Raw genomic sequence first — 55,699 nt, 5'->3', positions numbered from 1 at the left:
CGAAGGTCGGTACGGTCACGCCGGACGTCGCAACCGCCGTCAAGAACGCGAAGGCTGGTCAGGTGCAATTCCGTGTCGACAAGGCCGGTATCATCCATGCGACCATCGGCCGTGCATCGTTCGAGCCGACCGCGCTGCGTTCGAACCTGTCCGCGCTGATCGAAGCGCTGCAGAAGGCAAAGCCGGCAACGAGCAAGGGCGTGTACCTGCGCAAGATCGCACTGTCGAGCACGATGGGCGTCGGCGTGCGCGTCGACCAGGCTACGCTGGCAGCACAGTAAGCAAGTATTCGGGCCGCTTCGCTCGCGAAGCGGTCCACATGGGCTTTGGGCGGTTGTTCGTGCAGCAGGGCGGGCAACCGGTTATCAAAGACCGTTGGTGGGGCGCAGCAGTCAGGTGATCCCTTAATTCAAGCCAACGCAGATGGCGAACCCGAAAAAGTTTTGCAGTGGTGAAGCCGCAGGCCGCGAAGCGATTCGCGGCATGAGGTGGAAATACTCCTAACGAGGTCGGACGCCGTTGTTGAACGAGGTACGTGAGGTTTCGCCATACCGGCAAGGCCGAACGTATCGTTTCTGGAGGCTAACCGTGCCGCTTAATAGAGAAGACAAGCAAGCCGTCGTCGCTGAGGTTTCCGCGCAAGTCGCGAAGGCCCAGACCGTTGTGCTGGCTGAGTATCGTGGAATTGCGGTTGGCGATCTGACCAAGCTGCGCGCGCAAGCGCGTGAGCAAAAGGTTTACCTGCGCGTGTTGAAGAACACGCTGGCGCGTCGCGCTGTCGAAGGTACGCCGTTTGCTCCGCTGGCAGAGCAGATGACTGGTCCGCTGATCTACGGCATCTCGGAAGATGCAATTGCCGCTGCTAAGGTCGTCAACGACTTCAGCAAGAGCAATGACAAGTTGGTCATCAAGGCTGGTTCGTTCGATGGCAAGGTGATGGACAAGGCTGGCGTGCAAGCGCTGGCAAGCATCCCGAGCCGCGAAGAACTGCTCTCGAAGCTGCTGTTCGTTATGCAAGCGCCTGTTTCGGGCTTCGCGCGTGCTCTGGCCGCGCTGGCCGAGAAGAAGCAAGCGGAAGCTGCGTAAGCGAACGTGCATCAGCGTCATTGATCGCTGGCTGTATCCGAATTCAATTTAGGAGTATTTCAAATGGCAATCGCAAAAGAAGACATCCTGGCAGCAGTCGAAGGGATGACCGTTCTGGAACTGAACGAACTGGTCAAGGCATTCGAAGAGAAGTTTGGCGTGTCGGCAGCTGCAGTGGCAGTCGCTGGCCCGGCAGGCGGCGGCGCTGCTGCTGCTGCAGAAGAGAAGACCGAATTCACGGTCGTCCTGGCTGAAGCCGGCGCCAACAAGGTTTCGGTCATCAAGGCCGTTCGCGAACTGACGGGCCTGGGCCTGAAGGAAGCGAAGGACCTGGTTGACGGTGCACCGAAGCCCATCAAGGAAGGCGTCGACAAGGCTGCTGCTGAAGAAGCCAAGAAGAAGCTGGAAGAAGCTGGCGCGAAGGTCGAAGTCAAGTAAGTTTCGGCGCGCTGTGCGAAGGCTGGCGGTATTTTCACCGCCGGCCTTTTTGTGCTTTGTGGGGACGTTATTCTGGCACTCATTCGGGAGCCCGAATAATCGGCCCCAGAAGCCAAAGAAAACCGCCTGATCGTTGTGATGCATCACTCACGATTGGCGGTTCTCTTTGTCTTCTGAAGCGACTGCAGAAGGCAAGTTTGGTCGGGTAGCGGGCAACACAGGCATCCGCTGCCGTCAGCCAGCGGTTGGTAGCGGCCAACCACCAAGCTTCTCGGCTCGTTCAAGCCGTCGAACGGCCATCGGGTCTCAGTCGGTGAACACTCGGGTTTGAAACGTCCAGGTATTCCGCCTCGATAGCACCCGCCGTGATTCGGAGATCGTATGCAATATTCCTTCACCGAGAAGAAGCGCATTCGCAAGAGTTTCGCGAAGCGCCCCATCGTTCACCAAGTTCCGTTCTTGCTGGCTACTCAGCTTGAATCATTCAGCACGTTTCTGCAAGCCGATGTGCCCGCGACGCAACGTAAGCCCGAGGGTTTGCAGGCCGCGTTCACGTCGGTATTTCCCATTGTTTCGCACAACGGTTTCGCGCGCCTCGAGTTCGTGAGCTATGCGCTGTCGTCGCCGGCATTCAACATCAAGGAATGCCAGCAGCGCGGCCTGACGTACTGCTCCGCGCTGCGCGCGAAGGTCCGCCTCGTCATCCTCGACAAGGAATCGCCGAACAAGCCGGTCGTCAAGGAAGTGAAGGAGCAGGAAGTGTACATGGGCGAAATTCCGCTCATGACGCCGACGGGCTCGTTCGTCATCAACGGCACCGAGCGTGTCATCGTCTCGCAGCTGCACCGTTCGCCGGGCGTGTTCTTCGAACACGACAAGGGCAAGACGCACAGCTCGGGCAAGCTGCTGTTCTCGGCACGGATCATTCCGTACCGCGGCTCGTGGCTCGACTTCGAATTCGATCCGAAGGACATCCTGTATTTCCGCGTCGACCGTCGCCGCAAGATGCCGGTCACGATCCTGCTGAAGGCCATCGGCCTGACGCCGGAACAGATCCTCGCGAACTTCTTCGTGTTCGACAACTTCACGCTGATGGACGAAGGCGCGCAACTCGAGTTCGTGCCCGAGCGCCTGCGTGGCGAAGTCGCGCGCTTCGACATCACGGATCGCGACGGCAAGGTCATCGTCCAGAAGGACAAGCGGATCAACGCGAAGCACATTCGCGACCTCGAAGCCGCGAAGACCAAGTTCATCTCGGTGCCGGAAGACTATCTGCTCGGCCGCGTGCTGGCGAAGAACGTCGTCGACGGCGACACCGGCGAAGTGATCGCGAGCGCGAACGACGAAGTCACGGAAAGCGTGCTCGAGAAGCTGCGCGAAGCGGGCATCAAGGACATCCAGACGCTTTACACGAACGATCTGGACCAGGGTCCGTACATCTCGTCGACGCTGCGTGTCGACGAAACGACCGACAAGACGGCCGCGCGCATCGCGATCTACCGCATGATGCGTCCGGGCGAGCCGCCGACCGAAGAAGCGGTCGAGGCGCTGTTCAACCGGCTGTTCTACAGCGAAGAAGCGTACGACCTGTCGAAGGTCGGCCGCATGAAGTTCAACCGCCGCGTGGGCCGCGACGAGATCGTCGGCCCGATGACGCTGCAGGACGACGACATCCTCGCGACGATCAAGATCCTCGTCGAGCTGCGTAACGGCAAGGGCGAAGTGGACGACATCGACCACCTCGGCAACCGTCGCGTGCGTTGCGTCGGCGAACTGGCGGAAAACCAGTTCCGCGCCGGTCTCGTGCGTGTCGAGCGCGCGGTCAAGGAACGCCTCGGCCAGGCCGAAAGCGAAAACCTGATGCCGCACGACCTGATCAACTCGAAGCCGATTTCGTCGGCGATCCGCGAGTTCTTCGGTTCGTCGCAGCTGTCGCAGTTCATGGACCAGACCAACCCGCTGTCGGAAATCACGCACAAGCGCCGTGTTTCCGCACTGGGCCCGGGCGGTCTGACGCGCGAGCGTGCAGGCTTCGAAGTCCGTGACGTGCACCCGACCCACTACGGCCGCGTGTGCCCGATCGAGACGCCGGAAGGTCCGAACATCGGCCTGATCAACTCGCTCGCACTGTATGCGCACCTGAACGAGTACGGCTTCCTCGAGACGCCGTACCGCAAGGTCGTGGACGGCAAGGTGACCGATCAGATCGACTACCTGTCGGCGATCGAGGAAGGTCGCTACATGATCGCCCAGGCGAACGCCGCGATCGACGAAGACGGCCGACTGATCGACGAACTCGTGTCGTCGCGCGAAGCCGGCGAAACGATGATGGTCACGCCGGACCGGATCCAGTACATGGACGTCGCGCCGTCGCAGATCGTGTCGGTGGCAGCGTCGCTGATCCCGTTCCTCGAGCACGACGACGCGAACCGCGCACTGATGGGTTCGAACATGCAGCGTCAGGCCGTGCCGTGTCTGCGTCCGGAAAAGCCGGTCGTCGGTACGGGCATCGAGCGCACCTGCGCGGTCGACTCGGGTACGACGGTTCAGGCGTTCCGCGGCGGTGTGGTCGACTACGTCGACGCAGGCCGTATCGTGATTCGCGTGAACGACGACGAAGCGGTCGCGGGTGAAGTCGGTGTCGACATCTACAACCTGATCAAGTACACGCGTTCGAACCAGAACACGAACATCAACCAGCGTCCGATCGTGAAGATGGGCGACAAGGTCTCGCGCGGCGACGTGCTGGCCGACGGCGCCTCGACGGACCTGGGCGAGCTCGCGCTCGGCCAGAACATGCTGATCGCGTTCATGCCGTGGAACGGCTACAACTTCGAGGATTCGATCCTGATCTCGGAGAAGGTCGTCGCGGACGATCGCTACACGTCGATCCACATCGAAGAGCTGAACGTCGTTGCACGCGACACGAAGCTCGGGCCGGAAGAAATCACGCGCGACATCTCGAACCTGGCGGAAGTCCAGCTCGGCCGTCTCGACGAATCGGGCATCGTGTACATCGGTGCGGAAGTCGAAGCAGGCGACGTGCTGGTCGGCAAGGTCACGCCGAAGGGCGAGACCCAGCTGACGCCGGAAGAGAAGCTGCTGCGCGCGATCTTCGGCGAGAAGGCTTCGGACGTGAAGGACACGTCGCTGCGCGTGCCGTCGGGCATGAGCGGGACGGTGATCGACGTCCAGGTGTTCACGCGTGAAGGCATCCAGCGCGATAAGCGTGCGCAACAGATCATCGACGACGAACTGAAGCGCTACCGTCTCGACCTGAACGACCAGCTGCGCATCGTGGAAGGCGACGCGTTCCAGCGTCTCGCGCGCATGCTCGTGGGCAAGGTCGCGAACGGCGGTCCGAAGAAGCTCGCGAAGGGCACGAAGATCGACCAGGCTTACCTGGAAGACCTCGACCATTACCACTGGTTCGACATCCGCCTCGCGGACGACGAAGCGGCGGCGCAGCTCGAAGCGATCAAGAACTCGATCGAAGAGAAGCGTCACCAGTTCGACCTCGCGTTCGAAGAGAAGCGCAAGAAGCTCACGCAAGGCGACGAACTGCCGCCGGGCGTGCTGAAGATGGTCAAGGTGTACCTCGCGGTGAAGCGCCGTCTGCAGCCTGGCGACAAGATGGCGGGCCGTCACGGTAACAAGGGTGTCGTGTCGAAGATCGTCCCGATCGAAGACATGCCGTACATGGCCGACGGCCGTCCGGCAGACGTCGTGCTGAACCCGCTCGGCGTGCCGTCGCGGATGAACGTGGGTCAGGTTCTGGAAGTGCACCTCGGCTGGGCCGCGAAGGGCCTCGGCTGGCGTATCGGCGAAATGCTGCAGCGTCAGGCGAAGATCGAGGAACTGCGCGCGTTCCTGACGAAGATCTACAACGAGTCGGGCCGCCAGGAAGATCTGGAAAGCTTCACCGACGACGAGATCCTCGAACTCGCGAAGAACCTGCGCGAAGGCGTGCCGTTCGCGACGCCGGTGTTCGACGGTGCAACCGAGGAAGAAATGGGCAAGATGCTCGACCTCGCGTTCCCGGACGACATCGCCGAACAGCTCGGCATGAACCCGTCGAAGAACCAGGTCCGCCTGTACGACGGCCGCACGGGTGAAATGTTCGAACGTCGCGTGACGCTCGGCTACATGCACTACCTGAAGCTGCACCACCTGGTCGACGACAAGATGCACGCGCGTTCGACCGGCCCGTACTCGCTCGTCACGCAGCAGCCGCTGGGCGGTAAGGCGCAGTTCGGTGGCCAGCGTTTCGGTGAAATGGAAGTGTGGGCACTCGAAGCGTACGGCGCGTCCTACGTGCTGCAGGAAATGCTGACGGTGAAGTCGGACGACGTGACCGGCCGGACGAAGGTGTACGAAAACCTCGTCAAGGGCGATCACGTGATCGATGCAGGCATGCCGGAATCCTTCAACGTGCTCGTGAAGGAAATCCGCTCGCTCGGTATCGATATCGATCTCGACCGCAATTAATCGGACTACGGAGAGAAAGCAATGAAAGCTCTGCTCGATCTATTCAAGCAAGTCCAACAGGAAGAAGTTTTCGACGCGATCAAGATCGGTCTGGCCTCGCCCGACAAGATCCGTTCGTGGTCGTTCGGCGAAGTGAAGAAGCCGGAGACCATCAACTACCGTACGTTCAAGCCGGAACGCGATGGTCTGTTCTGCGCGAAGATCTTCGGGCCGATCAAGGACTACGAGTGCCTGTGCGGCAAGTACAAGCGTCTGAAGCACCGCGGCGTGATCTGCGAGAAGTGCGGCGTCGAAGTGACGCTGGCGAAGGTGCGTCGCGAACGGATGGGCCACATCGAGCTGGCCTCGCCGGTCGCGCACATCTGGTTCCTGAAGTCGCTGCCGTCGCGTCTGGGCATGGTGCTCGACATGACGCTGCGCGACATCGAACGCGTGCTGTACTTCGAAGCCTATGTGGTCATCGAACCGGGCATGACGCCGCTGAAGGCGCGGCAGATCATGACCGAAGAGGATTACTACAACAAGGTCGAGGAATACGGCGACGAATTCCGTGCCGAAATGGGCGCGGAAGGCGTGCGTGAACTGCTGCGCGCGATCAACATCGACGAGCAGGTCGAGACGCTGCGCACCGAGCTGAAGAACACCGGCTCGGAAGCGAAGATCAAGAAGTACGCGAAGCGCCTGAAGGTCCTCGAGGCATTCCAGCGCTCGGGCATCAAGCCCGAGTGGATGATTCTCGAAGTGCTGCCGGTGCTGCCGCCGGAACTGCGTCCGCTCGTGCCGCTGGACGGCGGCCGTTTCGCGACGTCGGACCTGAACGACCTGTATCGCCGCGTGATCAACCGAAACAACCGGTTGAAGCGTCTGCTCGAGCTGAAGGCGCCTGAAATCATCGTCCGCAACGAAAAGCGGATGCTGCAGGAAGCCGTCGACTCGCTGCTCGACAACGGTCGTCGCGGCAAGGCGATGACGGGCGCGAACAAGCGTCCGCTGAAGTCGCTCGCCGACATGATCAAGGGCAAGGGCGGTCGTTTCCGTCAGAACTTGCTGGGCAAGCGCGTCGACTACTCGGGCCGTTCGGTCATCGTGGTCGGCCCGACGCTGAAGCTGCACCAGTGCGGTCTGCCGAAGCTGATGGCGCTCGAGCTGTTCAAGCCGTTCATCTTCAACAAGCTGGAAGTGATGGGCGTCGCCACGACCATCAAGGCTGCGAAGAAGGAAGTCGAGAACCAGACGCCGGTGGTGTGGGACATCCTCGAAGAGGTGATCCGCGAGCACCCGGTGATGCTGAACCGTGCGCCGACGCTGCACCGTCTCGGTATCCAGGCGTTCGAGCCGGTGCTGATCGAAGGCAAGGCGATCCAGCTGCACCCGCTCGTCTGCGCGGCGTTCAACGCCGACTTCGACGGCGACCAGATGGCCGTTCACGTGCCGCTGTCGCTCGAAGCGCAGATGGAAGCGCGCACGCTGATGCTCGCGTCGAACAACGTGCTGTTCCCGGCCAACGGCGATCCGTCGATCGTGCCGTCGCAGGATATCGTGCTGGGTCTGTACTACGCGACCCGCGAAGCGATCAACGGCAAGGGCGAAGGCCTGTCGTTTACCGGCGTGTCGGAAGTGATCCGCGCGTACGAGAACAAGGAAGTCGAGCTGGCCTCGCGCGTCAACGTCCGGATCACCGAAATGGTCCGCAACGAAGACACGTCGGAAGGCGCGCCGGAATTCGTGCCGAAGATCACGCTGTACGCGACGACCGTCGGTCGCGCGATCCTGTCGGAGATCCTGCCGCACGGCCTGCCGTTCTCGGTGCTGAACAAGCCGCTGAAGAAGAAGGAAATCTCGCGCCTGATCAACACGGCGTTCCGCAAGTGCGGTCTGCGTGCGACGGTCGTGTTCGCCGACCAGCTGATGCAGTCGGGTTTCCGTCTCGCGACGCGTGCCGGCATCTCGATCTGCGTGGACGACATGCTCGTGCCGCCGCAGAAGGAAACGATCGTCGGCGACGCCGCGAAGAAGGTGAAGGAGTACGACCGCCAGTACATGTCGGGTCTCGTCACCGCGCAGGAACGCTACAACAACGTGGTCGACATCTGGTCGGCAACGTCGGAAGCGGTCGGCAAGGCGATGATGGAGCAGCTGTCGACGGAGCCGGTGATCGATCGCGACGGCAACGAGACGCGCCAGGAGTCGTTCAACTCGATCTACATGATGGCCGACTCGGGCGCCCGGGGTTCGGCGGTTCAGATTCGTCAGCTGGCCGGCATGCGTGGCCTGATGGCGAAGCCGGACGGCTCGATTATCGAGACGCCGATTACCGCGAACTTCCGCGAAGGTCTGAACGTGTTGCAGTACTTCATCTCGACCCACGGTGCACGTAAGGGTCTGGCTGATACGGCACTGAAGACCGCGAACTCGGGTTACCTGACGCGTCGTCTCGTCGACGTCACGCAGGATCTGGTCGTGGTGGAAGACGATTGCGGCACGTCGAACGGCGTGGCGATGAAGGCGCTCGTCGAAGGCGGTGAAGTCGTCGAAGCGCTGCGTGACCGTATCCTCGGCCGCGTCGCGGTGGCGGACGTCGTGAACCCGGAAACGCAGGAAACGCTGTACGAATCGGGCACGCTGCTCGACGAAACGGCGGTCGAGGAAATCGAACGCCTCGGCATCGACGAAGTGCGCGTGCGCACGCCGCTGACCTGCGAAACGCGTTACGGTCTGTGCGCAGCCTGCTACGGCCGCGACCTTGGCCGCGGCTCGCTCGTGAACGTCGGCGAAGCGGTCGGCGTGATCGCCGCGCAGTCGATCGGCGAGCCGGGCACGCAGCTGACGATGCGTACGTTTCACATCGGTGGCGCGGCGTCGCGTGCGGCAGTGGCCTCGTCGGTCGAAGCGAAGAGCAACGGTATCGTCCGCTTCACGGCGACGATGCGCTACGTCACGAACGCGAAGGGCGAGCAGATCGTCATTTCCCGTTCGGGCGAGGCGATGATCACCGACGACTTCGGTCGCGAGCGCGAGCGTCACAAAGTGCCGTACGGCGCGACGCTGCTGCAGCTCGACGGCGCGATCATCAAGGCCGGCACGCAGCTCGCCACGTGGGATCCGCTGACGCGCCCGATCATCACCGAGTACGGTGGTACGGTGAAGTTCGAGAACGTCGAGGAAGGCGTGACCGTCGCGAAGCAGATCGACGACGTGACGGGCCTGTCGACGCTGGTCGTGATCGACGTGAAGCGCCGCGGTTCGCAGGCGTCGAAGAGCGTGCGTCCGCAGGTGAAGCTGCTCGACGCGAACGGCGAGGAAGTGAAGATTCCGGGCACGGAGCACGCAGTGCAGATCGGCTTCCAGGTCGGCGCACTGATCACCGTGAAGGATGGCCAGCAGGTGCAGGTCGGTGAAGTGCTCGCACGTATCCCGACGGAAGCGCAGAAGACGCGTGACATTACCGGCGGTCTGCCGCGGGTGGCGGAACTGTTCGAAGCGCGTTCGCCGAAGGATGCCGGCATTCTCGCGGAAGTCACCGGTACGACATCGTTCGGCAAGGACACGAAGGGCAAGCAGCGTCTCGTCATCACGGACCTCGAGGGCAACCAGCACGAGTTCCTGATCGCGAAGGAAAAGCAGGTTCTGGTTCACGACGCCCAGGTCGTCAACAAGGGCGAAATGATCGTGGACGGTCCGGCCGATCCGCACGACATCCTGCGTCTGCAGGGTATCGAGGCGCTGTCGCGCTACATCGTCGACGAAGTGCAGGACGTGTACCGTCTGCAGGGCGTGAAGATCAACGACAAGCACATCGAGGTGATCGTTCGCCAGATGCTGCGTCGTGTGCAGATCACCGACAACGGCGATACGCGCTTCATCCCGGGCGAACAGGTCGAGCGTTCCGACATGCTGGACGAGAACGATCGCATGATCGCCGAGGGCAAGCGCCCGGCTTCGTACGACAACGTGCTGCTCGGTATCACGAAGGCTTCGCTGTCGACCGACTCGTTCATCTCCGCGGCATCGTTCCAGGAAACGACCCGCGTGCTGACCGAAGCGGCGATCATGGGCAAGCGCGACGATCTGCGCGGCCTGAAGGAAAACGTGATCGTCGGCCGTCTGATTCCGGCCGGTACGGGTCTCGCGTTCCACAAGGCACGCAAGGCGAAGGAATCGTCGGATCGCGAGCGTTTCGACCAGATCGCAGCGGAAGAGGCATTCGACTTCGGCACGCCGAGCGCGCCGGCGGAAGAGCCGCAACACCCGGCAGCCGAGTAAGCGCGGGGCGGCGAAAGCCGCGTTGCCTTGCTATCATCGCTGTCACCGAAACCGCCCGGTTCTGCCGGGCGGTTTTTTTTCGTCCTTCGTTCACGCGCATGACGTGCCTGTGCCGCGCCGGCGCATGCCTCGCGGTCGCCTTCGGCATGGCGGCGACAGGCTCGTGATGCACGTGAAAGAACCCTGACCGAATGGCCAACATCCTGCGATTCGCCACGCGTCGCGCGAGCGGGTTGTTAAAATTGCGGTCATCGCTCAGCCGTCCCTGGTCTCATTCATGTCCCGCGCCCTCGAAATACTCGACGAAGTCTTTGGTTATTCCGCCTTTCGCGGCCAGCAGGGCGAGATCGTCGAGCACGTCGCCGGCGGCGGCGATTGCCTCGTGCTGATGCCCACGGGCGGCGGCAAGTCGCTGTGCTACCAGATCCCCGCGCTGCTGCGCCGCGAGGCCGGGCAGGGCGCCGGCATCGTCGTGTCGCCGCTGATCGCGCTGATGCAGGATCAGGTCGCCGCGTTGAGCGAAGTCGGCGTGCGCGCGGCCTACCTGAATTCGACACTGTCGGGCGCCGAGGCGGCAGCCACCGAGCGCGCGCTGCGCGAAGGTGAAATCGACCTGCTGTACGTCGCGCCGGAGCGGTTGATGACGGGGCGCTTCCTCGACCTGCTCGAGCGCGCGAAGATCGGGCTGTTCGCGATCGACGAAGCGCACTGCGTGTCGCAATGGGGGCACGATTTCCGTCCGGAATACATCCAGCTGTCGGTGCTGCACGAGCGCTTCCCGTCGGTGCCGCGCATCGCGCTGACCGCCACGGCCGACGCGATCACGCGCGACGAGATCATCCATCGGCTCGCGCTCGATGACGCACGCGTGTTCGTGTCGAGCTTCGACCGCCCGAACATCCGCTACCGGATCGTCGAAAAGGACAACGCGCGCTCGCAACTGCTCGACTTCATCCGCGCCGAACACACGAATGCCGACGGCACGACGGATGCGGGCGTCGTCTACTGCCTGTCGCGCCGCAAGGTCGAGGAAACGGCCGAATGGCTGAAGGCGCAGGGCGTGCGCGCGCTGCCGTATCACGCGGGGATGGAGTTCGAGGTGCGGCAGAAGCACCAGGAAATGTTCCAGCGCGAGGAGGGCATCGTGATGTGCGCGACGATCGCGTTCGGCATGGGTATCGACAAGCCCGACGTGCGCTTCGTTGCCCACCTCGATTTGCCGAAGAGCGTCGAAGGCTACTATCAGGAGACCGGCCGCGCGGGCCGCGACGGGATGCCCGCGAACGCGTGGATGGCGTATGGCCTCGGCGACGTCGTCCAGCAGCGCAAGATGATCGACGAGTCGGATGCGGACGACGCGCACAAGCGCGTGCAGACGTCGAAGCTCGACGCGCTGCTCGGATTGTGCGAGACGATCTCGTGTCGCCGCGTGCGGCTGCTGAACTACTTCGGCGAGGCGAGCCAGCCGTGCGGCAACTGCGACACGTGCCTGGAGCCGCCCGATTCATGGGACGCGACGCGCGAGGCGCAGATGGCGCTGTCGTGCGTGTTCCGCGCGCAGCGCGCGAGCGGCTTCAACTTCGGCGCGAGCCATCTGATCGAGATCCTGCGCGGCGGCCGCACCGAGAAGGTGCTGCAGCGCGGCCATGACCAGTTGAGCACGTTCGGTATCGGCGCGTCGCTGTCCGAGCCCGAGTGGCGCGCGATTTTCCGGCAACTGGTCGCGTACGGCTACCTGGCGGTCGACCATGGCGGCTTCGGCGCGCTGGTGCTCACCGAGGCCGCGAAGCCGGTGCTGAAGAACGAGGAAAAGGTCACGCTGCGCCGCTACGTGAAGCCGCAGCGCACGCGCCAGTCGTCGAGCCGCAGCGGCACGCGGGTCGACCCGACGGCCGGCATGGGCGCGCGTGAGCGCGCACGCTGGGACGCGCTGCGTGCGTGGCGCGCGGAAACCGCGAAGACGGACGGCGTGCCGGCCTACGTGATCTTCCACGACGCGACGCTCGCCGAAATCGCGCGCAACGCGCCGGAGACGATCGACGACCTGCGTCACATTCCCGGCATGGGCGTGCGCAAGCTCGAGCGCTTCGGCGACGAGATCATCGACGTCGTCGAATCGGCTTGACACTGGGTCCCGACCCCTTCCATAGACTGCGCGGTCGGCCGGCAAATCACGCAAGCCGTTGACTTCGTTGGTATTTCCGGAATATCATGTTGGGTTCCGGTATTCGGAGGCCGCGTCGCGTTCGAAAGTTCGCGCCCGATCCGCCGGTTCGGAAGTCAACTGTGCGTCGATTCTCGCTTTGCCCGAAATCGATGTGCAGATTTTGTTCAATTTCAGGAATAAACAATGCCAACCATCAACCAACTGGTTCGCAAAGGCCGTCAGTCGGAAACGACGAAGAGCAAGAGCCCGGCCCTGCAGGACTGCCCCCAGCGTCGCGGCGTGTGCACCCGTGTGTACACGACGACGCCGAAGAAGCCGAACTCGGCACTCCGTAAGGTCGCCAAGGTTCGTCTGACGAACGGCTTCGAAGTGATTTCGTACATCGGCGGTGAAGGCCACAACCTGCAGGAACACTCGGTTGTGCTGATCCGCGGCGGCCGTGTGAAGGACTTGCCGGGTGTGCGTTACCACATGGTTCGCGGCTCGCTGGATACCCAGGGCGTCAAGGACCGTAAGCAAGCGCGCTCGAAGTACGGCGCGAAGCGTGCAAAGGCTGCCAAGTAAGCAGTTTTTGATCAGGGATCGCCGCAGGGCGGTCGAGGCGGGAGTGCCGGATTGCCGGTGCTGTCGAGTAAGTGGTCACCCGGCCAAGCTGGTTAGTCGTGAAGATGTGATCGGGTTTGTTGGTGGCCGCGGAGCTGAATCCAGCTCCAACTGAACAAGTAAAGGAAGAATCATGCCGCGTCGTCGCGAAGTCCCCAAGCGGGAAGTGTTGCCGGATCCGAAGTTCGGCAACGTTGATGTTGCCAAGTTCATGAACATGCTGATGCTGTCCGGCAAGAAGTCGGTCGCAGAGCGCATCGTTTATGGCGCATTCGAACAAATCCAGACCAAGGGTGGCAAGGACCCGCTGGAAGTGTTCACGGTTGCGCTCAACAACGTGAAGCCGGTGGTCGAAGTGAAGAGCCGTCGCGTTGGTGGTGCCAACTATCAAGTTCCGGTCGAAGTGCGCCCGTCGCGTCGTATGGCATTGGCGATGCGCTGGCTGCGTGAGGCTGCGAAGAAGCGCAGCGAGAAGTCGATGGCCCTGCGCCTGGCAGGTGAACTCTCCGAAGCGGCCGAAGGCCGTGGCGGCGCGATGAAGAAGCGCGACGAAGTTCACCGCATGGCAGAAGCCAACCGCGCGTTCTCGCATTTCCGTTTCTAAGCGCCTGGCTGGGCTGTTTGCGGAAATAAATTCCGGGCGGGTGCGCTTTTCAGGCGCCTCGCCCGTTTGTGTTGAGGCGTGATGCGGCAAGGCTGCATCACGTCATCCCAGTAGAGGATCAAAGTGGCTCGCAAGACTCCTATCGAGCGCTACCGCAATATCGGTATTAGCGCTCACATCGACGCCGGCAAGACGACGACGACCGAGCGCATTCTGTTTTACACCGGTGTGAACCACAAGATCGGTGAAGTCCACGACGGCGCAGCCACGATGGACTGGATGGAGCAGGAACAGGAACGTGGCATCACGATCACGTCCGCCGCTACCACGGCCTTCTGGAAGGGCATGGGCGGCAACTATCCGGAACACCGCATCAACATCATCGACACCCCGGGCCACGTCGACTTCACGATCGAAGTGGAGCGTTCGATGCGCGTGCTCGACGGCGCGTGCATGGTGTACTGCGCAGTGGGCGGCGTGCAGCCGCAGTCGGAAACGGTGTGGCGTCAGGCGAACAAGTACAAGGTGCCGCGTCTCGCGTTCGTCAACAAGATGGACCGTACCGGCGCGAACTTCTTCAAGGTCTACGACCAGCTCCGTCTGCGCCTGAAGGCGAACCCGGTTCCGGTCGTGGTGCCGATCGGCTCGGAAGAAAACTTCAAGGGCGTGGTCGACCTGATCAAGATGAAGGCGATCATTTGGGACGAGGCGTCGCAAGGCACGAAGTTCGACTACGTCGACATCCCGGCCGAACTCGCCGAGACCTGCAAGGAATGGCGCGAAAAGATGGTCGAAGTGGCTGCCGAAGCCAGCGAAGACCTGATGAACAAGTACCTGGAAGAAGGCGATCTGCCGGAAGCCGACATCGTCAAGGCGCTGCGTGATCGTACGATCGCATGCGAAATCCAGCCGATGCTGTGCGGTACCGCGTTCAAGAACAAGGGCGTGCAGCGTATGCTCGACGCCGTGATCGACTTCCTGCCGTCGCCGGTCGACATCCCGCCGGTCAAGGGCGAGCTCGAGAACGGTGAAGAAGCAGAGCGCAAGGCGTCGGACGACGAGAAGTTCTCGTCGCTCGCGTTCAAGATCATGACCGACCCGTTCGTCGGCCAGCTGATCTTCTTCCGTGTGTACTCGGGCGTCGTCAACTCGGGCGACACGCTGCTGAACTCGACCAAGGGCAAGAAGGAACGCCTCGGCCGTATTCTGCAGATGCACGCGAACCAGCGTGAAGAAATCAAGGAAGTCCGCGCAGGCGACATCGCCGCGGCGGTCGGCCTGAAGGAAGCCACCACGGGCGACACGCTGTGCGACCCGGCGAACCCGATCGTTCTCGAACGCATGGTGTTCCCGGAGCCGGTGATTTCGCAGGCGGTCGAGCCGAAGACCAAGGCCGACCAGGAAAAGATGGGCCTCGCACTGAACCGTCTGGCTCAGGAAGACCCGTCGTTCCGCGTGCAGACCGACGAAGAGTCGGGCCAGACCATCATTTCGGGCATGGGCGAGCTCCACCTCGAAATTCTGGTCGACCGGATGAAGCGTGAATTCGGCGTGGAAGCGACCGTCGGCAAGCCGCAGGTTGCGTACCGCGAAACGATCCGTTCGACGGCGAAGGATGTCGACGGCAAGTTCGTCAAGCAGTCGGGTGGTCGCGGCCAGTACGGTCACGCGGTCATCACGCTCGAGCCGAACGAACAAGGCAAGGGCTACGAGTTCTTCGACGAGATCAAGGGTGGTGTGATTCCGCGTGAATACATCCCGGCGGTCGACAAGGGTATCCAGGACACGCTGAAGTCGGGCGTGCTGGCCGGCTTCCCGGTCGTCGACGTGAAGGTTCACCTGACGTTCGGTTCGTACCACGACGTTGACTCGAACGAAAACGCGTTCCGCATGGCCGGTTCGATGGCGTTCAAGGAAGCGATGCGCAAGGCGAACCCGGTCGTCCTCGAGCCGATGATGGCTGTCGAAGTCGAGACGCCGGAAGACTACATGGGCAACGTGATGGGCGACCTGTCGGGCCGTCGCGGTATCGTCCAGGGCATGGAAGACATGGTTGGCGGCGGCAAGATCGTGCGCGCCGAAGTGCCGCTGTCGGAAATGTTCGGCTATTCGACTTCGCTGCGCTCGCTGACGCAAGGTCGTGCAACGTACACGATGGAGTTCAAGCACTACGCTGAAGCTCCGCGCAACGTTGCCGAAGCGATCATCAGCGCGAAGTCGAAGTAAATCTGTAGCTCTCAATCGATTATTTTTTGAAAGAAGAGAATCATGGCAAAAGAAAAGTTTGAGCGGACCAAGCCGCACGTGAACGTTGGTACGATTGGTCACGTTGACCACGGCAAGACGACGCTGACGGCAGCGATCACGACGGTTCTGACGAAGAAGTTCGGCGGCGAAGCGAAGGCGTACGACCAGATCGACGCGGCACCGGAAGAAAAGGCGCGCGGCATCACGATCAACACGGCACACGTCGAGTACGAAACGGCTAACCGCCACTACGCACACGTCGACTGCCCGGGCCACGCTGACTACGTGAAGAACATGATCACGGGCGCGGCGCAGATGGACGGCGCGATCCTGGTTTGCTCGGCAGCAGACGGCCCGATGCCGCAAACGCGTGAGCACATCCTGCTGGCGCGTCAGGTTGGCGTTCCGTACATCATCGTGTTCCTGAACAAGTGCGACATGGTTGACGACGCGGAACTGCTCGAGCTGGTCGAGATGGAAGTTCGCGAACTGCTGTCGAAGTACGACTTCCCGGGCGACGACACGCCGATCGTGAAGGGTTCGGCGAAGCTGGCGCTGGAAGGCGACACGGGTGAGCTGGGCGAAGTGGCGATCATGAACCTGGCAGACGCACTGGACACGTACATCCCGACGCCGGAGCGTGCGGTTGACGGCGCGTTCCTGATGCCGGTGGAAGACGTGTTCTCGATCTCGGGCCGCGGTACGGTGGTGACGGGTCGTGTCGAGCGCGGCATCATCAAGGTCGGCGAGGAAATCGAAATCGTCGGTATCAAGCCGACGGTGAAGACGACCTGCACGGGCGTGGAAATGTTCCGCAAGCTGCTGGACCAAGGTCAGGCAGGCGACAACGTGGGTATCCTGCTGCGCGGCACGAAGCGTGAAGACGTGGAGCGTGGCCAGGTTCTGGCGAAGCCGGGTTCGATCACGCCGCACACGCACTTCACGGCTGAAGTGTACGTGCTGAGCAAGGATGAAGGCGGCCGTCACACGCCGTTCTTCAACAACTACCGTCCGCAGTTCTACTTCCGTACGACGGACGTGACGGGCTCGATCGAGCTGCCGAAGGACAAGGAAATGGTGATGCCGGGCGACAACGTGTCGATCACGGTGAAGCTGATCGCTCCGATCGCGATGGAAGAAGGTCTGCGCTTCGCGATTCGCGAAGGCGGCCGTACCGTCGGCGCCGGCGTCGTCGCCAAGATCATCGAGTAATATCGACGATCCGCGGATCCCTCCGGGGTCCGCGATTCCGCGGTAAGCAACTGCGTACCGCCGAAACCGGGTGTCCAGTTCGATCTGGCACCCGGTTTTTCTTTGTGGCGTACGAAGCGCAGCATCGACAAACGCGCACCACCACCGCGAATTTTCGTGTAGAATCGCGGACTTAGCAGTGGAAGTACCGTCCGGAACCTGATGCTTCGCTCCCCGCTGGCGTCATGTTTCACGTTCTTTTAGTGTCCGGCGATGCAACATCGCCTCGCTCTTTTCAAGGAATTGTCATGCAGCAACAGAAAATCCGCATTCGCCTGAAGGCTTTCGACTATCGTCTGATCGATCAATCGGCCGCCGAAATCGTCGATACCGCGAAGCGGACTGGCGCAATCGTCCGTGGCCCGGTGCCGCTGCCGACGCGCATTCAGCGTTTTGACATCCTGCGTTCGCCGCACGTCAACAAGACGTCGCGCGATCAGCTCGAAATCCGTACCCACCAGCGCCTGATGGACATCGTCGATCCGACGGACAAGACCGTCGACGCGCTGATGAAGCTCGATCTGCCGGCTGGCGTCGACGTGGAAATCAAGCTGCAGTAAGGCTTCCAGCGCCGCCCGGCGTGTCGGGTGGCGCTAAGTCTTTGTATTGCTTGCGGAAATCGCAGAGTCGGGCTATACTGCTTGGCTTTTCGCGTATTCGCGTAAAAAAGCTGGGCCTTGCGTGCCCGGCATTTTGTAAATCAGCCCCGACCAATCGCAGTCGGGAATGGAGAAAATGATGAGCCTTGGACTCGTAGGTCGCAAGGTTGGCATGACCCGTATCTTCACGGCGGAAGGGGATTCGATTCCCGTCACCGTGCTGGACGTGTCGGACAACCGCGTGACGCAGATCAAGACTGTTGAAACCGACGGCTACACGGCCGTGCAGGTTGCATTCGGCTCCCGCCGCGCATCGCGCGTGACGAAGCCGCTGGCAGGTCATCTCGCCAAAGCCGGTGTCGAAGCCGGTGAAATCCTCAAGGAATTCCGCATTGACGCGGCCAAGGCAGCCGAGCTGTCGAATGGCGCCGTGGTCGGTGCAGATCTTTTCGAAGTGGGCCAGAAGGTCGACGTGCAAGGCGTGTCGATCGGTAAGGGCTACGCCGGTACGATCAAGCGTTACAACTTCTCCTCCGGCCGTGCCACGCACGGTAACTCGCGCTCGCACAACGTGCCGGGCTCGATCGGTATGGCGCAGGATCCGGGTCGTGTTTTCCCGGGTAAACGCATGACGGGTCACATGGGTGACGTGACGGTGACGGTGCAGAACCTCGAAATCGCTCGTATCGACGCAGAGCGCAAGCTGCTGCTCGTGAAGGGTGCGATTCCGGGCGCGAAGGGCGGCAAGGTCTTCGTGACGCCGGCCGTCAAGACCAAGGGGGCGAAATAATGGAACTCAAGCTCCTGAACGAAAATGGTCAGGAAGGTGCAGTGGTCAACGCATCGGACGTCGTGTTCGGTCGTGACTACAACGAAGCGCTGATCCACCAGGTCGTCGTCGCTTACCAGGCGAATGCTCGCCAGGGTAACCGCGCACAGAAGGACCGTGAGCAAGTCAAGCACACGACCAAGAAGCCGTGGCGCCAGAAGGGTACGGGCCGCGCTCGTGCCGGTATGTCGTCGAGCCCGCTGTGGCGTGGCGGTGGTCGTATCTTCCCGAATTCGCCGGAAGAAAACTTCTCGCACAAGGTCAACAAGAAGATGCATCGCGCAGGTCTCTGCTCGATCTTCTCGCAGCTGGCCCGTGAAGGCCGTCTGTCGGTCGTCGAGGACATCATCCTCGAAGCGCCGAAGACCAAGCTGCTGGCCGACAAATTCAAGACCATGGGTCTCGACTCCGTTCTGATCATCACGGACACGGTCGACGAGAACCTGTACCTGGCTTCGCGCAACCTGCCGCACGTGGCGATTGTCGAGCCGCGCTACGCTGACCCGCTGTCGCTGATCTACTTCAAGAAAGTGCTGGTCACGAAGGCTGCGGTCGCCCAGATCGAGGAGTTGCTGTCATGAGCGAGATTCGCAAGAACGATCATCGTTTGATGCAGGTCCTGCTCGCACCGGTGATCTCGGAAAAGGCGACGCTGGTTGCCGACAAGAACGAGCAAGTCGTGTTCGAAGTCGCACCGGATGCCACGAAGCAGGAAGTGAAGGCGGCTGTCGAGCTGCTGTTCAAGGTTGAAGTTGATTCGGTCAACGTGCTGGTTCAGAAGGGCAAGCAAAAGCGCTTCGGCCGTTCGATGGGCCGCCGCAAGGACGTGAAGAAGGCGTACGTTTGCCTGAAGCCCGGCCAGGAAATCAACTTTGAAGCGGAGGCCAAGTAATCATGGCAATCGTGAAAGTTAAGCCGACATCGCCGGGTCGCCGCGCGATGGTCAAGGTGGTCAACAAGAACCTGCACCAGGGCAAGCCGTACGCGGCACTGCTCGACTCGCAGAGCTCGACCGCCGGCCGTAACAACAACGGTCGTATCACCACGCGTCACAAGGGTGGTGGTCACAAGCAGCACTACCGTATCGTCGATTTCCGTCGCACGAAGGATGGCATCCCGGCAAAGGTCGAGCGTCTCGAGTACGACCCGAACCGTAGCGCGAACATCGCGCTGGTGCTCTACGCAGACGGCGAACGTCGCTACATCATCGCCCCGAAGGGCCTGACCGTCGGCCAACAGCTGATGTCGGGTTCGGAAGCGCCGATCCGTGCAGGCAACACGCTGCCGATCCGCAACATTCCGGTCGGTACGACGATCCACTGCATCGAGATGCTGCCGGGCAAGGGCGCGCAAATGGCGCGTTCGGCTGGCACGTCGGCCATGCTGCTGGCACGTGAAGGCGTCTACGCGCAGGTTCGTCTGCGTTCGGGCGAAATCCGCCGCGTGCACATCGAGTGCCGTGCAACGATCGGTGAAGTCGGCAACGAAGAGCATAGCCTGCGCCAGATCGGCAAGGCTGGCGCGAACCGCTGGCGCGGTATCCGCCCGACGGTGCGTGGCGTTGCGATGAACCCGGTTGATCACCCGCACGGTGGTGGTGAGGGCAAGACGGCTGCAGGTCGCGACCCGGTGAGCCCGTGGGGTACGCCGGCTAAGGGTTACCGCACCCGCAGCAACAAGCGCACGACGACGATGATCGTCCAGCGCCGTCACAAGCGTTAAGGAGTAGGCAATGGCACGTTCTGTAAAAAAAGGTCCGTTCTGCGACGCCCATTTGCTGAAGAAAGTTGAGGCGGCTGCAGCTTCGCGCGACAAAAAGCCGATCAAGACCTGGTCGCGTCGCTCGACGATTCTGCCGGATTTCATCGGCCTGACGATCGCTGTTCACAACGGCCGTCAACACGTTCCGGTGTACATCTCGGAAAACATGGTCGGCCACAAGCTTGGCGAGTTCGCACTGACCCGTACGTTCAAGGGTCACGCGGCCGACAAGAAGGCCAAGAAATAAGGGGCAATCAAGATGGAAGTGAAAGCAATTCATCGCGGTGCCCGCATCTCGGCGCAGAAAACGCGCCTTGTGGCTGACCAGATCCGCGGTTTGCCGGTCGACAAGGCGCTGAACGTCCTGACGTTCTCGCCGAAGAAGGCGGCTGGCATCGTGAAGAAGGTTGTGCTGTCGGCAATCGCGAATGCGGAGCACAACGAAGGCGCTGATATCGACGAGCTCAAGATCAAGAGCATCTACGTCGACAAGGCTGCATCGCTCAAGCGTTTCACCGCGCGCGCCAAGGGCCGCGGTAACCGCATCGAGAAGCAATCCTGTCACATCACTGTGACGGTCGGGAATTAAGGAGCCATACGATGGGACAGAAAATTCATCCGACTGGCTTCCGCCTGGCTGTCAGCCGCAATTGGGCTTCGCGTTGGTACGCGAACAACAACAATTTCGCGGCGATGCTGCAGGAAGACATCGGTGTTCGTGAATACCTGAAGAAGAAGCTGAAGAACGCTTCGGTCGGTCGGGTCGTCATCGAGCGTCCGGCGAAGAACGCGCGCATCACGATTTACAGCTCGCGTCCGGGCGTGGTCATCGGCAAGAAGGGCGAGGATATCGAACAGCTGAAGACGGAACTGCAGCGCCGCATGGGCGTGCCGGTTCACGTCAACATCGAGGAAATCCGCAAGCCGGAAACCGATGCTCAGCTGATCGCCGACTCGATCACGCAACAGCTCGAGCGCCGGATCATGTTCCGTCGCGCGATGAAGCGTGCGATGCAGAACGCGATGCGTCTGGGTGCCCAAGGCATCAAGATCATGAGCGCAGGCCGTCTGAACGGTATCGAAATCGCTCGTACGGAGTGGTATCGCGAAGGTCGCGTGCCGCTTCACACGCTGCGTGCTGATATCGACTACGCGACTTCGGAAGCGAAGACGACTTACGGGATCATCGGCGTCAAGGTGTGGGTCTACAAGGGCGATACGCTCGGCCGCAACGACGCACCGGTGGTGGAAGAAGTAGCCGAAGACAAGCGTCCGCGTCGCAATGCGCGTCCGGGCGACCGTCGTCCGCGCCGTGACGGCGAAGGCGGCGCTCCGGGTGCTCGTCGTGGCGCACCGCGCCGTGGCGCCGGCAAGCCCGAAGACGGCAAGACTGGAGAATAACGATGCTGCAACCGAAACGCAGAAAGTATCGTAAAGAGCAGAAGGGTCGTAACACCGGCAAGGCGACGCGCGGCAACGCAGTGTCGTTCGGTGAATTCGGCCTGAAGGCGATCGGTCGCGGTCGTTTGACCGCACGTCAGATTGAAGCGGCGCGTCGTGCAATGACGCGTCACATCAAGCGTGGCGGCCGCATCTGGATCCGGATCTTCCCGGACAAGCCGATTTCGCAGAAGCCGGCCGAAGTGCGTATGGGTAACGGTAAGGGTAACCCGGAGTACTACGTCGCCGAGATTCAGCCGGGCAAGATGCTCTATGAAATGGACGGCGTAACCGAAGAACTGGCACGCGAAGCGTTCCGTCTGGCTGCAGCCAAGCTGCCGCTGAAGACGGCATTCATCGTGCGCCAGCTCGGCGCCTAAGGAGAAAACATGAAGGCTTCCGAACTTCTCCAGAAAGACCAGGCCGCGCTCAACAAGGAGCTGGCGGACCTGCTGAAGGCGCAATTCGGCCTGCGCATGCAACTCGCGACCCAGCAGCTCACGAACACGAGCCAGCTGAAGAAGGTTCGTCGCGACATCGCACGTGTGCGGACCGTCATGACTCAGAAGGCGAACCAGAAATGAACGATAGCGTGAAAACCTCGCTGAAGCGGACGCTGGTCGGTCGGGTCGTCAGCAACAAGATGGACAAGACCGTCACCGTGCTGATCGAGCACCGCGTCAAGCACCCGATCTACGGCAAGTATGTCGTGCGTTCGAAGAAGTACCACGCGCACGATGAAGCGAACACCTACAACGAAGGCGATCTCGTCGAAATCCAGGAAACGCGTCCTGTTTCGAAGACGAAGGCCTGGACGGTGTCGCGCCTCGTCGAAGCCGCTCGTGTCATCTAAGCGGGCAGCGCAGTAGGCAGTAACGGGCACTTCGTCACGAAGTGCTTGAAATCGCAAAGTTTTTGCTTGCGTGACCGGGATTATTTGTTATAATCCCGGTCTTCCCTCTTTATGGGAGCCCCGTCGCGGGCGAAGTTGGTGGGGGAAGCGGACTGGCGCCTGCCTGTCCGAAAGATTCACCGAATTGCGATGGCGGGTTTCGTTTGCCGTCGCTGCTGTTCCAACCCAAGCAGCCGATTGGCTGACGGGACCAAGACTGACCGAATGCATCATGGTGGTGCATCCGGATTAAGTTGGGAAAGACAAACCATGATCCAGACCGAATCTCGGCTCGAAGTAGCCGACAACACGGGTGCACGTGAAGTCCTGTGCATCAAGGTGCTCGGCGGCTCGAAGCGTCGTTATGCCGGCATTGGCGACATCATCAAGGTGAGCGTCAAAGAGGCAACGCCGCGCGGGCGCGTGAAGAAAGGCGAAATTTACAACGCCGTGGTGGTCCGCACCGCCAAGGGCGTGCGCCGTCAAGACGGCTCGCTGATCAAGTTCGACGGCAACGCCGCTGTGCTTTTGAATAACAAGCTCGAGCCGATCGGCACCCGTATCTTCGGGCCGGTGACGCGTGAGCTGCGTAGCGAACGATTCATGAAGATCGTTTCGCTGGCGCCGGAAGTGCTGTAAGGAGTCGCGATGAACAAGATTCGCAAAGGTGACGAAGTCATCGTCGTCACTGGCAAGGACAAGGGCAAGCGCGGCGTCGTGCTGGCTGTCGGTGCTGAACATGTGACGGTTGAAGGTATCAACCTCGTCAAGAAGCATGTGAAGCCGAACCCGATGAAGGGTACGACGGGCGGCGTGGAAGCGAAGACGATGCCCCTGCATATTTCGAACGTCGCACTGGTCGACGCGAATGGCAAGGCGTCGCGTGTTGGCATCAAGGTCGAGGAAGGCAAGAAGGTTCGCTTCCTGAAGACGACCGGTGCCGTACTGAGCGCCTGACGCAGCGGAGTAAAAAATGGCTCGTTTTCAAGAGTTTTACAAAGAAAAGGTTGTGCCCGGCCTGATCGAGAAGTTCGGTTACAAGTCGGTCATGGAAGTGCCGCGCATCACCAAGATCACGCTGAACATGGGTCTTGGCGAAGCGATCGCTGACAAGAAGATCATCGAGAACGCCGTTGGCGACCTCACGAAGATCGCCGGCCAGAAGCCGGTCGTCACGAAGGCCCGCAAGGCAATCGCTGGCTTCAAGATCCGCCAGGGTTACCCGATCGGCGCGATGGTGACGCTGCGTGGCCGCGCGATGTACGAATTCCTCGACCGTTTCGTGACGGTTGCCCTGCCCCGCGTGCGTGACTTCCGCGGTGTGTCGGGTCGTGCTTTCGATGGCCGTGGCAACTACAACATCGGTGTGAAAGAGCAGATCATTTTCCCCGAAATCGATTACGACAAGATCGACGCACTGCGTGGGCTGAACATCAGCATCACGACGACTGCGAAGACCGACGACGAAGCAAAGGCTCTGCTCGCCAGCTTCAAGTTCCCGTTCAGAAACTGAGGTTACCGTGGCTAAACTGGCACTGATCGAACGTGAAAAGAAGCGCGCCCGCCTGGTCGCGAAGTTCGCAGCAAAGCGCGAAGCGCTGAAGGCGATCGTCGAAGACCAAAGCAAGTCGGAAGAAGAGCGCTACGAAGCACGCCTGGAGCTGCAGCAACTGCCCCGCAACGCAAACCCGACCCGCCAGCGCAACCGCTGCGCGATCACGGGCCGTCCGCGTGGCACGTTCCGTAAATTCGGCCTCGCGCGTAACAAGATTCGTGAAATCGCATTCCGTGGCGAGATTCCTGGCCTGACCAAGGCGAGCTGGTAATAGGAGAAACGTAAATGAGCATGAGTGATCCTATCGCCGATATGCTGACTCGCATCCGCAACGCGCAGATGGTCGAGAAGGTATCGGTCGCGATGCCCTCGTCGAAGGTCAAGGTTGCAATCGCGCAAGTCCTGAAGGACGAAGGTTATATCGACGATTTCGCCGTGAAGGCGGAAGGTGCGAAGTCCGAACTGAATATCGCGCTGAAGTACTACGCAGGTCGCCCGGTCATCGAACGCCTCGAGCGCGTGTCGAAGCCTGGTCTGCGCGTGTACCGCGGCCGTAACGACATTCCGCAGGTCATGAACGGCCTCGGTGTGGCAATCGTGTCGACGCCGAAGGGCGTGATGACCGACCGCAAGGCGCGCGCTACCGGCGTCGGCGGCGAAGTCATCTGCTACGTCGCTTAAAGCCGAGGAGAGAGAAACATGTCTCGAGTAGGTAAGAGCCCGATCGCGCTGCAAGGCGCGGAAGTCAAGCTGGCCGACGGTGCGATCACCGTCAAGGGCCCGCTGGGCACCATCACGCAAGCGATCAATCCGCTCGTGAACGTGGCGAACAACGACGGCACGCTGAATCTGTCGCCGGTCGACGAAAGCCGCGAAGCAAATGCACTGTCGGGCACGATGCGCGCGATCATCGCGAATGCCGTGCACGGCGTGACCAAGGGTTTCGAGCGCAAGCTGACGCTGGTTGGCGTCGGTTACCGTGCGCAAGCGCAAGGCGACAAGCTGAACCTGTCGCTGGGTTTCTCGCACCCGGTGGTGCACCAGATGCCGGAAGGCGTCAAGGCTGAAACCCCGACGCAAACCGAAATCGTGATCAAGGGGATCAACAAGCAACAAGTCGGTCAAGTGGCTGCGGAAGTCCGCGGTTACCGTCCGCCGGAGCCCTACAAGGGCAAGGGCGTGCGTTATGCCGACGAGGTTGTGATCCTCAAAGAAACGAAGAAGAAGTAAGGGTGCGCAATCATGGATAAGACTCAATCTCGCCTGCGCCGCGCTCGCCAGACGCGTATCAAGATCGCTGAGCTGCAGGTCGCGCGTCTCGCCGTGCATCGCACGAACACGCACATCTACGCTCAAGTGTTCTCGCCCTGCGGCACCAAGGTGCTCGCCAGCGCGTCGACGCTCGAAGCTGAAGTGCGCGCTGAACTGGCCGACAAGTCGGGCAAGGGCGGCAACGTGAATGCCGCGACGCTGATCGGCAAGCGTATTGCCGAGAAGGCAAAGGCTGCCGGCATCGAATCCGTCGCCTTCGATCGCTCGGGCTTCCGCTACCACGGCCGCGTCAAGGCGCTGGCTGAGGCAGCTCGCGAAGCTGGGCTCAAGTTCTAAGGAAGGAATTCGTCATGGCAAAGATGCAAGCGAAAGTTCAGGCTGACGAGCGCGACGACGGCCTTCGCGAAAAGATGATTTCGGTCAACCGCGTGACCAAGGTCGTGAAGGGTGGCCGTATTCTCGGCTTCGCCGCACTGACCGTGGTCGGCGACGGCGATGGCCGCATCGGTATGGGCAAGGGCAAGGCGAAGGAAGTGCCGGTCGCTGTCCAGAAGGCAATGGAACAAGCTCGCCGCAACATGTTCAAGGTGCCGCTCAAGAACGGCACGCTGCAACACGAAGTGCACGGCAAGCACGGCGCATCGGCCGTCCTCCTCGCTCCGGCGAAGGCAGGTACGGGCGTGATCGCCGGTGGCCCGATGCGCGCAGTGTTCGACGTGATGGGCGTTCAGAACGTCGTGGCGAAGAGCCACGGTTCGACGAACCCGTACAACCTCGTTCGCGCCACGCTGGACGGCCTGCGCAAGCAGTCGACCCCGGCAGACATCGCGGCGAAGCGCGGCAAGTCCGTCGAAGAAATTTTGGGCTAAGCCCGGGTGGTCACCATGTCTGAAAAAACTGTCAAGGTTCAGCTCGTCAAGAGCCTGATCGGGACCCGCGAATCGCACCGCGCGACCGTGCGTGGCCTGGGCCTGCGCCGACTCAACTCGGTTAGCGAGCTGCAGGACACGCCGGCGGTCCGCGGCATGATCAACAAGGTCTCGTACCTCGTTAAGGTCATCGCGTAAGCGGCCCTACGGATCAAGGAGTTGATATGGAATTGAATAACCTGAAGCCGGCCGCTGGCGCCAAGCACGCCAAGCGTCGCGTCGGTCGTGGCATCGGTTCGGGCCTCGGCAAGACGGCTGGCCGTGGTCACAAGGGTCAGAAATCGCGTTCGGGCGGCTTCCACAAAGTCGGTTTCGAAGGCGGTCAGATGCCGCTGCAACGTCGTCTGCCGAAGCGCGGCTTCACGTCGCTGACGAAGGAATTCGTCGGTGAAGTGCGCCTGGGCGACCTCGAGAAGCTGCCGGTCGACGAAATCGATCTGCTCGCACTGAAGCAAGCCGGCCTGGTCGGCGAGCTGACGAAGAGCGCAAAGATCATCGCGACGGGCGAACTGAAGCGCAAGATCGTCGTGAAGGGTCTCGGTGCCACCAAGGGTGCGCGCGCTGCGATCGAAGCGGCTGGCGGTTCGTTCGCCGAGTGACACGCGTAGCGCGTCGTCACTTGCATTCATCGGAGAAGGTACTTGGCTAACAGCCCGAGTCTTGCAAAACCCGGTCGAAGCACGGCGAAATTCGGCGATCTGCGCCGGCGAGCGATGTTCCTGCTCCTGGCGCTGATCGTCTATCGCATCGGCGCGCACATTCCCGTGCCGGGCATCGATCCGGATCAACTGGCCAAGCTGTTCCAGAGCCAGGCGGGCGGCATCCTGGGCATGTTCAACATGTTCTCGGGTGGCGCACTTTCCCGCTTCACGATCTTTGCGCTGGGGATCATGCCGTACATCTCGGCGTCGATCATCATGCAGTTGCTGGCGATCGTTTCGCCGCAGCTCGAGGCGCTGAAGAAGGAAGGGCAGGCAGGGCAACGGAAGATCACGCAGTACACGCGGTATTTCACCGTGGTGCTCGCGACCTTCCAGGCGTTCGGTATCGCGGCTGCGCTGGAAAATCAGCCGGGCCTCGTCACCGATCCCGGCATGCTGTTCCGTCTGACGACGGTCGTGACGCTGGTAACGGGCACGATGTTCCTGATGTGGCTCGGCGAGCAGATTACCGAGCGTGGTCTGGGCAACGGTATCTCGATCATCATCTTCGGCGGGATCGCAGCAGGGTTCCCGAATGCCGTGGGTGGGTTGTTCGAACTGGTGCGTACGGGTTCGATGAGCATCATTTCGGCGATCATCATCGTCGTTCTGATCGCCGCGGTGACTTACCTGGTCGTGTTCATCGAACGCGGTCAGCGCAAGATCCTCGTGAACTACGCGAAGCGCCAGGTCGGCAACAAGATCTACGGTGGGCAGTCGTCGCATCTGCCGCTGAAGCTGAACATGTCGGGCGTGATTCCGCCGATCTTCGCATCGTCGATCATTCTGTTCCCGGCAACGATTCTCGGCTGGTTCAGTACCGGTCAGCCGACGGGAAGCTGGATTTCCAATACGTTGCATAACGTTGCGGAAGCGCTGAAGCCGGGCCAGCCGGTGTATGTGCTGCTGTACACGCTGGCGATCGTGTTTTTCTGCTTCTTCTACACCGCACTGGTGTTCAACAGCAGGGAGACCGCGGATAACCTGAAGAAGAGCGGCGCGTTTGTTCCGGGCATCCGTCCGGGCGATCAGACCGCGCGATATATCGACCGCATCCTCACGCGTCTGACGCTGGCCGGTGCGATCTACATCGTCTTCGTGTGTCTGCTGCCGGAATTCCTGGTGCTGCGCTGGAACGTGCCGTTTTATTTTGGTGGAACGTCGCTGCTGATCATTGTCGTCGTCACGATGGACTTTATGGCGCAGGTGCAGTCGTACGTTATGTCGCAACAGTATGAGTCGCTGCTCAAGAAGGCAAACTTCAAGGGCGGCAACATCCCGATGCGTTGAAAGGACTATGGCCAAAGACGATGTAATCCAGATGCAGGGTGAGGTGATTGAAAACCTCCCGAATGCGACCTTCCGCGTGAAGCTGGAAAACGGCCATGTCGTGTTGGGGCATATTTCCGGGAAGATGCGGATGCACTACATCCGCATCCTGCCGGGCGACAAGGTGACGGTTGAATTGACGCCTTACGATCTGTCTCGTGCGCGGATCGTGTTCCGGGCGAAGTGATTTGAAAAAAGGGTATTATCATGAAAGTGATGGCATCGGTTAAGCGCATTTGCCGCAATTGCAAGATCATCAAGCGCAAAGGCGTCGTTCGCGTGATCTGCAGCTCGGATCCGCGCCACAAGCAGCGCCAAGGCTGACCGCGCGTTTGTTTGCGCTTTTTGTTTGAGGAAAAACAATGGCTCGTATCGCAGGGGTTAACATCCCGAATCACCAGCATACCGAGATCGGCCTGACGGCTATCTTCGGTATCGGCCGCACCCGTTCGCGCAGCATCTGCGTGGCAGCTGGCGTCGATTTTTCGAAGAAGGTCAAGGATCTGACCGACGCAGACCTGGAAAAGCTGCGTGAAGAAGTAGGCAAGTTTGTCGTCGAAGGCGATCTGCGCCGTGAAGTGACGATGAACATCAAGCGCCTGATGGACCTCGGTTGCTACCGCGGCGTCCGTCATCGCAAGGGCCTGCCGATGCGCGGTCAGCGTACGCGTACGAACGCACGTACCCGCAAGGGTCCGCGTCGTGCAGCGCAAGCGCTGAAGAAGTAAGCGGAACTGACAGTTACAGGAAAACGTAATGGCTAAGGCTTCGAACACCGCGGCGCAACGCGTTCGCAAGAAGGTTAAGAAGAACGTCGCTGAAGGCGTGGTTCACGTTCACGCGTCGTTCAACAACACGATCATCACGATCACCGATCGCCAAGGCAACGCTCTGGCATGGGCGACGTCGGGCGGTCAGGGCTTCAAGGGCTCGCGCAAATCGACGCCGTTCGCTGCTCAGGTCGCAGCCGAGTCGGCTGGCCGCGTCGCGATGGAATACGGCGTGAAGAATCTGGAAGTGCGGATCAAGGGCCCGGGCCCGGGTCGCGAGTCGGCAGTGCGCGCACTGCACGGCCTCGGCATCAAGATCACCGCGATTTCGGACGTCACCCCGATTCCGCACAACGGCTGCCGCCCGCCGAAGCGTCGTCGTATCTAAGGATGTGCTGGCACGCTCGTGCTAGCGCATTGCCTGTCGCCGCTCAGCGTCGACGGGCGTTGCTTTTTTGATTGACTAAGCCCACCGTTCGCCCCAAAGGGAGCGGACTAGCGCGGATTCCGATCCGCGTGACTGATTGATAAAGGAATGCAAAGTGGCACGTTATATCGGCCCCAAAGCCAAGCTGTCCCGCCGTGAAGGCACCGACCTGTTCCTGAAGAGCGCGCGCCGCTCGCTCGCCGACAAGTGCAAGCTCGACAGCAAGCCGGGTCAGCACGGCCGTACCTCGGGCGCACGTACGTCCGACTACGGTACGCAGCTGCGCGAAAAGCAGAAGGTCAAGCGTATCTACGGCGTGCTGGAACGTCAGTTCCGTCGTTACTTCGCTGAAGCCGATCGCCGCAAGGGCAACACGGGTGAAAACCTGCTGCAACTGCTCGAATCGCGCCTCGACAACGTCGTGTATCGCATGGGTTTCGGCTCGACCCGCGCTGAAGCGCGTCAGCTGGTGAGCCACAAGTCGATCACCGTGAACGGCGTCGTCGCAAACGTCCCGTCGCAGCAAGTGAAGGCGGGTGACGTCATCGCGATCCGCGAAAAGGCGAAGAAGCAGGCGCGTATCGTCGAAGCGCTGTCGCTGGCCGAGCAAGGCGGCATGCCGAGCTGGGTTGCAGTCGATGCGAAGAAGTTCGAAGGCACGTTCAAGCAAATGCCGGAACGCGCTGAAATCGCAGGCGACATCAACGAAAGCCTGATCGTCGAATTGTATTCGCGTTAATCCGATTGACGGCCGAGGTACCCCGATTGCGTTGCGCAAGGAGGGGCCTCGGCTGTTTATTTTCTGGTTGTTACCGGTCAGCCTTATCGGTGTAACGAGCCGAGGGTATTGAAAAGGAAAGCCCATGCAAACCAGTTTGCTGAAACCCAAGATCATCGCCGTGGAATCGCTGGGCGAGAACCACGCGAGGGTGGTCATGGAACCGTTTGAACGCGGTTACGGCCACACCTTGGGCAATGCGCTTCGCCGCGTGCTGCTGTCGTCGATGGTGGGCTACGCGCCGACCGAAGTCACGATCGCGGGCGTGGTGCACGAGTACTCGACGCTGGATGGCGTGCAGGAAGACGTCGTCAACCTGCTGCTGAACCTGAAGGGCGTGGTGTTCAAGCTGCATAACCGTGACGAAGTGACGGTTACGCTGCGCAAGGAAGGCGAAGGCGTCGTGACGGCCGGCGATATCGAGCTGGCTCACGATTGCGAAGTCATCAATCCGAATCACGTGATTGCGCACCTGTCGAAGGGTGGCAAGCTCGACGTTCAGATCAAGATCGAAAAGGGTCGCGGCTATGTGCCCGGCAACGTCCGTCGCTACGGCGAAGACACGGCCAAGATCATCGGCCGCATCGTCCTCGACGCATCGTTCTCGCCGGTTCGCCGCGTGAGCTACGCTGTCGAGAGCGCACGTGTCGAGCAGCGTACCGACCTCGACAAGCTCGTGATGAACATCGAGACGAGCGGCGTGATCACGCCGGAAGAAGCGATCCGCCAGTCGGCCCGCATCCTGGTCGACCAGTTGTCCGTGTTCGCGGCGCTGGAAGGCACGGAAACGGCAGCCGAAGCGCCGTCGCGTGCACCGCAGATCGATCCGATCCTGCTGCGTCCGGTGGACGATCTCGAGCTGACGGTTCGTTCGGCGAACTGCCTGAAGGCCGAGAACATCTACTACATCGGCGATCTGATCCAGCGCACGGAAAACGAGCTGCTGAAGACGCCGAACCTCGGTCGCAAGTCGCTCAACGAGATCAAGGAAGTGCTCGCTTCGCGCGGTCTCACGCTGGGCATGAAGCTCGAGAACTGGCCGCCGGCTGGTCTCGACAAGTAAGCCCGGTTGTAGCCTCGCTATAGCTGTAGTTGGCAAGGATGCGGATTTTCCTTTAAAATCCGCATCTTGCTTTTTTTCGTTACCGGCCCGTGCACCCTCCGAGGTGCGATAGAAGAGCTGGATCAAAACTTTGAATCAAGGAAACTGAAATGCGCCATCGTCATGGTCTGCGGAAACTGAATCGCACGAGCAGCCACCGTCTGGCTATGCTCCGTAACATGTCCAACTCGCTGATCGAGCACGAAGTCATCAAGACGACGCTGCCGAAGGCGAAGGAACTCCGTAAAGTCGTCGAGCCGCTGATCACGCTCGGCAAGAAGCCGTCGCTGGCAAACCGTCGCCTGGCGTTCAACCGCCTGCGCGATCGTGACTCGGTCGCGAAGCTGTTCGACGTCCTCGGCCCGCGTTTCGCGAACCGCCCGGGCGGCTACCTGCGCGTGCTGAAGTTCGGCTTCCGCGTGGGCGACAACGCACCGATGGCACTGGTCGAACTGCTCGACCGTCCGGAAGTCGACGAAACGGAAAACGTGCAAGAAGCTGAGTAAGCTTCCGGTACGCAGCAGTATCTGAAAGGGGCCGAGCAATTGCTTGGCCCTTTTTGTTTTCGAGATGCCGGCTGCGATCGATTGTCGCAGGCCGGTGCCGGCAGCGTCGCGCGGGCTGCGCTACGATACGGGCAACCGGCGCGGTTCCTGAACGGGTAACGGGCGCCGGCAGGAGCCGGCACACCAGCGAGGAGAGCGCGGATGATAGTGGTGCTGATGCTGACGACGGTCCCCGATGCGGCGACGGCCGCGGCGCTCGCCGACGGCGCGCTCGACGCGCGGCTTGCGGCGTGCGTGTCGGAGCTCGGCACGATCAAGTCGCGCTATCACTGGCAGGGCAAGGTCGAAACGGCTGACGAGATCCAGTTGCTGTTCAAGACGAGCCCCATCCGGGCGCTCGAACTGGAGCGATTTATTCTCGCGCATCACCCGTACGAGACGCCCGAAATCGTCTCGTGGCAGACGACGGCATCGGCCGCGTATGGCCAATGGGTGACCAGCGAAACTCAACGTCAATTTCATGTTTAACGGTATGGCGCTTTCGGTGCGCGTGCGCGCGCTGCGGTTTCTTGCGGTCCTGTTGTCGTTCGTGCTCGTGCTGGGCGGCCTGTCCGTCGCGCGCGCGGCCGACGATTTCCTCGATCCGTCGGTTGCGTTCAAGTTCAGCGCGAGCGAATCGCCGGGACAGGTCGACGTCCGCTTCAAGATCGCCAACGGCTACTACATGTACCGCGAGCGCTTCGCGTTCGCGGTGAAGAGCGGCCAGGCGACGCTCGGCGAGCCGCAGTACCCGGCCGGCCACGTGAAGTTCGACCAGACGTTCCAGAAGGACGTCGAGACCTATCGTGACGAAGTGGTCGTTCACGTGCCGGTGAAGCAGGCGGCCGGGCCGTTCGAACTCGCGGTGACGTCGCAAGGGTGCGCGGACGAAGGGATCTGCTATCCGCCGGCCGAGCACGTGGTGAAGGTCGACGGCGCCGCGCTCGGCGCCGCATCGTCATCCAGCGACACGGCTGCCGCGGGTAGCTGGTTCGACAAGGTCACGAGCGCCGATTTCGCGCAGTCGCTGCTCGAAGGCCACGGCTTCTTCACGATCGTCGCGCTCTACTTCGTCGCGGGTGTCGTGCTGAGCCTGCTGCCGTGTTCGTACCCGATGATTCCGATCGTGTCCGCGATCATCATCGGCCAGGGCACGCGCGCGACGCACGCACGCGGCTTCGCGCTGTCGCTGACTTACGTGCTCGGCATGGCGCTGGTCTACACGGTACTCGGCATCGCCGCCGCGCTGGTCGGTCAGAGCCTCGGCGCGTGGTTGCAGAACCCGTGGGTGCTCGGCGCATTCGGCGTGCTGCTGACCGCGTTCGCGGTGTCGCTGATCTCGGGCAGGGACATCGCACTGCCGGCGCGCTGGCAGAACGGCGCGGCCGACGCATCGAGCGCGCGCCAGGGCGGCCACTTCGTCGCGGTCGCGGCGATGGGTGCGTTGTCGGCGCTGGTCGTCGGCGCGTGCATGACGGCGCCGTTGTTCGCCGTGCTCGCGTTCATCGCGCACACGGGCAATGCGTTGCTCGGCGGTGCCGCGCTGTTCGCGATGGGGCTGGGGCTCGGCGTGCCGCTGCTGGTCGTCGGCGTCGGGGCCGGCACGGTGCTGCCGCGCGCGGGCGCGTGGATGGACGGCGTGAAGGTGTTCTTCGGCATCGTGCTGCTCGCAGCCGCGCTGTGGATCGTATGGCCGGTGTTGGCGGGCGGGCTGAAGATGGTGCTCGCGGCGTTGTGGCTGCTGATCGCGGCTGCGGCGCTCGGACTGTTCACGCCGAATGCCGGCGCTGCGTCGATCTGGCGCCGCCTGGGCCGCGGCTTGGGGGCCGCGCTCGCGATCTGGGCCGCGACGCTGCTCGTCGGCCTGGCCGCGGGCTCGAGCGATCCCGTCAAGCCGCTGGCCGTGCTGGCGGCGCGTACGGTGGCGTCCGGCGGCGCGGCGACGGCCGGCGTGGCTGCCGCGCAGGATGGCCCTGCGTTCGCGCCGGTGCGCTCCATTGGCGAACTGGATGCGCTGCTCAAGACATCGGGCCAGCCCGTGATGCTCGACTTCTACGCCGACTGGTGCGTGAGCTGCAAGGAGATGGAACATCTGACGTTCACCGACGCGCGCGTGCAGGCGCGGCTCGCGCGGCTTCACCTCGTGCGCGCGGACGTCACCGCGAACAACGCGGACGATCAGGCGCTCCTCAAGCGCTTCAACCTGTTCGGGCCGCCGGGCATCATCTTCTTCGATCGCAACGGCAACGAGATCGGCCGCGTGGTCGGCTATCAGGCGGCCGACACCTTCTTGCGCAGCCTCGACCGGGCAGCCGTTCCGACGGTATGACGATGACCCGCCGGAGGCGAACCGCGGAAGAGACGATTCGGGCCGGCTGACAACCGCGATCGACGGTAAACAAAAAACGGCGGAACACCGGGGTGTTCCGCCGTTTTTTGCAGGTGCGTGCCGGTGCGCGATCAGCGTTGCGCTTTCAGCAGACGCGCGGCATCGAGCGCGAAGTACGTGAGCACGCCGTCGGCGCCCGCGCGCTTGAACGCGAGCAGCGATTCGAGCACGACCTTGTCGTGGTCGAGCCACCCGTTCATCGCGGCCGCCTTCAGCATCGCGTACTCGCCGCTCACCTGGTACACGTAGGTCGGGAAGCGGAACTCGTCCTTCACGCGGCGCACGATGTCGAGATACGGCATGCCGGGCTTGACCATCACCATGTCGGCGCCTTCGTCGATGTCGAGGCGCACTTCGCGCAGCGCTTCGTCGCTGTTCGCCGGGTCCATCTGGTAGGTCATCTTGTTGCCCTTGCCCAGATTGGACGCCGAACCGACCGCGTCGCGGAACGGGCCGTAGAACGCCGACGCGAACTTCGCCGAATAGGCCATGATCCGCGTATGGATATGGCCGTCGCTTTCCAGCATCTCGCGGATCGCACCGATGCGGCCGTCCATCATGTCCGACGGCGCGACGATGTCGACGCCGGCTTCAGCCTGCGCGCGAGCCTGGTCGACCAGGATCTCGATCGTGTCGTCGTTGATCACGTAGGCGTTCTCGTCAAGCACACCGTCCTGGCCGTGGCTCGTGTACGGATCGAGCGCGACGTCGGTCAGCACGCCGAGTTCGGGGAAGTGCTTCTTCAGCTCGCGCACCGCGCGCGGGATCAGGCCTTCCGGATTGGCCGCCTCGCGGCCGTCCGGCGTCTTCAGCGACGGCTCGATGGCCGGGAACAGCGACAGCACGGGCACGCCGAGTTCGACGCATTGCTCGGCGACGTGCATCAGCAGATCGACCGACACGCGTTCGACGCCGGGCATCGACGGGACGGGCTGGCGTTCGTTGGTGCCTTCGACGACGAACACCGGGTAGATCAGGTCGTCGGTGGTCAGGCGGTTTTCGCGCATCAGACGGCGGGAGAAGTCGTCGCGGCGCATCCGGCGCGGACGATGAAGCGGATGGAAGCTCATGGCGATTTGGCAGAAATCAGGGCAAGAAGAACCTTACGGAACCCTTAGGTCATTTTCGAGATCGTTGGTATATGATAGCGATCGAGCGGCCCGCGTTGCGTGCAGCTCCCCGCTTCTCCTCCCTGAGCGGGTGCCTGTCGTTTTTCGATTAGGCTGTTTGACCCGCCGTTCAACGGCGGGTTTTTTTATGAGCCGGCCGAATCCGCAGGTGCCGTCAGGTGCGCACGGCCGATCCCAGCCGCGCGTTGCCCGCTCATTGTGCTACAGGCTCGCCTTTTTCGTCGGCGACGGACGGCCGCAGCCAGCTCTCGATCAGTTCATGAGCCTCGTCGAGCCCCGTGCGCTTCAGCGCCGAGAACAGCTGGACCGTCAGCTTGCCCTTCACGCCCTGGTCGCGATACGCGTCGAGCCCCTTTTGCGTGTTGCGCAGCGCGTTGATGCTTTCCTGGCGCGTCAATTTGTCGCACTTCGTCAGCAGCGTGTGGATCGGCTTGCCGGTCGGTGCGAACCACTCGATCATCCGGCGATCGAGCTCGGTGAGCGGGCGGCGCGAATCCATCATCAGGATCAGACCGCAGAGCTGCGAGCGCGTCGCGAGATAGGACGACAGCAGCATCTCCCAGTGCGCCTTCGCGGCGCCGGGCACTTCTGCATAGCCGTAGCCGGGCAGGTCGACGAGATTCGCGACGGGCTCGGCGGCCGGGCCGACGGAGAAGTAGTTGATATGCTGCGTGCGGCCGGGCGTCTTCGACGCGAAGGCCAGCCGCTTCTGGTTGCACAGCACGTTGATCGCCGTCGACTTGCCGGCATTCGAGCGGCCCGCGAACGCGATTTCCGGCTGGACCGTCGGCGGCAGGTCGCGCAGATGGTTGACGGTCGTGTAGAAGCGGGCTTGATGGAGCAGAAAGGCCATGGGAACCGGAAGGACGGGCGGCGCGAGCCGCTTGGTGGAGGCGGGGTAGCCCCGATAGGCGCGGGAGCTTTCAGCGCGATATTGTACAATACGGCGATTTTACCGAAGGCCACCGGGCGCCTGCCTCGCGCTTTTATGTGGCTTCTGCGGTAGACTGAACGCCGTCGTTTTTTGCAGAACCTCAAATTCCCACAAGACGAAACAGGGTGTGCGAATGAATCGACTGTGCAAGTCTCTGATGGTGCTTCAGGTTGCAGCAGGGTTCGTAGGTTTCGTAGCGGAGGCAAACGCGGCAGATGCGGCCAAACCGGATCTGGACCGCGGCAAGGCAATTGCCGGGCAGGTTTGCGCGTCGTGTCACGGCGCCGACGGCAACAGTGCGTCGGGCAGTTTCCCGAAGCTTGCCGGCCAGCATCCCGAATATCTGGTCAAGCAGTTGAACGACTTCAAGACGCAGCCGGGCGCGAAGGGGCCGGCGCGTAACAACGCGGTGATGGTCGGATTCGCGAGCGCGTTGAGCGCGGACGACATGCGCAATGTCGCCGCGTACTACGGGTCGCAGACGACGAAGCTCGGTACCGCGCGCGATGCGGCGACCGTGCCGATCGGCCAGAAGATCTATCGCGGCGGCATCGCGGAAAAGGGTGTCCCCGCCTGCGCGAGCTGCCACGGGCCGACGGGGCAGGGGATCCCGGTCCAGTACCCGCGTCTGTCGGGGCAATGGGCCGATTACACGGTCGCGCAGTTGACCGCGTTCCAGCAGGGTGCCGGCGCGCGCAACAACAACGAGGCGATGCATCAGATCGCGTCGCGGCTGTCGGATACCGAGATCAAGGCCGTCGCGGATTACATCGCGGGCCTGCGTTGAGCGGTCCGCCGCGAATGGAATGACCGGGCGCCCGAAGGGCGGCCGGAGTCAGAACAAGAAAAGGGTGGGGCGCCGCGTCGTTGCGGTGGCCTCGCCCTTCTTTTTTGTCGGCACTCGCCGGGCCGAGCCGGAATGGAAGGGCTGGCAGGCGATCGGGGCTGCGCCCCCGAAGCGAACATAGTAAGCGTGGGGGCCGTGTCCCCTTAGTCGGAGTTTGAATGAGCGTTACCACGTCGGGGTTGCAGTCGAAGTCGAGTCACGGTGCGTCGAAACGCGCGGTCGAGCTGCTGAGCTCGATGCGCTTCGCGATCGCGCTGCTGGTGGTGTTGTCGATTGCGAGCATCATCGGCACGGTCCTGACCCAGGACGATCCGTATCCGAACTACGTGAACCAGTTCGGGCCGTTCTGGGCGGACATCTTCCGCTCGCTCGGCCTGTACAACGTGTACAGCGCGTGGTGGTTCATGCTGATCCTGATCTTCCTCGTCGTGTCGATCTCGCTGTGCGTGATCCGCAACGCGCCGAAGATGCTCGCCGACGCGAAGAGCTGGAAGGACAAGGTCCGCGAAGGCAGTCTGCGCGCATTCCACCACAAGGCCGAGTACACGGCGTCCGGCACGCGCGCGAGCGTCGCCGCGACGCTCGCCACGTTCGTCGCGAAGGCCGGCTACAAGCACGTCGTGCGTGAAACCGACGGCGCGACGCTGATTTCCGCGAAGCGCGGCGCGATGACCAAGTGGGGCTACATCTCCGCGCACCTCGCGATCGTCGTGATCTGTATCGGCGGCCTGCTCGACAGCAACCTGCCGATCAAATTCCAGATGCTGATGTTCGGCAAGAGCCCGGTCAACACGAGCGCGACGATCAGCGAGATCTCGCCCGACCATCGGCTGTCCGCGTCGAACCCGACGTTCCGCGGCTATGCGTGGGTGCCGGAGGGCCAGTTCGTGTCGACCGCGATCCTGAACCAGCCGAGCGGCTCGCTGATCCAGGACCTGCCGTTCTCGATCCAGCTCGACAAGTTCATCGTCGATTACTACACGACGGGCATGCCGAAGCTGTTCGCGAGCGACATCGTCGTGATCGATCGCGAGACCGGCCGGAAGATCCCGGCGCGGGTCGAGGTCAACAAGCCGTTTACGTACAAGGGCGTGTCGATCTACCAGTCGAGCTTCCAGGATGGCGGCTCGCAGATGCAGATGACGGCCTATCCGATGACGGGCAGCCGTGCGGCGACCGTCCCCGTGAAGGGCACGATCGGCAGTTCGGCGCCGCTGCAGGTCCCGGGCGCCGACGGCGAGACGATCGAGTTCTCCGACTTCCGCGCGATCAACGTCGAGAACATGGCCGACGCGAACGGCAAGCCGGACGTACGCGGCGTCGCGACGACCAGCTCGCTGAAGGAAGTGTTCGACGAGCGGCTCGGCTCGGGCGCGAAGACGTCGAAGCCGACGCAGCTTCACAACATCGGCCCGTCGGTGCAGTACAAGATCCGCGGCAAGGACGGCCAGGCGCGCGAATTCAACAACTACATGCTGCCCGTCGACATGAACGGCGAGCGCGTGTTCCTCGCCGGCGTGCGCGCGAGCCCGAACGATCCGTTCCGCTACATGCGGATCCCGGCCGACAGCCAGGACTCGATCGGCGAATGGATGCGCCTGCGCGCCGCGCTCGAGGATCCGGCCGTGCGCACCGAAGCCGCCGCGCGCTTCGCGCAGCGTTCGCTGCCGGGCGATGCGTCGCTGCGCGGCCGTCTGCAGGACAGCGCATCGAAGGTGCTGACCCTTTTTGCGGCGAGCGACGACAGCGTCGGCCGCGGGGCGGACGGCCAGCCGGTCGGCGGCTTCCAGGCGGTGGCGACGTTCATCGACCGCTCGGTGCCGAAGGGCGAGCAGGAGAAGGCCGCGAGCCTGCTGCTGCGGATGCTCGAGGGCTCGATGTGGGAGGTGTGGCAGATCGCGCGCGAGCGCGCCGGCGAGCCGGCCGCGCAGCAGGGCACCGACACGATCCGCTTCGTGCAGAACGCGATCAACGCGCTATCCGACAGCTTCCTGTATGGATCGCCGGTCTATTTGCAGCTCGACTCGTTCAAGCAGGTGCAAGCTTCGGTATTTCAGTTGACGCGCGCGCCCGGCAAGAATCTGGTGTATCTTGGCAGCCTGCTGCTGGTCGCCGGCATCTTCTCGATGTTCTACGTACGCGAGCGGCGACTCTGGTTCTGGCTGAAGGACGCCGGTTCGGGCGTCGATGTGGTGATGGCAATGTCCACGGCCCGCAAGACCTTCGATTTCGAGAAAGAATTCGTCCAGACGCGCGACGCGGCCGGCGCCGCCTTGCGCGCCGCACCTCGCGACGCCGCGCCCGCCGGTGCGGCTTCGACGGCCCGCCCGCCTGCCGGCGGCGGTTCCGATTCCGAGAATTCCACCCGGTAAGATCATGGATCTCACGCAAGTTTCCTCTTCCCGTACGGCGTCGGCTCCGGCGTCGGCATCGTCGCCGCTGTTCGACGACCGTCCGTTCCTCGCGCGCCTGTCGCTGTTCGACTGGCTGTTCGCCCTGGCGCTGGTGGCGGGCGCGGGCTATGCGCTCGTGCACTACAACGCGCACATGGATTACTACGACAAGGCGGTGATGATCGGCACCGTGCCGGCGCTCGTCGCGCTCGGCTGGCGCTGGAAGCCCGCGCGGCTGATGATGGCGTCGATCGCCGTGCTGTCGCTGCTGTCGATCCAGATCTACCAGGGCGATCTCGCGCGCGCCGATTCGGCGTTCTTCCTCAAGTACTTCCTGTCGAGCCAGTCGGCGATCCTGTGGATGAGCGCGCTGTTCGTGCTCGCGACGATCTTCTACTGGATCGGCCTGCTCGCGCGCTCGGAAACGGGCGCCGCGATCGGCCAGAAGCTCACGTGGGTCGCGGTGCTGATGGGCTTCACGGGGCTGATGGTGCGCTGGTACGAGTCCTACCTGATCGGGGCGGACGTCGGGCATATCCCCGTTTCGAACCTGTATGAAGTGTTCGTCCTGTTCAGCCTGATCACCGCGCTGCTTTATCTGTATTACGAAGGCCACTACGGCACCCGTTCGCTCGGCGCGTTCGTGCTGCTGGTCATCAGCGCGGCGGTCGGCTTCCTGATGTGGTACTCGGTCGCGCGCGATGCGCAGCAGATCCAGCCGCTCGTGCCGGCCCTGCAAAGCTGGTGGATGAAGATCCACGTGCCGGCGAACTTCATCGGCTACGGCAGCTTCGCGCTGTCGGCGATGGTGTCGGTCGCGTACCTGATGAAGGAACGCGGCATCCTCGCCGATCGCCTGCCGACGCTGGAAGTGCTCGACGACGTGATGTACAAGTCGATCGCGGTCGGTTTCGCGTTTTTCACGATCGCGACGATTCTCGGCGCGCTGTGGGCGGCCGAAGCGTGGGGCGGCTACTGGAGCTGGGACCCGAAGGAAACCTGGGCGCTGATCGTGTGGCTGAACTACGCGGCGTGGCTGCACATGCGGCTGATGAAAGGCCTGCGCGGCGCGGTGGCCGCGTGGTGGGCGCTCACCGGCCTGCTGGTCACGACGTTCGCGTTCCTCGGCGTCAACATGTTCCTGTCTGGCCTGCACAGCTACGGCAAGCTGTAAGATTTTCGCCGTTCGTCCGACTATCAAACCGCCGGTGCACCGCGTGCCCGGCGGTTTTCTTTTGTAACGAGCGGGCGATCGAGGCGTCGAACGGCGCGCGACGGGCCGGGTCGAACGCTGATGAAGCATGCGCGCCGCGCATGCGGGAGGAACTGGACGATGTGGATCAAACGCCCTTTGCGTAACGTACTGACCGGCGCGGACATCGCGCCGAGCGAGATCACGCCGCGCGCGGTATTCGAGAACCGGCGGCGCGTATTGCAGGCGGCCGGATTCGCGGCCGCCGGCGGCCTGTTCGGCGCGAGCGGCGCGGCGCTTGCCGCGTATGCGTCCCCCGACGCGCGGGCGGCGAAGCTCGCGGCAAAAACGAACCCGAAATTCGTCGCGATCGACAAGGTCACGCCGTTCAAGGACATCACGTCCTACAACAACTTCTACGAATTCGGCACCGACAAGAGCGACCCGGCGCAGAACGCGGGCACGCTGCGGCCGCGTCCGTGGCGTGTGAGTGTCGAGGGCGAGGTGCAGCATCCGAAGGTATTCGATCTCGACGAGCTGTTGAAGCTCGCGCCGCTCGAGGAGCGCGTGTACCGGCTGCGCTGCGTCGAGGGCTGGTCGATGGTGATCCCGTGGATCGGCGTGCCGCTGTCCGAGCTGATCCGGCGCGTGCAGCCGACCGGCAACGCGAAATACGTGCAGTTCGTCACGCTGGCCGATCCGTCGCAGATGCCGGGCCTGTCGACGCCCGTGCTCGACTGGCCGTACTCGGAAGGGCTGCGCATGGACGAGGCGATGAATCCGCTGACGCTGCTGACGATGGGCGTCTACGGGCAGGTGTTGCCGAACCAGAACGGTGCGCCGGTGCGAATCGTCGTGCCGTGGAAATACGGGTTCAAGAGCGCGAAATCGCTCGTGAAGATCCGCTTCGTCGACAAGCAGCCGAAGACGAGCTGGAACACATACGCCGCGAACGAGTACGGCTTTTATTCGAACGTGAACCCGAACGTCGATCATCCGCGCTGGAGCCAGGCGACCGAGCGGCGCATCGGCGAGGACGGTTTCTTCACGCCGAAGCGCAAGACGCTGATGTTCAACGGCTACGGCGACCTGGTCGCATCGATGTATCAGGGCATGGACCTGAAGAAGAACTTCTGAGTGCGACGGTGAGAAACGACATGCCTCCTTCGACGCTCACGCCCGCGCGCGCGGCAAGCGCCGGGCCCGATGCACGCACGGCGCGGGCCGGCGCGGTCCGTCCCGCCGCGCCGCGCTGGCTCGCACCGGCCAAGGTGCTGGTGTTCGCGGCCGGCCTCTATCCGCTCGCGCGCCTCGTGCTGCTCGGGCTGACCGACCGGCTCGGCGCGAACCCGCTCGAGTTCATCACGCGCTCGACGGGCTTGTGGACGCTCGTCCTGTTGTGCATCACGCTTGCCGTCACGCCGCTGAGGCGCATGACGGGCTTCGCACCGCTGCTGCGCTTTCGCCGGATGATCGGGCTGTTCGCGTTCTTTTACGCGACGCTGCATTTCACGACCTACCTGTGGTTCGACAAGTGGTTCGACGTCGTCGCGATCCTCAAGGACGTCGGCAAGCGCCCGTTCATCACGGTCGGCTTCGCGGCGTTCGTGCTGCTGATTCCGCTCGCCGCGACGTCGCCGCGCGCGATGGTGCGCCGGCTCGGTCGCCATTGGGCGACGCTGCACAAAGCGATCTACGCGATCGCGCTGTTCGGCGTGCTGCATTTCTGGTGGATGCGTGCCGGCAAGCACGATCTCGCGCAGCCGAAACTCTACGCGGCGATCGTCGCCGTGCTGCTCGGCTGGCGGCTGGTTGCGTGGGGATGGCGGCGCGTGCGTGCGTGATGGTGCGGCCCGGAAAAACAAAAGGCGATGACCGGGAGGTCATCGCCTTGTTGCGAGCGCCGCGCGGGCGGCATCGCGTCGTTACTTCGTGGCGGCCGGGCCCGATGCCGGGGCTGGCATGGTCGATGCGCTGCTCGACAACTCGGGCGACAGCGTGAGCGGCGAGCCGGACGTATCGGGCGTCTCGTCGGACGACGCGTTTTCGTCGGTCGGTTTCACATCCGACGGCGGCGTGTTCTGCTGCTGGATCGGCTTGGGCATCGGAGGCACGGTGGGCAGATAGAGCGCGCCGCTTTGACCGCAGCCGGCAAGAATCGCCAAAGCCGCTACAATCGCGCTCATCCGGAAAACGACTCGCATGATCGTCCCTGAACAATTTAACCGATAGAGTTTAGCATGTCCGATACTGAATACCTGGCCCGTGCCGAGGCCGTGCTGGCGGCCGTCGAGCGTACCGTGGACGTCGCGAACGACGGCGATCACGACATCGATCTGGAGCGCAACGGCAGCGTGCTGACGCTGACGTTCGAGAACGGCTCGAAGATCATCGTCAACCTGCAGCCGCCGATGAAGGAAGTGTGGATCGCGGCGAAGGCGGGCGGATTCCACTACCGTTTCGTCGACGGCGCGTGGCGCGATACGCGCACGGGCACCGAGTTCTTCTCGGCGCTCACCGAATACGCGACCCAGCAGGCCGGCCTGCCGATCACGTTCAGCGCGTGACGGCCGGGGCGCTGCGCTCCGAACGTCGTACCAAAAGAAAAAGCGCCCGCGGGCGCTTTTTTCATGGCCGTGGCCGCGCGTCAGTGGCCGCGGAACAGGTTCATGATGTCCTGCTTTTCCTGTTCGTCGACGTGCGGCACCGCTTCGTCGACGTCCTGCGCGGCCGGCGCCTGCGGCACGCCGACCGTCGACACGAAGCCGTGACCGGGCGTGAACTCGGTGAAGTACAGTTCGCCGCCGAGCGACTCCACGCCTTCAGGCACCGTCGGCTTGAACTCCGGCACGCCCTTCAGCGCCGCACCCATGTAGTCGATCCAGACCGGCAGCGACAGGCCGCCGCCGGTTTCGCGATCGCCGAGGCTACGCGGATTGTCGTAGCCGATCCATGCGATCGCGGCGAGCGTGTGCTGGTAGCCGGCGAACCACGCGTCGTGCGAGTCGTTCGTCGTGCCGGTCTTGCCCGCGAGATCGGTGCGCTTCAGCACGTTGGTCCGCGCGCCCGTGCCGCGCTGCGCGACGCTCTGCAGCAGGCTGTTCATCACGTAGGCGTTGCGCGCATCGATCGCGCGCGGCGCATTCTGCTCGGCGACGAGCGGCTGCGCACGCGCGACGATCGCGCCGTTCGGATCGGTGACTTCGGCGATCAGGTACGGATTGACGCGGTAGCCGCCGTTCGCGAAGACCGAGTACGCGCCGGCCATCTGCAGCGGCGTGACCTGGCCGGCGCCGAGCGCCATCGGCAGGTAGGCCGGATGGCGCTCGGCGTCGAAGCCGAAGCGCGTGATGTATTGCTGCGCGTATTTCGTGCCGATGTGGTTCAGGATCCGGATCGACACGAGGTTGCGCGAGCGCTGCAGCGCGGTGCGCATCGACATCGGGCCCTCGAAGCCGCCGCCGTAGTTCTTCGGCTCCCACGGCTGGCCGCCCGTTTCCGCGGCGCTGAAATACAGCGGGCCGTCGTTGATCACGGTGGCCGGCCCGAGGCCCTTGTCGAGCGACGCCGAGTAGATGAACGGCTTGAACGACGAACCGGGCTGCCGCCACGCCTGCGTGACGTGGTTGAACTTGTTCTTGTTGTAGTCGAAGCCGCCGACGAGCGAGCGGATCGCCCCGTCCTGCGGGACGATCGACAGGAACGCGCCTTCGACCTGCGGCAACTGCGTGATCGACCACTTGCCGGCATCGCTCTTCACCACGCGGACGATCGCGCCGGGGCGGATGCGGCGGTTCGGCTGCGCGTTGGCGGACAGCGCGCTCGACGCGAAGCGCAGGTTGTCGCCGTCGATCGTCGCATTGCTGCCGTCGATGAACGCGACCGTGATCTGGCGCGGGCTCGCGGCCGTCACGACCGCGGCGATCAGCTCGCCGTTGTCGGGGTGCTCGAGCAGCGCGTCGTCGATCGCCTGTTCACGATCGTCGGCACCGGCCGGCAGCTCGATGAAGCCCTCCGGCCCGCGATAGCCGTGGCGGCGCTCGTAATCCATGATGCCCTTGCGCAGCGCGGTGTATGCGACCTGCTGGTCCGCGGAATCGATCGTCGTGACGACGTTGAAGCCGCGCGTGTAGGTTTCCTCGCGATACTGCGCGTACATCATCTGTCTGACCATTTCGGCGACGTACTCGGCGTGCACGCTGAAATCGCGGCCCGGCCCCTTGACGACGAGCGGCTGCGCGGAGGCTTCGTCGTACTGCTCTCGCGTGATGAAGTTCAGCTCAAGCATCCGCTGGAGGATGTATTCCTGGCGCACCTTCGCGCGCTTCGGGTTGACGACCGGGTTGTACGCGGACGGCGCCTTCGGCAGCCCCGCGAGCATCGCGGCTTCCGCGAGCGTGATGTCCTTCAGGTCCTTGCCGAAATAGACCCGCGCCGCGCTCGCGAAGCCGTACGCGCGCTGGCCGAGATAGATCTGATTCATGTAGACCTCGAGAATCTGATCCTTCGTCAGCGCGCGCTCGATCCGGTACGCGAGCAGCATCTCGTAGATCTTGCGCGTGTAGGTCTTCTCGCTCGACAGGAAGAAGTTGCGCGCGACCTGCATCGTGATCGTGCTCGCGCCCTGCGACGCGTGGCCGTTCGTCAGCGCGACGAAGCCGGCGCGGATGATGCCGGTGAGGTCGACGCCGCCGTGATCGTAGAAGCGCGCGTCCTCGATCGCGAGGATCGCCTTCTTCAGCGAGTCGGGCACGTCCTTGAAATGGACGACGTCGCGGCGCTCCTCGCCGAATTCGCCGATCAGCACGTGATCGGACGTATAGATGCGCAGCGGCACCTTCGGGCGGTAGTCGGTCAGCGCGTCGAGCGACGGCATGTTCGGCCAGGCCACGACGAGCGCGTAGCCGAGCACGAGGCCGCCGGCCACGACGAGGGCCACGCACATCGCGGCGAAGCCGAGCAGGACTTTGAGCCACCAGGGCCGCTTCTTCGGCTCCGAAGCGGGAGGCGGGGACGTAGGAGTCGTGGATTGCATAGGCATACCGGAAAACAGTCCCGCGATTATAGCTGCCCGGTAAGACCGGCCCTGACGCGGGGGCCGCCCGTCGAAAAGCCGCGGATCGGCGTGCCGTCAGCATAGTCCGTGCACGGCCGCCGCGAACCGATTCTGGCCGTTTGGCCGACTGTCGGCCGCGCGCGCCGCTTTGCAGAATCAGGTCTCGGAAACGCGGCGTGGGCCGCGACGATCTCGGGAGGCTGGGATGGCAGGACGATGGGTGGCGCGGTTTGTACAGGGCAGGCACCGGTCGACGGGAATCGACGTCGGCGCGCACGAGGTGAGGGTCGCCGTGGTCAGCGGGCGCGGCAGGGGCACGGAGGTGTGCGTCGAGGGGCTCGAGCGGGAACCGGTCGGGCTGGCGGATGGGCCGGAAGACGCGCGCTGGGCAGCGGTCGCGCGATCGCTGGCGGCGGCCGTGTCGCGGCTGTCGGCGTCCGATGTGCGGTGCGACGCGCGCGGCGTGATGGCGCTGCACGATGACGAGATGCGCACCGCGACGCTCGATCTGGCCGGGCGCGGCGACATCGCGGACGCCGCGCGGCAGGCCGCCGAACGCCTCTCGGGGCTGGCGCCGGACAGTCTCGCGTTCGACTGGCGGCACTACGGCGGCGTGCGGTCCGGCGAGATCGCGGTGGCGGTGGCGCCGCTGGCGCTGCTCGAGCGGCGGATCGACGTGGCCGCGCAGGCCGGTATCGACCTGACGGTGATCGACGGCGAGTCGGCCGCCGTGCTGCGTGCGTTGCGCTATGCCGCGCAGTTCGAACCCGATGCGCAGCGCGCCTATGCCGTGCTGTGGTTCTGCGACGCAGGCGTGCGCGGCTGGCGGATCGAGGGCCCGTCGGCCATCCCGGTGCTGACGCTGTCCGGCACGTTGCCGGAAGCGCTTCCCGACGCGTTGCGCCGGCGCGCGCTCGGGGCCGTCCATTGCGTACTCGTCGCCGGGGACGAGCGATGTATCGCCCGCTTCGATACGTCCGTCGCAGAGATTGGCGATGTGCTCGGCACGGCTGTGGTTCCGTTCGACTGCACGGGTTGGGACGGGCAGCCGTGCGTGCGCGCCGGCGTGCGGGGCGGCCCGGCGTTTGCCGTCGCGTTCGGGCTGGCGTTGCGCGGGGTGTGGGAATGATGGCCGGTCACGTGGCGGCAAACGAGGGCGCGGGGGGTGCGGCCGGGCAGGCGGTACAGGCGGTACTCGGCGACTTCAATCTGCTGCCGTACCGCGAGCGGTTGGCGCAGGCGTTGCGGCGCCGCCGGGCCGCGCAGTTCAGTGTGGCGATGCTGCTCGGCGTGCTCGGCGCCGGGCTGTGGACGGGCGCTGCCGTCCTGTCGCGGTGGCGCGTGGACGCCGAGCGCGCCGGCGTGGAGGCGCGGCTGCGGCAGTTGCAGCCACAGGTGGCTGCCGCGACGCGCGCCGCCCATGCCGCCGTCGCCGTCGCGCGGCGCGACGCGCAGGCGGCGGCGCTGGCCGCGCCCTACCGGCGCGTGGCGGGGTTGCTGGCGACCCTGAAGCAGGTGCGCGCCGATCATGTCCGGCTCGACGCGCTGCGCATGACGTCGACCGGCGCCGTGCTCGATGCGCGCGCCGCGAGTTACCGGGCGGCTGCGCGGTGGCTCGCCGCGATGGCGCGCGAGCAGCGCGACTGGCGGATCGATATAGACACGTTGAAGCCGGCGTCGGATGGGCCGGCTTCGACGGCCGGGATGCCTTTTCGGTTCTCCGTGCAGTTGCGCTGGCACGACGCGACGTCGTCGCGGAAGGTATCGAGAGGTGGCGCATGACGGCGCTCGTGCATCGGCCGGTACCGCTCGAAGGCGCCGCGCCGGGCCGCGTGTCGCGCATGTCGCCGGCGGCCGTGCATGCCGCCGGTTGCGTGCTGGCATTCGCGGTCGTGCTGGCAGGCGGCATTCATCTGGTAAATGCGGCCGACTGGAGCGGGCTTGCCCATAGTCGCGCGTTGCTTGCCGCGGCGCAGGCGCGTGCGGCCGACGCGCAACGCATGCTTGCATCCGCCGCACAACGGCGCGACGGGCATCATGCGTCGACGCGCGACGATCGCTTGCCGCCGGTGCCGGAGTGGGCCGCGCTGATGCTGGAACTGGCCGATCTGGCCGCGTCCAGCGGGCTGCACGGCGTGTCGATCGAACCTCAGCGCGCCGATGGCGCGGCACCGGACGGCAGGCGCACCGTACATATCGCCGCGGATGGCGGTTTCAGTGCGCTGCTGCATCTGGTTGGCGGGCTGGCGCGCTTTCCGGTGCTGGCCGTTCCGTCGGCGCTGCGTATCGAGCGTGGCGTGTCGGCGGAGCGGGTGGACATGTCCATCGACGTGTTTCCGGCGCTGCCTGCGATATCGGCCGCGGAGGGCAACACGCCGGTTCACGCCGTTGCGCCCGGCGCCGATCCGTTCGGCGAGGCTGGCCTGGCCGAGGCGGCGGGGCACGCCGCGCGCCTTGCCGGCACGATTCGCGATGCGCGTGCCGGTCTCGCGTTGTTCGACGACGGCGACGGCACGTTCACGACCGTTGCACCGGGCGAGGTGTTGGGGGCCGCGCGCGTGGTGCGCGTCGAGCGCGCGGCCGTGATGCTCGCGACGGTGGACGGATCGCAGCGTCTCGTCCTGGACGACGGAGGCCGGCCGTGACGAAGTACCGTTGTGGGGCGCTTGCCATCTGGGCCGGCATGATGGCGGCCGGCGCAAGCGCGTCGTTGCCGCCGCTGCCGGCGGTGTGGCCTGCCGGATCCATGGATGTGCCGGTGCCGCGCTTGCCGCCGCAGGTGGCTGACGGCATGGACAGCGCGGTCGCGCAGGACGCCGGCCCGCCGCCGTTGGAACAGGCGGCGCGTGCGGCGCTGCAGACGGAAACCGCTGCACCGGGCCCCGCGCTGGAGGGACCGCCGATCCCGCTGGCGCCGCCGGCCCGGATGAGCGACGCCGCGGCCCGGCAACCGGGCGATGCGGACGACGCACGGCGGATCTCGCTGAATCTGCAGGGCGTCGGGCTCGCGGCTGCGTTCGACGCGATCGCGCGGTTCACGGGGCTCAACATCGTCGTCGGCGAGCAGGTGCGGGGCACGGTGACGTTACGTCTGAACAATGTCGGCTGGCGCGACGCATTCGATACGCTGCTCGACACGCACGGGCTCGCGATGTCCCGGCGCGGCAACGTGATCTGGGTCACCCCGGCAGCCGAGCTGGCTGCGCGCGAACGCGAGCGCTTCGACATGCACGCGCGGGCCGCCGATCTGGAGCCGCTCGCGAGCCGTACGTTCGTGCTGCACTATCCGCGCGCGCAGGACGTGCAACGGCTGCTGGCCGGCGCGACCGGCCAACGCCTGCTGTCGAAGCGCGGCGCCGCGGCGGCCGATCCGCGCACGAACCTGCTGTTCGTGACCGATCTCGCGCCGCGCATCGCGCAGATCGCCGGCCTGATCGACGCGATCGACCGACCGTCGCGGCAGGTCCGGATCGAGGCCCGCATCGTCGAAGGCGAGCACGGTTTCTCGCGCAGCCTCGGCGCGCGTGTCGCGCTGCGTGCGCAGGGGCGGCCGTCGCCGGCCGACGGCATGCCCTTCACGGCGGACACGCGCAACGCGCTCGATCTCGCCGCGCGGCCGCTCGGCGGCTTCGACGCGGCCACCGCCGGCTTCACGCTGTTCGCCGCGCCGCTCAGCCGCGTACTCGACATCGAGCTGAGCGCGCTGGAGGCGCAGGGCCGGGGCCAGATCGTTTCGCGTCCGCGGGTGGTGACGGCCGACCGCGTCAAGGCCATCGTCGAGCAGGGTTCCGAGCTCCCGTACCAGGCGAAGGTCGGTAATGGCATGAGCGGCGTGCAGTTCCGCCGCGCGACGCTCAAGCTGGAGGTCGAGCCGCAGATCACGCCGGATGGGCGCGTGGTGCTCGATCTCGACGTGACGAAGGACAGCGTCGGGGAGCCGACCGCGGCGGGCCCCGCGATCCATACGAAGCACGTGCAGACGCGCGTGGAGGTCGAGAACGGCGGGACGGTCGCGATCGGCGGCATCTACGAGCAACTGAACCGGAACGATGTGACGCGGGTGCCGCTCTTGGGCAAAATACCGCTTCTGGGCGCGCTTTTCCGGCACCGCGCGCAGCGCGACCAGCGCCACGAACTGGTCGTCTTCATCACGCCGACCGTCGTCGACGCGCGTTGCGGCGCACCCGGCGCGGGCGGCGCGGATGCCGAGGAAACGGGGCCGGAAGCCGCCGGCGCAGGCTCGACAAGGCAGCCGCTTTGCCAGTAAGCTGCGCCACACACCAGCAAGATTGAAGCAGAGGAAGCCGTTGCAAGCGCGGGACCCACATGCAAACGTATTTTTCGTCGGCCTTATGGGAGCGGGTAAGACCACCGTGGGCCGTGCGGTCGCGCGTCGTCTCGACAGGACGTTCTTCGACTCCGACCACGAAATCGAGGCCCGTACGGGCGCGCGCATTCCGGTGATCTTCGAGCTGGAGGGCGAGGCCGGGTTTCGTGATCGTGAAACGCAGGTGATCGCCGATCTCACGCAGCGCGAGAACATCGTGCTCGCCACGGGCGGCGGCGCGGTGCTGCGCCCGGAAAATCGCGACAGCCTGAAAAGCCACGGCATCGTCGTCTACCTGCGCGCCAATCCGCACGATCTGTGGCTGCGCACGCGCAAGGACAAGAACCGCCCGCTGTTGCAGACGGAAGATCCGAAGGGGCGTCTCGAAGCGCTGTATGAAGTGCGCGACCCGCTGTACCGCGAATGCGCGGATTTCGTCATCGAGACCGGCCGCCCGTCGGTCAACGGCCTCGTCAACATGGTGCTGATGCAACTCGAACTGGCCGGCGTCATCGCCAAGCCGCTACAAGCATGATTACAGTCAACGTCGATCTGGGCGACCGCGCCTATCCGATTCATATTGGCGCCGGCCTGATCGGCCGCACCGAGTTGTTCGCGCCCCACATCAACGGCTCGTCCGTCACGATCGTCACGAACACGACGGTCGATCCGCTCTACGGCGACGCGCTGCGCGTGGCGCTCGCGCCGCTCGGCAAGCGCGTGTCGACGGTCGTGCTGCCGGACGGAGAGGCGTACAAGAACTGGGAAACGCTGAACCTGATCTTCGACGGCCTGCTGACGGATCACGCCGATCGCAGGACGACGCTCGTCGCGCTCGGCGGCGGCGTGGTCGGCGACATGACGGGCTTTGCGGCCGCGTGCTACATGCGCGGCGTGCCGTTCATCCAGGTGCCGACGACGCTGCTGTCGCAGGTCGATTCGTCGGTCGGCGGCAAGACGGGCATCAACCATCCGCTCGGCAAGAACATGATCGGCGCGTTCTACCAGCCGCAGGCCGTGATCGCGGACATCGGCGCGCTGACGACGCTGCCCGATCGCGAACTGGCGGCCGGCGTCGCCGAAGTCATCAAGACGGGCGCGATCGCCGATGCCGAGTTCTTCGACTGGATCGAGGCGAACGTCGATGCGCTGAACCGTCGCGAACCCGCGGCGCTCGCGCATGCGGTGAAGCGTTCATGCGAGATCAAGGCGAGCGTCGTCGCGGCCGACGAGCGCGAAGGCGGCCTGCGCGCGATCCTGAACTTCGGCCACACGTTCGGCCATGCGATCGAGGCCGGGCTCGGCTACGGCGAATGGCTGCACGGCGAGGCGGTCGGCTGCGGGATGGTGATGGCGGGCGACCTGTCGGTGCGGCTCGGCCTCCTCGACGAAGCGTCGCGGCAACGCCTCGATGCGGTGATCGCGGCCGCGCACCTGCCGACCCGCGGGCCCGCGCTCGGCGACGCGCGCTACATGGACCTGATGCGCGTCGACAAGAAGGCCGAGGCCGGCGCGATCAAGTTCATCCTGCTGAAGCGATTCGGCGATACGTTGATCACGCAGGCGCCGGACGAAGCGGTATTCGCTACACTGGCGCAGACGACCGGCTAACGGCGCCCGGATTCGCCGGCGCCGCCGACATGGAGGAGACGTGAGCGAGACATCCAGCAGCACACTGCCCGAAGCCAGCCGCGCATCCGCCGCGCCGGTGGCCGAGCCGCCGACGCTCGCGGCGCTGGAAGCCCATCTCGCTCCGTATGCCGCGCACGCGTCGCAGTCGCGCGGCCGCCGCCATCCGGAACCGCCGCCGGCGGCGCGCACCGAGTTCCAGCGCGATCGCGACCGCATCGTCCATTCGACCGCGTTTCGCCGGCTCGAATACAAGACCCAGGTCTTCGTCAATCACGAAGGCGACCTGTTCCGCACCCGCCTCACGCACAGCCTCGAAGTCGCGCAGATCGCGCGCTCGGTCGCACGCAACCTGCGACTGAACGAGGATCTCGTCGAAGCGATCTCGCTCGCGCACGATCTCGGCCATACGCCGTTCGGCCATGCCGGGCAGGACGCGCTGAATGCGTGCATGCGCGAGCACGGCGGCTTCGAGCACAACCTGCAGAGCCTCGCCGTGGTCGACGAGCTCGAGGAGCACTACGGCGCGTTCAACGGGCTGAACCTGTGCTTCGAGACGCGCGAAGGTATCCTGAAGCACTGCTCGCGCGAGAATGCGCGCAAGCTCGGCGCGCTCGGCGAGCGCTTCCTGCAGGGCCGCCAGCCGTCGCTCGAGGCGCAGCTCGCGAACATCGCCGACGAAATCGCCTACAACAACCACGACGTCGACGACGGCCTGCGCTCGGGCCTGATTACGATCGAGCAGCTCGCGGAAGTCGAGCTGTGGCAGCGCCACTACGAAGCGGCGCTCGCCGAATTCCCGCACCTCGAAGGCCGCCGTCTCGTGCACGAGACGGTGCGCCGCATCATCAACACGCTGATTGTCGACCTGATCGACGAGACCACGCGCAATCTCGCCCGCGTCGCGCCCGCGTCGCTCGACGACGTGCGCGCCGCGCCGCCGCTCGTGTCGCATAGCCCCGAGGTCGCCGCGCAGGCGGCCGCCCTCAAGCGCTTCCTGTTCAAGAACCTGTATCGCCACTACAAGGTGATGCGCATGGCGAGCAAGGCGCAACGCGTCGTCACGGGGCTGTTCGACGCGTTCATCGACGATCCGCGCCTGCTGCCGCCGCCGTATCAGTCCGACGACGCGGCGCAGCAGCCGCGTCTCGTCGCGCACTACATCGCCGGCATGACCGACCGCTTCGCGCTGAAGGAATATCAGCGGCTGTTCGTCGTCAACGACAACTGACTGTCATAAACGATCACTAGACTTCGCCGGTTCAATGGCGACGGGAATGTTGCACACGCTGTTGGTAACGTTTTCATAGGAGAGGTCGATGAAGAAGAAGCCTGCGGGGACACTGGTTCGTTCGATCGCGCTCGGCGGCGCGCTGCTGTTCGGCGCGCAGCACGTCGCGCTCGCCGCGACGGAAATCCAGTTCTGGCATGCGATGGAGGCCGCGCTCGGCGAGCGGGTCAACGCGATCGCCGACCAGTTCAACGCGTCGCAAAGCGATTACAAGATCGTGCCGGTCTTCAAGGGCACTTACGACCAGGCGCTCGCGGCCGGCATCGCGGCCTATCGCAGCGGCAACGCGCCGGCGATCCTCCAGGTCTATGAAGTCGGTACGGCGACGATGATGCAGGCGAAGAAGGCGGTCGTGCCGGTTTACGACGTGTTCAAGCAGGCCGGCGTGACGCTCGACGAAAAGGCGTTCGTGCCGACCATCGCGAGCTACTACAGCGACGCGAAGACGGGCCACCTCGTCTCGATGCCGTTCAACAGCTCGACGCCGGTGCTGTACTACAACAAGGACGCGTTCAAGAAGGCCGGCCTCGATCCGAACCAGCCGCCGAAGACGTGGGCCGACGTGAAGGCCGACGCCGAGAAACTGCGCAAGTCGGGGATGGCGTGCGGCTTCACGACCGGCTGGCAGGGCTGGATCCAGCTCGAGAACTACAGCGCGTGGCACGGGCTGCCGTTCGCGAGCCGCAACAACGGCTTCGACGGCACCGACGCCGTGCTCGAGTTCAACAAGCCGCAGCAGATCGAACATATCTCCTTCCTGCAGCAGATGGCGAAGGACGGCACGTTCACGTACGCGGGCCGCAAGGACGAAGCGTCGGCGAAGTTCTACAGCGGCGACTGCGGGATCCTGACGACGTCGTCGGGCGCGCTCGCGAACGTGCAGAAGTTCGCGAAGTTCAGCTACGGCACGGGGATGATGCCGTACGACGCGAACGTGAAGGGCGCACCGCAGAACGCGATCATCGGCGGCGCAAGCCTGTGGGTGCTGGCCGGCAAGGATCCGGCGACCTACAAGGGCGTGGCCAAATTCCTCGCGTACCTGGCTTCGCCGCCCGTCGCCGCGAAGTGGCACCAGGACACGGGCTACCTGCCGGTCACGACCGCCGCATACGACCTGACGCGCCAGCAGGGCTTCTACGCGAAGAACCCGAGCGCCGAAACCGCGATCAAGCAGATGCTGAACAAGCCGCCGCTGCCGTACACGAAGGGATTGCGGCTGGGCAACATGCCGCAGATCCGCACGATCGTCGACGAGGAGTTCGAACAGGTCTGGGCGCAGAAGAAGTCGCCGAAGGACGCGCTCGATTCGGCCGCGTCGCGCGGCGACGAACTGCTGCGCCGCTTCGAGAAGTCGGGCGGCTGAGCACGCATCGCGTCGTGCCGCCGGCGGCGCCGCGCGTGAGCGTGTGCCGTCCGGCGGCGCGGTTTCCCTTCCGTTTCGCCTGACCGGACACCCGCGATGCAATCCCGTTCCCGTTTCGGTACGAGCCCGGTGCCGTACCTGCTGATCGCGCCGCAGCTCGCGATCACCGCCGTATTTTTCCTGTGGCCCGCCGGCGTCGCGTTGTGGCAATCCACGCAGACGCAGGACGCGTTCGGCACGTCGAGCGAATTCGTCGGCCTCGCGAACTTCACGCACCTGTTCGCCGATCCGCTGTATCTCGATTCGTTCCGCACGACGCTCGTGTTCAGTTCGCTCGTCACGGTGAGCGGTCTCGTCGTGTCGCTGCTGCTGGCCGCCTGCGCCGATCGCGTGATCCGCGGCGCGCGCGCGTACCGCACGCTGCTGATCTGGCCGTACGCGGTCGCGCCGACGATCGCGGCCGTGCTGTGGGCGTTCCTGTTCAACCCGAGCATCGGCCTGATCACCTATGCGCTCGCGAAGGGCGGCATCGTCTGGAACCACGCGCTGAACGGAGAGCAGGCGATGTTCCTCGTCGTGCTGGCGTCGGTGTGGAAGCAGGTGAGCTACAACTTCCTGTTCTTCTACGCGGGCCTGCAGGCGATCCCGCGCTCGCTGATCGAGGCGGCGGCGATCGACGGCGCGGGGCCGGTGCGGCGCTTCTTCAACATCGTGCTGCCGCTGCTGTCGCCGACGAGCTTCTTCCTGCTGGTCGTGAACCTCGTCTACGCGTTCTTCGACACGTTCCCTGTGATCGACGCGGCCACCGGCGGCGGCCCGGCGCAGAGCACCAAGACGCTGATCTACAAGATCTTCGCGGAGGGCTTCCAGGGGCTCGACATCGGCAGCTCGGGCGCGCAGTCGGTCGTGCTGATGATCATCGTCGTCGCGCTCACGGTGATCCAGTTCCGCTTCGTCGAACGCAGGGTGCAATACGCATGATCGAAAATCGCAAGGGATTCGACCTGTTCTGCCACGCGGTGCTGATCGCCGGCGTCGTGCTGATCGTGTTCCCTGTCTACGTCGCGTTCTG

61 protein-coding genes (2 of these 61 running past the window's edge) are annotated in these 55,699 nt (G+C 63.8%); 57 read left to right on the top strand and 4 right to left on the bottom strand.

Annotated features, from left to right (window positions below; genetic code table 11):
* The 41 genes from rplA to dsbD all read left to right on the top strand — a co-directional run.
* Nucleotides 1-281, top strand: partial view of a 50S ribosomal protein L1 gene (gene rplA, locus C5F75_RS17615; RefSeq protein ID WP_006482906.1) — the 3' end only. 418 nt of this gene lie to the left of the window's left edge; the window shows 281 of its 699 coding nt (coding positions 419-699); its start codon lies off the left edge, out of view; its stop codon occupies nt 279-281.
* 307 nt (nt 282-588) lie between these two features.
* On the top strand, nt 589-1,086 hold the full coding sequence (rplJ, locus tag C5F75_RS17610; RefSeq protein WP_006482916.1) for a 50S ribosomal protein L10: 498 nt from the start codon (nt 589-591) through the stop codon (nt 1,084-1,086).
* A 63-nt stretch (nt 1,087-1,149) separates the two neighbouring features.
* Nucleotides 1,150-1,524, top strand: a complete 375-nt coding sequence (rplL, locus tag C5F75_RS17605; RefSeq protein ID WP_006482911.1) for a 50S ribosomal protein L7/L12 — start codon at nt 1,150-1,152, stop codon at nt 1,522-1,524.
* A 381-nt stretch (nt 1,525-1,905) separates the two neighbouring features.
* Nucleotides 1,906-6,012, top strand: a complete 4,107-nt coding sequence (gene rpoB, locus C5F75_RS17600; protein ID WP_034209726.1) for a DNA-directed RNA polymerase subunit beta — start codon at nt 1,906-1,908, stop codon at nt 6,010-6,012.
* Between the two features lie 21 nt (nt 6,013-6,033).
* Nucleotides 6,034-10,275: a DNA-directed RNA polymerase subunit beta' gene (rpoC, locus tag C5F75_RS17595; RefSeq protein WP_060009381.1), complete on the top strand. Its 4,242-nt coding sequence runs from the start codon at nt 6,034-6,036 to the stop codon at nt 10,273-10,275.
* Nucleotides 10,276-10,552: 277 nt separating this feature from the next.
* The gene (recQ, locus tag C5F75_RS17590; protein ID WP_060315563.1) at nt 10,553-12,400 is read left to right on the top strand and encodes a DNA helicase RecQ; all 1,848 of its coding nucleotides are present in this window, start codon (nt 10,553-10,555) and stop codon (nt 12,398-12,400) included.
* A gap of 225 nt (nt 12,401-12,625) precedes the next feature.
* Nucleotides 12,626-13,006: a 30S ribosomal protein S12 gene (rpsL, locus tag C5F75_RS17580; RefSeq protein ID WP_006400662.1), complete on the top strand. Its 381-nt coding sequence runs from the start codon at nt 12,626-12,628 to the stop codon at nt 13,004-13,006.
* A gap of 172 nt (nt 13,007-13,178) precedes the next feature.
* Complete coding sequence (rpsG, locus tag C5F75_RS17575) at nt 13,179-13,649, top strand: 30S ribosomal protein S7 (protein WP_006477195.1); 471 nt, start codon at nt 13,179-13,181, stop codon at nt 13,647-13,649.
* 123 nt (nt 13,650-13,772) lie between these two features.
* On the top strand, nt 13,773-15,875 hold the full coding sequence (gene fusA, locus C5F75_RS17570; RefSeq protein ID WP_059535572.1) for an elongation factor G: 2,103 nt from the start codon (nt 13,773-13,775) through the stop codon (nt 15,873-15,875).
* Between the two features lie 42 nt (nt 15,876-15,917).
* Nucleotides 15,918-17,108, top strand: a complete 1,191-nt coding sequence (tuf, locus tag C5F75_RS17565) for an elongation factor Tu (protein WP_034209732.1) — start codon at nt 15,918-15,920, stop codon at nt 17,106-17,108.
* Nucleotides 17,109-17,395: 287 nt separating this feature from the next.
* The gene (rpsJ, locus tag C5F75_RS17560) at nt 17,396-17,707 is read left to right on the top strand and encodes a 30S ribosomal protein S10 (RefSeq protein WP_004199280.1); all 312 of its coding nucleotides are present in this window, start codon (nt 17,396-17,398) and stop codon (nt 17,705-17,707) included.
* Between the two features lie 178 nt (nt 17,708-17,885).
* On the top strand, nt 17,886-18,536 hold the full coding sequence (gene rplC, locus C5F75_RS17555) for a 50S ribosomal protein L3 (protein ID WP_006482922.1): 651 nt from the start codon (nt 17,886-17,888) through the stop codon (nt 18,534-18,536).
* On the top strand, nt 18,536-19,156 hold the full coding sequence (gene rplD / locus C5F75_RS17550) for a 50S ribosomal protein L4 (protein ID WP_006477192.1): 621 nt from the start codon (nt 18,536-18,538) through the stop codon (nt 19,154-19,156). Before rplC ends, rplD begins: the two co-directional genes overlap by 1 nt.
* Entirely contained in the window at nt 19,153-19,467 is a 315-nt protein-coding gene (gene rplW, locus C5F75_RS17545) for a 50S ribosomal protein L23 (protein WP_004199275.1), read from the top strand. The genes rplD and rplW overlap by 4 nt, the downstream gene beginning before the upstream one ends.
* Before the next feature lie 2 nt (nt 19,468-19,469).
* Nucleotides 19,470-20,297: a 50S ribosomal protein L2 gene (rplB, locus tag C5F75_RS17540; RefSeq protein WP_034209733.1), complete on the top strand. Its 828-nt coding sequence runs from the start codon at nt 19,470-19,472 to the stop codon at nt 20,295-20,297.
* 10 nt (nt 20,298-20,307) lie between these two features.
* Nucleotides 20,308-20,583, top strand: a complete 276-nt coding sequence (gene rpsS, locus C5F75_RS17535; protein WP_004199273.1) for a 30S ribosomal protein S19 — start codon at nt 20,308-20,310, stop codon at nt 20,581-20,583.
* Nucleotides 20,584-20,595: 12 nt separating this feature from the next.
* On the top strand, nt 20,596-20,925 hold the full coding sequence (gene rplV / locus C5F75_RS17530) for a 50S ribosomal protein L22 (RefSeq protein ID WP_004199272.1): 330 nt from the start codon (nt 20,596-20,598) through the stop codon (nt 20,923-20,925).
* A gap of 11 nt (nt 20,926-20,936) precedes the next feature.
* Nucleotides 20,937-21,737, top strand: a complete 801-nt coding sequence (rpsC, locus tag C5F75_RS17525) for a 30S ribosomal protein S3 (protein ID WP_006482899.1) — start codon at nt 20,937-20,939, stop codon at nt 21,735-21,737.
* Between the two features lie 2 nt (nt 21,738-21,739).
* Nucleotides 21,740-22,156 (top strand): 50S ribosomal protein L16, encoded by a 417-nt coding sequence (rplP, locus tag C5F75_RS17520; protein ID WP_006482873.1) that lies wholly within the window; start codon nt 21,740-21,742, stop codon nt 22,154-22,156.
* 9 nt (nt 22,157-22,165) lie between these two features.
* A complete protein-coding gene (gene rpmC / locus C5F75_RS17515) occupies nt 22,166-22,360 on the top strand; it encodes a 50S ribosomal protein L29 (protein WP_006400652.1) in 195 nt (64 codons plus the stop codon).
* Nucleotides 22,357-22,629: a 30S ribosomal protein S17 gene (gene rpsQ, locus C5F75_RS17510; RefSeq protein WP_006477189.1), complete on the top strand. Its 273-nt coding sequence runs from the start codon at nt 22,357-22,359 to the stop codon at nt 22,627-22,629. Before rpmC ends, rpsQ begins: the two co-directional genes overlap by 4 nt.
* A gap of 309 nt (nt 22,630-22,938) precedes the next feature.
* Complete coding sequence (rplN, locus tag C5F75_RS17505; RefSeq protein ID WP_006482918.1) at nt 22,939-23,307, top strand: 50S ribosomal protein L14; 369 nt, start codon at nt 22,939-22,941, stop codon at nt 23,305-23,307.
* Nucleotides 23,308-23,316: 9 nt separating this feature from the next.
* On the top strand, nt 23,317-23,625 hold the full coding sequence (gene rplX / locus C5F75_RS17500) for a 50S ribosomal protein L24 (protein WP_006477187.1): 309 nt from the start codon (nt 23,317-23,319) through the stop codon (nt 23,623-23,625).
* Nucleotides 23,626-23,641: 16 nt separating this feature from the next.
* Entirely contained in the window at nt 23,642-24,181 is a 540-nt protein-coding gene (rplE, locus tag C5F75_RS17495; RefSeq protein WP_006482882.1) for a 50S ribosomal protein L5, read from the top strand.
* 7 nt (nt 24,182-24,188) lie between these two features.
* A complete protein-coding gene (gene rpsN, locus C5F75_RS17490; RefSeq protein ID WP_006482884.1) occupies nt 24,189-24,494 on the top strand; it encodes a 30S ribosomal protein S14 in 306 nt (101 codons plus the stop codon).
* Nucleotides 24,495-24,508: 14 nt separating this feature from the next.
* Nucleotides 24,509-24,904 (top strand): 30S ribosomal protein S8, encoded by a 396-nt coding sequence (gene rpsH / locus C5F75_RS17485; RefSeq protein ID WP_006477185.1) that lies wholly within the window; start codon nt 24,509-24,511, stop codon nt 24,902-24,904.
* 18 nt (nt 24,905-24,922) lie between these two features.
* Nucleotides 24,923-25,453, top strand: a complete 531-nt coding sequence (gene rplF / locus C5F75_RS17480) for a 50S ribosomal protein L6 (protein WP_006477184.1) — start codon at nt 24,923-24,925, stop codon at nt 25,451-25,453.
* Nucleotides 25,454-25,465: 12 nt separating this feature from the next.
* Entirely contained in the window at nt 25,466-25,831 is a 366-nt protein-coding gene (gene rplR, locus C5F75_RS17475; RefSeq protein WP_006477183.1) for a 50S ribosomal protein L18, read from the top strand.
* A gap of 14 nt (nt 25,832-25,845) precedes the next feature.
* Nucleotides 25,846-26,364: a 30S ribosomal protein S5 gene (gene rpsE / locus C5F75_RS17470; RefSeq protein WP_006482895.1), complete on the top strand. Its 519-nt coding sequence runs from the start codon at nt 25,846-25,848 to the stop codon at nt 26,362-26,364.
* A gap of 15 nt (nt 26,365-26,379) precedes the next feature.
* Nucleotides 26,380-26,562: a 50S ribosomal protein L30 gene (rpmD, locus tag C5F75_RS17465; protein WP_006400644.1), complete on the top strand. Its 183-nt coding sequence runs from the start codon at nt 26,380-26,382 to the stop codon at nt 26,560-26,562.
* Between the two features lie 26 nt (nt 26,563-26,588).
* Nucleotides 26,589-27,023, top strand: a complete 435-nt coding sequence (gene rplO, locus C5F75_RS17460; RefSeq protein WP_006482880.1) for a 50S ribosomal protein L15 — start codon at nt 26,589-26,591, stop codon at nt 27,021-27,023.
* A gap of 42 nt (nt 27,024-27,065) precedes the next feature.
* Nucleotides 27,066-28,415 (top strand): preprotein translocase subunit SecY, encoded by a 1,350-nt coding sequence (gene secY, locus C5F75_RS17455; protein ID WP_006482915.1) that lies wholly within the window; start codon nt 27,066-27,068, stop codon nt 28,413-28,415.
* Between the two features lie 7 nt (nt 28,416-28,422).
* Nucleotides 28,423-28,641 carry a translation initiation factor IF-1 gene (gene infA / locus C5F75_RS17450; RefSeq protein WP_004521905.1) on the top strand — a complete coding sequence of 73 codons (219 nt, stop codon included), beginning with the start codon at nt 28,423-28,425 and terminating at the stop codon, nt 28,639-28,641.
* A 20-nt stretch (nt 28,642-28,661) separates the two neighbouring features.
* A complete protein-coding gene (rpmJ, locus tag C5F75_RS17445) occupies nt 28,662-28,778 on the top strand; it encodes a 50S ribosomal protein L36 (RefSeq protein WP_004199844.1) in 117 nt (38 codons plus the stop codon).
* Nucleotides 28,779-28,816: 38 nt separating this feature from the next.
* A complete protein-coding gene (gene rpsM / locus C5F75_RS17440; RefSeq protein WP_006400641.1) occupies nt 28,817-29,182 on the top strand; it encodes a 30S ribosomal protein S13 in 366 nt (121 codons plus the stop codon).
* 28 nt (nt 29,183-29,210) lie between these two features.
* Complete coding sequence (gene rpsK / locus C5F75_RS17435) at nt 29,211-29,612, top strand: 30S ribosomal protein S11 (RefSeq protein ID WP_004197937.1); 402 nt, start codon at nt 29,211-29,213, stop codon at nt 29,610-29,612.
* Between the two features lie 154 nt (nt 29,613-29,766).
* A complete protein-coding gene (rpsD, locus tag C5F75_RS17430) occupies nt 29,767-30,390 on the top strand; it encodes a 30S ribosomal protein S4 (RefSeq protein WP_059577365.1) in 624 nt (207 codons plus the stop codon).
* Nucleotides 30,391-30,514: 124 nt separating this feature from the next.
* A complete protein-coding gene (locus C5F75_RS17425; RefSeq protein WP_006477176.1) occupies nt 30,515-31,492 on the top strand; it encodes a DNA-directed RNA polymerase subunit alpha in 978 nt (325 codons plus the stop codon).
* A 149-nt stretch (nt 31,493-31,641) separates the two neighbouring features.
* Nucleotides 31,642-32,037 carry a 50S ribosomal protein L17 gene (rplQ, locus tag C5F75_RS17420; protein WP_006477175.1) on the top strand — a complete coding sequence of 132 codons (396 nt, stop codon included), beginning with the start codon at nt 31,642-31,644 and terminating at the stop codon, nt 32,035-32,037.
* 201 nt (nt 32,038-32,238) lie between these two features.
* Nucleotides 32,239-32,565 carry a divalent-cation tolerance protein CutA gene (cutA, locus tag C5F75_RS17415; RefSeq protein ID WP_059640232.1) on the top strand — a complete coding sequence of 109 codons (327 nt, stop codon included), beginning with the start codon at nt 32,239-32,241 and terminating at the stop codon, nt 32,563-32,565.
* Nucleotides 32,558-34,405 (top strand): protein-disulfide reductase DsbD, encoded by a 1,848-nt coding sequence (gene dsbD / locus C5F75_RS17410; RefSeq protein ID WP_060009382.1) that lies wholly within the window; start codon nt 32,558-32,560, stop codon nt 34,403-34,405. The genes cutA and dsbD overlap by 8 nt, the downstream gene beginning before the upstream one ends.
* A 131-nt stretch (nt 34,406-34,536) precedes the next feature.
* Here the strand turns inward: dsbD and hemB are convergent, their stop codons facing one another.
* Both hemB and yihA read right to left on the bottom strand, forming a co-directional pair.
* The gene (hemB, locus tag C5F75_RS17405) at nt 34,537-35,535 is read right to left on the bottom strand and encodes a porphobilinogen synthase (RefSeq protein WP_059640228.1); all 999 of its coding nucleotides are present in this window, start codon (nt 35,533-35,535) and stop codon (nt 34,537-34,539) included.
* Between the two features lie 253 nt (nt 35,536-35,788).
* On the bottom strand, nt 35,789-36,448 hold the full coding sequence (gene yihA / locus C5F75_RS17400; RefSeq protein WP_059640226.1) for a ribosome biogenesis GTP-binding protein YihA/YsxC: 660 nt from the start codon (nt 36,446-36,448) through the stop codon (nt 35,789-35,791).
* Nucleotides 36,449-36,662: 214 nt separating this feature from the next.
* Here yihA and C5F75_RS17395 point away from each other — a divergent pair, with 214 nt between their 5' ends.
* From C5F75_RS17395 to msrQ, 5 genes are all read left to right on the top strand, one after another.
* Nucleotides 36,663-37,316 (top strand): c-type cytochrome, encoded by a 654-nt coding sequence (locus C5F75_RS17395; protein WP_059640224.1) that lies wholly within the window; start codon nt 36,663-36,665, stop codon nt 37,314-37,316.
* Nucleotides 37,317-37,534: 218 nt separating this feature from the next.
* A complete protein-coding gene (locus C5F75_RS17390; RefSeq protein WP_059577348.1) occupies nt 37,535-39,748 on the top strand; it encodes a cytochrome c biogenesis protein ResB in 2,214 nt (737 codons plus the stop codon).
* A gap of 4 nt (nt 39,749-39,752) precedes the next feature.
* On the top strand, nt 39,753-40,943 hold the full coding sequence (gene ccsB, locus C5F75_RS17385) for a c-type cytochrome biogenesis protein CcsB (protein WP_059577345.1): 1,191 nt from the start codon (nt 39,753-39,755) through the stop codon (nt 40,941-40,943).
* A gap of 159 nt (nt 40,944-41,102) precedes the next feature.
* On the top strand, nt 41,103-42,098 hold the full coding sequence (msrP, locus tag C5F75_RS17380) for a protein-methionine-sulfoxide reductase catalytic subunit MsrP (RefSeq protein WP_059577410.1): 996 nt from the start codon (nt 41,103-41,105) through the stop codon (nt 42,096-42,098).
* A 20-nt stretch (nt 42,099-42,118) separates the two neighbouring features.
* Nucleotides 42,119-42,805: a protein-methionine-sulfoxide reductase heme-binding subunit MsrQ gene (gene msrQ / locus C5F75_RS17375; protein ID WP_099315994.1), complete on the top strand. Its 687-nt coding sequence runs from the start codon at nt 42,119-42,121 to the stop codon at nt 42,803-42,805.
* An 81-nt stretch (nt 42,806-42,886) separates the two neighbouring features.
* On the opposite strand, the gene lptM is transcribed toward msrQ, so the two are convergent.
* Nucleotides 42,887-43,165, bottom strand: coding sequence for an LPS translocon maturation chaperone LptM (gene lptM / locus C5F75_RS17370; protein ID WP_081066463.1), 279 nt, complete (start codon nt 43,163-43,165; stop codon nt 42,887-42,889).
* Between the two features lie 36 nt (nt 43,166-43,201).
* Here lptM and cyaY point away from each other — a divergent pair, with 36 nt between their 5' ends.
* Entirely contained in the window at nt 43,202-43,528 is a 327-nt protein-coding gene (gene cyaY, locus C5F75_RS17365) for an iron donor protein CyaY (RefSeq protein ID WP_059577339.1), read from the top strand.
* A gap of 80 nt (nt 43,529-43,608) precedes the next feature.
* On the opposite strand, the gene C5F75_RS17360 is transcribed toward cyaY, so the two are convergent.
* Nucleotides 43,609-45,996 carry a penicillin-binding protein 1A gene (locus C5F75_RS17360; protein WP_104012487.1) on the bottom strand — a complete coding sequence of 796 codons (2,388 nt, stop codon included), beginning with the start codon at nt 45,994-45,996 and terminating at the stop codon, nt 43,609-43,611.
* Nucleotides 45,997-46,222: 226 nt separating this feature from the next.
* Here C5F75_RS17360 and C5F75_RS17355 point away from each other — a divergent pair, with 226 nt between their 5' ends.
* The 10 genes from C5F75_RS17355 to ugpE all read left to right on the top strand — a co-directional run.
* On the top strand, nt 46,223-47,146 hold the full coding sequence (locus C5F75_RS17355) for a type IV pilus biogenesis protein PilM (RefSeq protein ID WP_059577333.1): 924 nt from the start codon (nt 46,223-46,225) through the stop codon (nt 47,144-47,146).
* Nucleotides 47,146-47,799, top strand: coding sequence for a fimbrial protein (locus C5F75_RS17350; protein WP_104012486.1), 654 nt, complete (start codon nt 47,146-47,148; stop codon nt 47,797-47,799). Before C5F75_RS17355 ends, C5F75_RS17350 begins: the two co-directional genes overlap by 1 nt.
* On the top strand, nt 47,796-48,662 hold the full coding sequence (locus tag C5F75_RS17345; protein ID WP_104012485.1) for a pilus assembly protein: 867 nt from the start codon (nt 47,796-47,798) through the stop codon (nt 48,660-48,662). The genes C5F75_RS17350 and C5F75_RS17345 overlap by 4 nt, the downstream gene beginning before the upstream one ends.
* Complete coding sequence (pilQ, locus tag C5F75_RS17340) at nt 48,659-50,284, top strand: type IV pilus secretin PilQ (protein ID WP_104012484.1); 1,626 nt, start codon at nt 48,659-48,661, stop codon at nt 50,282-50,284. Before C5F75_RS17345 ends, pilQ begins: the two co-directional genes overlap by 4 nt.
* Nucleotides 50,285-50,324: 40 nt before the next feature.
* On the top strand, nt 50,325-50,879 hold the full coding sequence (gene aroK / locus C5F75_RS17335) for a shikimate kinase AroK (RefSeq protein ID WP_059577324.1): 555 nt from the start codon (nt 50,325-50,327) through the stop codon (nt 50,877-50,879).
* A complete protein-coding gene (gene aroB, locus C5F75_RS17330) occupies nt 50,876-51,955 on the top strand; it encodes a 3-dehydroquinate synthase (protein WP_104012483.1) in 1,080 nt (359 codons plus the stop codon). The genes aroK and aroB overlap by 4 nt, the downstream gene beginning before the upstream one ends.
* A gap of 40 nt (nt 51,956-51,995) precedes the next feature.
* Entirely contained in the window at nt 51,996-53,204 is a 1,209-nt protein-coding gene (locus C5F75_RS17325) for a deoxyguanosinetriphosphate triphosphohydrolase (protein ID WP_059577319.1), read from the top strand.
* 88 nt (nt 53,205-53,292) lie between these two features.
* On the top strand, nt 53,293-54,627 hold the full coding sequence (gene ugpB / locus C5F75_RS17320; RefSeq protein WP_099316001.1) for a sn-glycerol-3-phosphate ABC transporter substrate-binding protein UgpB: 1,335 nt from the start codon (nt 53,293-53,295) through the stop codon (nt 54,625-54,627).
* 96 nt (nt 54,628-54,723) lie between these two features.
* Nucleotides 54,724-55,608: a sn-glycerol-3-phosphate ABC transporter permease UgpA gene (gene ugpA, locus C5F75_RS17315; RefSeq protein ID WP_060315525.1), complete on the top strand. Its 885-nt coding sequence runs from the start codon at nt 54,724-54,726 to the stop codon at nt 55,606-55,608.
* A protein-coding gene (gene ugpE / locus C5F75_RS17310) for a sn-glycerol-3-phosphate ABC transporter permease UgpE (protein WP_059577311.1) crosses the window boundary here: on the top strand, nt 55,605-55,699 show its start. It continues 751 nt past the right edge of the window; the window shows 95 of its 846 coding nt (coding positions 1-95); it begins with the start codon at nt 55,605-55,607; the stop codon falls past the right edge of the window. Before ugpA ends, ugpE begins: the two co-directional genes overlap by 4 nt.

It is taken from the genome of Burkholderia anthinoferrum (genome assembly GCF_002925705.1).
Classification (GTDB): domain Bacteria; phylum Pseudomonadota; class Gammaproteobacteria; order Burkholderiales; family Burkholderiaceae; genus Burkholderia; species Burkholderia semiarida.
Note: the sequence above shows the minus strand (reverse complement) of the source record. Positions and strands in the feature narration are given on the sequence as shown.

Bases quoted from the DNA above. Each gene is read 5' to 3' on its own strand.
- rplL (WP_006482911.1), top strand. From the start codon at position 1,150: ATGGCAATCGCAAAAGAAGACATCCTGGCAGCAGTCGAAGGGATGACC.
- rpoB (WP_034209726.1), top strand. From the start codon at position 1,906: ATGCAATATTCCTTCACCGAGAAGAAGCGCATTCGCAAGAGTTTCGCG.
- rpoC (WP_060009381.1), top strand. From the start codon at position 6,034: ATGAAAGCTCTGCTCGATCTATTCAAGCAAGTCCAACAGGAAGAAGTT.
- recQ (WP_060315563.1), top strand. From the start codon at position 10,553: ATGTCCCGCGCCCTCGAAATACTCGACGAAGTCTTTGGTTATTCCGCC.
- rpsL (WP_006400662.1), top strand. From the start codon at position 12,626: ATGCCAACCATCAACCAACTGGTTCGCAAAGGCCGTCAGTCGGAAACG.
- rpsG (WP_006477195.1), top strand. From the start codon at position 13,179: ATGCCGCGTCGTCGCGAAGTCCCCAAGCGGGAAGTGTTGCCGGATCCG.
- tuf (WP_034209732.1), top strand. From the start codon at position 15,918: ATGGCAAAAGAAAAGTTTGAGCGGACCAAGCCGCACGTGAACGTTGGT.
- rpsJ (WP_004199280.1), top strand. From the start codon at position 17,396: ATGCAGCAACAGAAAATCCGCATTCGCCTGAAGGCTTTCGACTATCGT.
- rplC (WP_006482922.1), top strand. From the start codon at position 17,886: ATGAGCCTTGGACTCGTAGGTCGCAAGGTTGGCATGACCCGTATCTTC.
- rplD (WP_006477192.1), top strand. From the start codon at position 18,536: ATGGAACTCAAGCTCCTGAACGAAAATGGTCAGGAAGGTGCAGTGGTC.
- rplW (WP_004199275.1), top strand. From the start codon at position 19,153: ATGAGCGAGATTCGCAAGAACGATCATCGTTTGATGCAGGTCCTGCTC.
- rplB (WP_034209733.1), top strand. From the start codon at position 19,470: ATGGCAATCGTGAAAGTTAAGCCGACATCGCCGGGTCGCCGCGCGATG.
- rpsS (WP_004199273.1), top strand. From the start codon at position 20,308: ATGGCACGTTCTGTAAAAAAAGGTCCGTTCTGCGACGCCCATTTGCTG.
- rplV (WP_004199272.1), top strand. From the start codon at position 20,596: ATGGAAGTGAAAGCAATTCATCGCGGTGCCCGCATCTCGGCGCAGAAA.
- rpsC (WP_006482899.1), top strand. From the start codon at position 20,937: ATGGGACAGAAAATTCATCCGACTGGCTTCCGCCTGGCTGTCAGCCGC.
- rplP (WP_006482873.1), top strand. From the start codon at position 21,740: ATGCTGCAACCGAAACGCAGAAAGTATCGTAAAGAGCAGAAGGGTCGT.
- rpmC (WP_006400652.1), top strand. From the start codon at position 22,166: ATGAAGGCTTCCGAACTTCTCCAGAAAGACCAGGCCGCGCTCAACAAG.
- rpsQ (WP_006477189.1), top strand. From the start codon at position 22,357: ATGAACGATAGCGTGAAAACCTCGCTGAAGCGGACGCTGGTCGGTCGG.
- rplN (WP_006482918.1), top strand. From the start codon at position 22,939: ATGATCCAGACCGAATCTCGGCTCGAAGTAGCCGACAACACGGGTGCA.
- rplX (WP_006477187.1), top strand. From the start codon at position 23,317: ATGAACAAGATTCGCAAAGGTGACGAAGTCATCGTCGTCACTGGCAAG.
- rplE (WP_006482882.1), top strand. From the start codon at position 23,642: ATGGCTCGTTTTCAAGAGTTTTACAAAGAAAAGGTTGTGCCCGGCCTG.
- rpsH (WP_006477185.1), top strand. From the start codon at position 24,509: ATGAGCATGAGTGATCCTATCGCCGATATGCTGACTCGCATCCGCAAC.
- rplF (WP_006477184.1), top strand. From the start codon at position 24,923: ATGTCTCGAGTAGGTAAGAGCCCGATCGCGCTGCAAGGCGCGGAAGTC.
- rplR (WP_006477183.1), top strand. From the start codon at position 25,466: ATGGATAAGACTCAATCTCGCCTGCGCCGCGCTCGCCAGACGCGTATC.
- rpsE (WP_006482895.1), top strand. From the start codon at position 25,846: ATGGCAAAGATGCAAGCGAAAGTTCAGGCTGACGAGCGCGACGACGGC.
- rpmD (WP_006400644.1), top strand. From the start codon at position 26,380: ATGTCTGAAAAAACTGTCAAGGTTCAGCTCGTCAAGAGCCTGATCGGG.
- rplO (WP_006482880.1), top strand. From the start codon at position 26,589: ATGGAATTGAATAACCTGAAGCCGGCCGCTGGCGCCAAGCACGCCAAG.
- infA (WP_004521905.1), top strand. From the start codon at position 28,423: ATGGCCAAAGACGATGTAATCCAGATGCAGGGTGAGGTGATTGAAAAC.
- rpmJ (WP_004199844.1), top strand. From the start codon at position 28,662: ATGAAAGTGATGGCATCGGTTAAGCGCATTTGCCGCAATTGCAAGATC.
- rpsM (WP_006400641.1), top strand. From the start codon at position 28,817: ATGGCTCGTATCGCAGGGGTTAACATCCCGAATCACCAGCATACCGAG.
- rpsK (WP_004197937.1), top strand. From the start codon at position 29,211: ATGGCTAAGGCTTCGAACACCGCGGCGCAACGCGTTCGCAAGAAGGTT.
- C5F75_RS17425 (WP_006477176.1), top strand. From the start codon at position 30,515: ATGCAAACCAGTTTGCTGAAACCCAAGATCATCGCCGTGGAATCGCTG.
- rplQ (WP_006477175.1), top strand. From the start codon at position 31,642: ATGCGCCATCGTCATGGTCTGCGGAAACTGAATCGCACGAGCAGCCAC.
- cutA (WP_059640232.1), top strand. From the start codon at position 32,239: ATGATAGTGGTGCTGATGCTGACGACGGTCCCCGATGCGGCGACGGCC.
- dsbD (WP_060009382.1), top strand. From the start codon at position 32,558: ATGTTTAACGGTATGGCGCTTTCGGTGCGCGTGCGCGCGCTGCGGTTT.
- hemB (WP_059640228.1), bottom strand. From the start codon at position 35,535: ATGAGCTTCCATCCGCTTCATCGTCCGCGCCGGATGCGCCGCGACGAC.
- yihA (WP_059640226.1), bottom strand. From the start codon at position 36,448: ATGGCCTTTCTGCTCCATCAAGCCCGCTTCTACACGACCGTCAACCAT.
- C5F75_RS17395 (WP_059640224.1), top strand. From the start codon at position 36,663: ATGAATCGACTGTGCAAGTCTCTGATGGTGCTTCAGGTTGCAGCAGGG.
- C5F75_RS17390 (WP_059577348.1), top strand. From the start codon at position 37,535: ATGAGCGTTACCACGTCGGGGTTGCAGTCGAAGTCGAGTCACGGTGCG.
- ccsB (WP_059577345.1), top strand. From the start codon at position 39,753: ATGGATCTCACGCAAGTTTCCTCTTCCCGTACGGCGTCGGCTCCGGCG.
- msrP (WP_059577410.1), top strand. From the start codon at position 41,103: ATGTGGATCAAACGCCCTTTGCGTAACGTACTGACCGGCGCGGACATC.
- msrQ (WP_099315994.1), top strand. From the start codon at position 42,119: ATGCCTCCTTCGACGCTCACGCCCGCGCGCGCGGCAAGCGCCGGGCCC.
- lptM (WP_081066463.1), bottom strand. From the start codon at position 43,165: ATGCGAGTCGTTTTCCGGATGAGCGCGATTGTAGCGGCTTTGGCGATT.
- cyaY (WP_059577339.1), top strand. From the start codon at position 43,202: ATGTCCGATACTGAATACCTGGCCCGTGCCGAGGCCGTGCTGGCGGCC.
- C5F75_RS17360 (WP_104012487.1), bottom strand. From the start codon at position 45,996: ATGCAATCCACGACTCCTACGTCCCCGCCTCCCGCTTCGGAGCCGAAG.
- C5F75_RS17355 (WP_059577333.1), top strand. From the start codon at position 46,223: ATGGCAGGACGATGGGTGGCGCGGTTTGTACAGGGCAGGCACCGGTCG.
- C5F75_RS17350 (WP_104012486.1), top strand. From the start codon at position 47,146: ATGGCCGGTCACGTGGCGGCAAACGAGGGCGCGGGGGGTGCGGCCGGG.
- C5F75_RS17345 (WP_104012485.1), top strand. From the start codon at position 47,796: ATGACGGCGCTCGTGCATCGGCCGGTACCGCTCGAAGGCGCCGCGCCG.
- aroB (WP_104012483.1), top strand. From the start codon at position 50,876: ATGATTACAGTCAACGTCGATCTGGGCGACCGCGCCTATCCGATTCAT.
- ugpB (WP_099316001.1), top strand. From the start codon at position 53,293: ATGAAGAAGAAGCCTGCGGGGACACTGGTTCGTTCGATCGCGCTCGGC.
- ugpA (WP_060315525.1), top strand. From the start codon at position 54,724: ATGCAATCCCGTTCCCGTTTCGGTACGAGCCCGGTGCCGTACCTGCTG.